The following is a 55,267-nucleotide window of genomic DNA, read 5'->3' on the forward strand; positions in this document are numbered from 1 at the left end:
GGAACCGCGCCAGACGTTCCGCCATGTCCTGCTGCCGCTGGCGCTGCCCGGCGTCGTCGCCGGATCGATCTTCACCTTTTCGCTGACGCTCGGCGACTACATCATTCCCCAGATCGTCGGATCATCGCGGCTCTTCATCGGCCAGGCCGTCTACGCCCACCAGGGCACGGCCGGCAACATCCCGCTTGCCGCCGCCTTCACCGTCGTGCCCATCGTGATCATGGGATTCTACCTGTGGGGCGCGAAACGCATGGGGGCCTTCGATGCCCTCTGACAGAAACACAAAAGCCCCCATCGGCCTGAAGATCGCAGCCGCCGGCGGACTGCTGTTCCTGCACCTGCCGATCCTGCTGATCTTCGTCTATGCCTTCACGACGGAAGACAAGAGCTATCAATGGCCACCTCCCGGCTTCACGCTGAAGTGGCTTGGCGTGACCTGGAACCGGCCCGATGTCTGGGAGGCGTTGTCCCTGTCCGTCAGGGTCGCCGCGGTCTCGACAGTCATTGCCGTCGTGCTCGGCTCCTTCTGTGCGGCGGCGGTGGCGCGGACCCGGTTCTTCGGCCGGGAAACCATATCGCTGCTCGTCATCCTGCCGATTGCCCTGCCGGGCATCATCACCGGGATCGCGCTGCGGTCGGCCTTCAATATCGCCGACATTCCCTATTCGATCTGGACCATCGTTCTCGGCCACGCCACCTTCTGCGTCGTGGTCGTCTACAACAACGCGGTGGCGCGCTTCCGGCGCACCTCCGGGTCGCTGATCGAAGCCTCCATGGATCTCGGCGCCAACGGGTTCCAGACCCTGCGCCACGTCATCCTGCCCAATATCGGGACGGCGCTGCTGGCCGGCGGCATGCTCGCCTTCGCCCTGTCCTTCGATGAAGTCATCGTCACCACTTTCACCGCCGGTCAGCAGTCGACCCTGCCGATCTGGATGCTGGAGGAACTGGTGCGTCCCCGCCAGCGGCCCGTGACCAATGTGGTCGCCATGGTGGTGGTGCTGGTGACATTCCTGCCGATCCTCGGCGCCTACTATCTCACCCGCGACGGCGACCGGATCGCCGGCCACGGCAAATAACCAACAAACGGAGGTCGACTATGGACACTCAAATGCTGATCGGGGCCGACTTCGAGGCCGGCACGGAACACGAAGAAGCCATCTTCAACCCCAGGACCGGCGAAACGGTGCTGAACTTGGCCGAAGCCTCCATCGATCAGGTGGAGCGCGCGGTCGCGGCCGCCGACAAGGCGTTCGAGACCTGGTCGCGGACCACACCGGCGGAACGCTCCGGCTATCTTCTGAAGATCGCCGAGCGGATCGAGGCGGAAGCCGACGGCTTCGCGGCACTTGAAGCGCTCAACTGCGGCAAGCCGATCAACGCGGTCCGCAATGACGAGATCCCGGCGATCGTCGATTGCTACCGCTTCTTTGCCGGCGCGGTCCGCTGCGTTCCCGCAAGCGCGGCGGGCGAATACATGGCAGGCCACACTTCCATGATCCGCCGCGATCCGATCGGCATCGTCGCCTCGATCGCGCCCTGGAACTATCCGCTGATGATGATGGCCTGGAAGCTGGCGCCGGCCATCGGCGGCGGCAACACGGTGATCTTCAAGCCGTCCGAGCAGACGCCTTTGACCGCCCTGAAACTGGCGAAGATCCTGGCGGATGTCCTTCCCGAAGGCGTGGTCAACGTCGTCCTCGGCCGCGGCGAAAGCGTCGGCAACGCCCTGATCAACCACCCGAAGGTCAACATGATCTCGATCACCGGCGACGTGGCGACGGGCAAGAAAATCCTTCAGGCGGCGTCCAAGACGGTCAAGCGGACCCATCTGGAACTGGGCGGCAAGGCGCCGGTGATCGTGTTCGACGATGCGGATGTCGATGCCGTGGTCTCCGGCCTCCGGGCCTTCGGTTATTACAACGCCGGCCAGGATTGCACCGCCGCCTGCCGGATCTATGCCGGTTCGAAGATCTACGACAAGCTGGTCGCGGATCTGTCGGCAGAGGTGTCCCAGATCGCCTATGCACAGGAAGACGACACGCTGAACGAGATCGGCCCGCTGATTTCCATGCGCCAGCGCGACCGGGTGGCAAGCTTCGTCGAGCGCGCCCTGGAACAGCCGCACATGGAAGCTGTTGCCGGCGGCAAGGCGCATGAAGGCAACGGCTTCTTCTACCAGCCGACCGTGATAGCCGGCGCGCTCCAGTCCGACGAGATCGTGCGCCGTGAAGTGTTCGGCCCGGTCGTCTCCGTGACCCGCTTCTCCGATGTCGACGAGGCGGTCAACTGGGCGAACGACAGCGACTACGGCCTGGCGTCGTCGGTCTGGACGAAGGACGTTTCCCGCGCCATGGCCACCTCCGCCCGCCTGCGCTACGGCTGCACCTGGGTGAACACCCATTTCATGCTGGTCAACGAGATGCCGCACGGCGGCCTGAAGCAGTCCGGCTACGGCAAGGACATGTCCCATTACGCGCTCGAGGACTACACCGCCGTCCGCCATGTCATGATTGCACACGGCTGAATTCGATTACCGGCGGCGGCCGTTGGCCGCCGCTGCTTTTCCATCTAAATATTTGTCTCAAAAAGATATTTTGATCTTATGCCCGGTCGCAGATGTCCGGTGAAGTCCGGCTAAAATTTAAGCAGTTGACAACACAACTCGTTCATGGCTAGCTCTTGTGTGTTGACATCACAACTCGTCGGGAAGAGGAGCCCGCACGAGAGGGAGGGAAAATCCATGAACAGCCTTTTGAAGGCCGCGGGCGCAGCTCTTGCGCTTTCGGTCATCGGGACCGGTTTGTCTTTCGCCGACACGATCAAGGTCGGTGTCATCGCGCCGTTCTCCGGTCCGTTTGCCATCTACGGAAAGCAGTACAAGGAAGCGATCGCGGTCTATGTCGATCAGCACGGCACCAAGTCCGGCGATCACGACATCGAGTTCATCTACAAGGATGTTGGCGGTCCGAACCCGGACAATTCACGCTCGCTTGCACAGGAACTGCTGATCCGGGAGCAGGTCGACTATCTCGCTGGCTTCACCTTCACGCCCAACGCGCTCGCCGTTGCGCCTCTGATCGACCAGTCGGAAACGCCGACGGTGATTTTCAACGCCGCGACCTCGGCGATCAACAAGCAGTCGGACTTCTACGTCCGCACCAGCTACACCCTGTGGCAGGTCTCCGCGCCCATGGCCGAATGGGCTTATGACCAGGGTATCCGCACGGTTGCGACAACAGTGGCCGATTACGGCCCGGGCATCGACGCGGAAAAGGCATTCGCCGCCGCGTTTGAGGCCAAGGGCGGCAAAGTGGTCGATGCGATCCGCATGCCGCTGGCGACGACCGATTTCACGCCGTTCATCCAGCGTATCCGCGACGAGGCCCCCGATGCCCTGTTCGCTTTCCTGCCCGGCGGTCCGCCGACCTTCGGCTTCACCAAGACCTATAACGAAAACGGTCTCGCCGAGGCGGGGATCAAGTTCCTGGGCACGGCGGAAACCGAAGAGGTCAACCTCCAGGCGCTCGGCGATGCGGCCATCGGCCTGACGACCGCCTATCATTATTCCGGTGCGCACGACTCCGAGCTGAACGCGGCCTTCACCTCGCGTCTGTCGGAAATGTTCCCCGACGCCATCGCCAACTGGGCATCGGTCGGCGCCTATGACGGCACACATCTGATCTATGAGATGGTGGCCGCCGCCGGCAGCGACGGCCCGGCCGCGATCGAAGTGGCAAAGGGACTGGAGTGGGAGAGCCCGCGCGGACCGCTGAAGATGGATCCGGAAACCCGGACGGTCATTCAGAACGTCTATATCCGCGAGGTCGAACGCGACCCGGCCTCCGGCCTTCTGGTCAATCGTGAAAAAGGGGTCATCGCAACCGTCGGTGATCTCGGCTGGGACCAGTAAGCCACAGCCTGCGGGCGGCCCGGGCCGCCCGCGAAAGCCTTGAAATTCATTGGAACAAACGCGGATGTCACTGCTTTTGAACATCGCAGTGGACGGGGTCGCTTACGGCATGATCCTGTTCATGATCGCTGTCGGCCTGTCCGTCACCATGGGGCTGATGCGCGTCATCAATCTCGCCCATGGTGGCTTCGCCCTGATCGGCGGCACGACCATGCACTGGCTGCTGGCGTCCGCCGGCATGCCTTACGGCATCGCCGTCGTGCTTTCGGTCGCTTTTACCATGGTCCTTGCCCTGCCGCTTGAGCGGCTGCTCTACCGTCGCATCTACCGTTTCGGCGAATTGCAGCAGGTTCTGGCGACCATCGGCATCACGTTCCTGATCATCGCATCGGTGAACGTCCTGTTCGGTTCCTCATTGCTCGCGATCCCGCTTCCGAAATCCCTGTCTGTGTCGGTCGATCTCGGCTTCCGGACCCTGCCGCTCCATCGCCTGCTGGTGATCGGCGTTGGCGTGCTGGTGATCCTCGGGCTTTACGGTCTGCTGGAGCGCACCCGCTTCGGCGTCAGGCTGCGCGCTTCGGTGGACAACCGCAATGCCGCCGCCACGCTCGGCATCAACACCGGCCATGTCTATGCGATCACCTTCTGCCTTGGCGCCGGATTGGCGGCTCTCGGCGGCATTCTCGGCGCCGAATTGCTGCCGATCGATGCCTATTACCCGCTGCGCTACATGGTGCTGTTCCTGATCGTCGTCGCCGTCGGCGGCATGGGCTCGATCACCGGCTCCTTTTTTGCGGCAATCGGGCTCGGCCTCCTGGAAACCGCATCCCGATATCTCGTCCCCGATTTCGGAACGATCTTCTTCTTCGTCTGTGTCATGGCGCTTCTTGCCGTGCGCCCCAACGGCCTCCTGGGGAGGGCATGACATGAGCCTCATCGAGACAGCGCAGGTGCAAAACGGCAGGCGCGGGATATTCTCGCAAAGGCTTTTGGCCGATGCCGCACTCCTGGCCGTGGCCGTCGGTGCCTTCTTCCTGTTTCCCTACGATCTGGCCTTTCTGACCCGAATCCTGATCATGATGATCCTGGTGCTCTCGCTGGATCTGGTCCTGGGTTACGGCGGCATCGCCACGCTGGGCCAAGCGGCCATGTACGGAACCGGCGCCTATGCCGCCGGGCTGTTTGCGATCCATGTCTGGGCGGATCCGGTCGCCGGGCTGTTGGTCGGCGCCATGGCCGGTGCGGCAATCGCCTTCCTGTCTGCCCTGGTCGTCATGCGGGCCCACGGCCTGACCCTGCTGATGTTGACCATCGCCGCAGCCCAGATCCTCCAGGAAGTCGCCAACAAGGCGCGGCCGGTCACCGGCGGGGCCGACGGCCTGCGCGGCATCCGCATGGAGCCCCTGTTCGGCAGCCTGAAGTTCGATTTCATCGGCCAGACCGGCTACTGGTACGCGCTGGGCGTTCTGTGCGCGGTCTTTGCCGCCCTGAAAGTGATCACCGCGTCTCCGTTCGGACTGTCCGTGCGCGGCATCAAGGCCAGTCCCGCGCGCATGACGGCGATCGGTACCTCCGTCTATTGGCGGCTGGTGGTGCTTTATACAATCGGCGGGGCCATTGCCGGCATCGCAGGCGCGCTCGCCGCCCAGATCACGTCTCTGGTCAGTCTGGAAGCCTATTCGTTCTCGCTGTCCGCAGAGGCGCTGATCATGCTGATCCTCGGCGGGACGGGTCGTCTCTACGGCGCGATCCTGGGAGCTGCGATCTTCATGGTGGTGCACCATACCGCAGCCTCCGTGGACCCGTTCAACTGGCTCTTCGTCATCGGGGCGATGGTCCTGGCGGTCGTCTTCTTCGTGCCATCGGGCCTGTTGGGACTGAAGGACGTTGTCCGCTCTCTCATGCGGAGGGCGTCATGACCAACGGACTGGAGATACGTCACCTGAACAAGCGGTTCGGCGGCCTGACGGTAGCAAACGATATCAACCTCGATCTGAAACCGGGAGACCGGAAGGCTCTGATCGGGCCGAATGGTGCCGGAAAGACCACCTTTGCCAATCTGATCACCGGTATAACGCCGCCGTCGTCGGGCGAGATCTTTCTGGACGGACGGGACATCCGGCACCTATCCGAGGCTAAACGGGTCAGGGCGGGAATCGCGAAGACATTCCAGATCACGACCCTGTTCAGCACCCTGACGGTGCGCGAAAACCTGCGCCTACCCGTGCTCGAACGGGCAGGCCGCTCCTGGGGCTTCCTCAGGCCTGCCGCGTCGATGGCCGACATCGATGCGGATGTGGAAACGCTCCTGGACAGTTTTAATCTCTCCCGCCATGCGGATCGTCCCGTCGAACAGCTTGCTTACGGCCAGCAGCGGCTGGTCGAAATGGCGCTGACACTTGCCCTGAAACCGCGGATCCTCATTCTCGACGAACCGGCAGCCGGCGTTCCGGCCAGCGACACACATCTCATCACCGATGCCATCGCGGCCCTGCCGGACGACCTCGCCGTCCTCATCATCGAACACGACATGAAGCTGGTGTTTCAGGTGGCCCGCTCCATCGTCGTGCTGGTGAACGGAACCGTGCTGACGGAAGGGGCGCCCGCGGAGATCGCCAAAGATCCGCAGGTCAGGGACCTTTATCTCGGAGCGCGCCATGACTGATCCGATCCTCTCGCTCAAGGGCGTCTCCGCGGGCTATGGCGCGACCCATGTGCTCAACGACGTCAGCTTCGACGTCGCCAGGGGCGAACGCCTTGCGGTCATCGGACGCAATGGCGTCGGCAAGACGACCACCCTTGCCACGATCATGGGACTGACCCGGGTCCACAGCGGGGAGATCGCCTACGGCGGCCGACCGATTACCCGGCTCGACACGCACAGCCGGTCCCGTCTCGGTCTCGGCCTTGTGCCCCAGACGCGGGATATTTTCCCGTCTCTGACGGTGGAGGAAAATCTGCTCGCAGGAGCCGGTCGTTCCACGGATCTGGAGAAGGCCTATGACCTGTTTCCCCGATTGAAGGAGCGGCGCAGGAACGGCGGAACCCAGCTGTCGGGTGGCGAACAGCAGATGCTTTCCATCGCCCGGGCGCTTTTAGGCGCACCGAAGGTTCTCATGCTGGACGAGCCGCTGGAAGGCCTGGCGCCGGTGATCTGCGACATGCTGATGGGCGTTTTCGAGCGCCTCGCGGGGGAAGAGGGCCTGACCGTCGTCCTGGTCGAACAGCAAGTGGACCTGGCGCTCGAATTCGCTTCCCGCGCGCTCATCATCGACGGCGGCGAAATCGTTCATGAGGCGGCGAGCGCGGAGCTGCGCCGCTCGCCGGAAATACTGGAACGGCACGTCGGCCTGCAGGCCGGCTGACAAATATTCGAAGGGAGATGGATCATGACCATGATCGAAGGACACATTGTGCCCAAGGTGCCGGACGGCGTTCCGGTCTGGGATGTCGATCCTTACGATCCGACGATACTGTCGGATCCTCAAGCCTATTACGCGGATCTGCGCGCAAAGGGGCCGTTCGCCTATATCCCGCGCTACGGGGTCCTTGCCTGCGGGCGTTACGCGGAGACCAAGGAGGTCTTCGGCGACCATACCCGTTTCGTCTCCTCGCGCGGCGTCGGGCTCCTGGATTTCAAGCTGGAAAAGCCCTGGCGGCCGCCATCGATCGTGCTTGAGGTCGATCCGCCCTATCACGCGAAAACACGGACCGTGCTGGCCCGGGCGCTGTCTCCGAAGGCGGTTGCACAGCTGAAAGAGGATTTCCGGGACGCGGCAGGCAAGCTCGTCGACGAACTTCTGGAAAAGGGAACATTCGAAGCGGTCGAGGACATGGCGGAAGTCTTCCCCGTGCGGGTCTTTCCGAAAGCGGTCGGGCTGAAGCAGGTCAACCGCCGCGCATTGGTCGACTATGGCGCGATGGTCTTCAACGCGCTTGGTCCCGACAATGCGATACGCCGCACCGCCTTGGCGAAGGCGCCGGATATCGTGCCCTGGATCATGGAGCAATGCGCCCGGGAAAACCTTGAAACCGAGGGCTTTGGCGCAACGATCTACGCGGCGGCCGATGCCGGCGAACTGACCGAAGAGGAAGCGGGCATGCTCGTCCGCTCGCTTTTGTCGGCCGGCGTGGATACGACCGTGACCGGCATCGGCAGCGCGCTGTGGTGTCTGGCAAGTTTCCCCGACCAGTTCGAACGGCTGAAGGCGGATCCGAAACTGGCCCGTCCGGCGTTCGAGGAAGCCCTGCGCTACACCTCGCCGGTGCACACCTTCTGCCGGACAGCGGACGTGGACGCGGAAGTTTCGGGCGTGGCGATCGCCAGGGATACGAAGATCCTGTGCGTTCTGGGTGCCGCCAATCTCGACGGCGAATACTGGCCCGAAGCGGAGCGGTTCGACATCACCCGCCGTCCGACGGGACACCTGGCGTTCGGAACCGGAATTCACGGCTGCGTCGGCCAGAATGTCGCTCGGGCTGAAGTGGAAGCGGTGCTGTCGGCAATCGCAGAGAAAGTCGGTGCGATCGACCTGACCGGTGAGGCGGTATGGCGGCCGAACAATGCGATCCATGCCCTGGACCGCATGCCGCTCCGGTTTCATCCGAAATAAGAAGCTTAAAAAGGGAGAGTGCCTTGGTGAAGATCACTTATGTTTCGGTCTCCGGTCAAAAGACCGAAGTGGATGTTCCCGAAGGAGACAATCTCATGCAGGCGGCCGTCGCCAACAACGTCGACGGCATCGTCGGGGAATGCGGCGGATCGATGATGTGCGCCACTTGCCATGTCTATGTAGATGAACCTTGGCTTGCCGGTTTGCCGGAAAAGTCGGAAGGAGAAACCGAGATGTTGGAATGTGCGACAGCGGACCTGAAGGCGGGAAGTCGCCTCGGCTGCCAGATTACGGTCGATGGCGGCATGGACGGCCTGACGGTGTATGTTCCCGACAGTCAGCAATGATCGGGGCATTGTCCGGCACTGGCCGATATCGCCTGTCATTCTTCGGAAGAACCAACGCCTCGGTGTACTTTCCCGCGAAAATGGGGGATATGTCGGGCTTGAATAGCGGATGCACCGGCAGGTGATGATCTGAGCATGCCGGTTTCACGCTGACGGAAGAGCCCCTTCGCCCATGAACAAGCACACGCCCGAGCGGACCACTCCCAAAAGCCGGAAGAAGACCTGTCCGGAAGGACGTGTTTCGAGCCCGACCAAACCGCGGGACGGACGGGCGGTCGTCGATGTCACGACCTATATCCCCTACTTCCTGTCCTCGGTGAACAATGCCCTGTCCCGAGGGGCGTCCCTGCTTTACCTGGAAAAATTCGACATCGGCATTGTCGAATGGCGCGTGGTGTCGATGCTGGCAATCGAGCCGCGTATATCGGCCTCCAGGATCTGTGAGGTCGTGTCGCTCGACAAGGCCGCGACCAGCCGGGCGCTGACCCGTCTCCATGAACGGGGGTTCCTGGACTTTCAGGCCCAGGAGCAGGATCCGCGCCGGAAGATCTGGTGGCTGAACGATGCCGGATACGCCTTGCACGACGAGATCCTGGCCGTTGCGCTCAAGCGCGAAGAGAAGCTGATCGAGGGAGCCGATCCGGACGACCTGGAAGCGTTCCTGCGCGTGATGCGCATCATGCGCAAGAATGTAGAGACGCTTTGAGACGATTAAGCGCTCGGTCTGCTATTGGAAATAAGAGAAATGAAAGGCCGGTGAGATCGATCTCACCGGCCCTTCTTTCATCTTGGAAGCTTACTGCTTACCACTGGTTATAGGGCAGGAACTTGCCGGTCATGGTGACCTGGACGCGGTCGCCCTTCGGATTCGGGATGCGGTCGATCTTCAGGTCGAAGTCGATGGCGCTCATGATGCCGTCGCCGAATTCCTCGTGGATCAGTTCCTTGATGGTGTCGCCGTAGACATAGGTGATTTCGAAGAAACGGTAGATCAGCGGGTCCTTGGAAACGGTCTCGGCTTCCTGGCCCTTCTTCGGCGGCAACTGGAGTGCGATTTCCACGTCCTTGGTGCGGTTGCCGAGACCAAGGAAGGCGGCCACCTTGGCGGCGGCTTCCGCCGGCAGGGTGTTCTGGCCGAGGCAGGCGGAAACCACGAAGACGTCGGACATGCCAGCCGCCTTGGAGATCTCTGCCCAGCTTGTCTGCTTGGCGAACTTCGCCGCCATAATCAGCTCGGTCATTTCCAGTTTGCTCAACAGCGGGGCAGGTGCAGTTTCGGTAGCGCTCATTTCTTTGCTCCTTTTGAAGTTCGTGTGTCTGTTGTTGGGTGGGGCGTATTTCCGGCCCGGATCAGGCGGCAGCCTCGCGGGTTCCGTTGCTGTCCGGTCCTGTCTGGGCGAGCGTCTTGCGGGCCATCATGTGCTCGCGTGGTGCGTTGACCGTATCCACGGCAAGCAGGCGGTCGCCGAGGAAATATTTCAGGGCAAAACGGCCCTCATCGTAATCGCCTTCCAGTTCGGTCCGGTCGTAGCCGGAAGACAGGCCGGCGATCTGCAGCTTGGCGTCGTACTGGTCGGACCAGAACCAGGGAACCGGATCGTAGGCGGTGGTTTCGCCGAGCATGCTGCCTGCGACGATCCTGGCCTGGTCGATTGCGTTTTGAACGCTTTCCAGCCGGATGGTCCGGCCGTAGCGCGCTGAAGGGAATTCGGTGCAGTCGCCTGCGGCATAGATGCCGGGTGCCGATGTGCGGGCATAGGCGTCGACGGCGATGCCGTTGCCGACGGCAAGACCGGCGTTCTCGGCAAGCCCGGTGACCGGAACGGCGCCGACGGCCAGAAGCACCAGATCTGCCGGGATTTGCGAGCCGTCGCCGAGCGCAACGCCGGTGACAGTGGTGTCACCGGTCAGGCGTTCGACTTTCTGCTCCAAGCGCAGGGTGACGCCGTGAGCCCTGTGCAGCTTCTGGAAATAGGTCGAGATTTCCGGCGCGACGGAGCGTTCCATAACCCGATGGCAGGCCTCGATGACCGTGACAGTCTTGCCAAGCCCGGCGGCGACGGCCGCGAATTCCATGCCGATATAACCGCCGCCCAGAATGACCACGTTTTCAGCCCCTGCGAGCGTTTCCCGGATGGCGGCGACATCGGCCATTGTCCGGAGCGAAAACACGCCGTCCAGGGTGGCACCCTCCAGCGGGATCTGCCGTGCCCTTGTACCGGTTGCAAGCAGCAGGGACGAATAGGGCATTCGGGTGCCGTTTGAGAGGGCGATGCTTCTGGCCGCCGGATCGATGGACGCGACCGAGGTCCTGGTGCGCAGTTCGACCGAGGCCGTTTCGAAATAGGCTTCCGGCCGCAGGAACAGACGCTCCTCGTCCATTTCGCCTTTCAGATAGGCTTTCGACAGCGGCGGCCGCTGGTAGGGCAGGAAGGCCTCGTCGCCGAACAGGACGAGATCGCCGTCATAGCCTTTCTGGCGCAGGGTTTCCGCCGCCTTGATGCCGGCCTGGCCGGCGCCGACGATGAGGATAGGGTCCGTCATGGGTCGTGTCTGTTTCGATTGCTTGTTATTTCGGAAGAACCGCATGGGGCGCGGCTGCATGTGCGTCCCATGCGATTTTGACGTCAGGCCTTAATAGGGCAGGCCTTCCTCGATCGGCAGCGACGGGTCGCGGGACCACTCGTTCCAGGACCCGAAGTAGATCTTCACGTCCTTCACGCCGGCTTCCTTGAGCGCCAGGTAGGTGTTCGAGGCGCGCGCGCCCTTGAAGCAGTAGAGGGCAACCGGCGTGTCCGGCGTGATGCCCACGGTCGCGCATTCCGCGAGCACTTCTTCCTTGCTCTTGAGCATCGGACCGGCCGGGGTCGGCTTCATCATCCGATACCACTCCAGCCACTTGGCGCCCGGTATCCGTCCCTTGCGCGGGCAGAAGTCCTTGCCATAGGGAGAAGAGCTTTCCGCGATCCACTCGTCGATGTCGCGGACGTCGAGCTTGACCACGGCGGCGTCCTTGACCGCGTCGAGCATTGCCGCCGCGTCCATCATCAGGTCCTTGCCGGCGTCGGTCATCGGGAAGGTCTTCGGCTCAGGTGCCGCGGCTTCCGTGGAAACCGGCAGGCCTGCCTCGGTCCATGCAGCAAACCCGCCGTGCAGGACCTTGATCTTCGGATAGCCGAGATATTGCAGCAGGAAGTAGCCGCGGCAGGACTGGCCGAAACCGGTGTTCATCGACTGTTCGTAGATGACAGCGGTTTCCGCCCCGGACAGGCCGACCGAGCCGAATTCCTCGGCGAACTTGTCCCTGAGTTCGACGATGCCTTCCGGCGAGGAGGTCGCCAGATAGGTGAAGATGTCATGCAGATTGACCGCACCGGGTACGTGCCCGGCGGCGAAGGCGTCCGGCGCCCGCGTGTCGATGATCACGCAAGGTTCCGATTTAGCCAGGCTTTCCAGTTCAGCTGGTGAAATCAGGCTTTTGTCCGTCATGTCTGTTGTCCTTTCCACTCCGACGACCGGGGAAGGGCCGGTCCCCTCTGTTTGAGCAATTGGCTTTTCGCTCTTTTTTGCGGCGCGGCTTTTCAGGCCTCGCCGAGATCCGCCAGCATCTTGCGCAGCTGCTTGGTGGCAGGCGTCACGATGGCGACGAAATAGGCTTCGCGGAGGCGACGCTGCGCGGCACCGCGCTTGACGTAGCCGCGTGCTCCGCAGTGGAGCATGGCGTTGTGGGCAGCGGCGACGGAAGCGTCACCGGCGGCCAGGCGGGCCTTGATCACGCGCACGAAATATTCTTTCGACGGATCGAACGGCGTCTTGCAGAGGTCGTAGACTTCCTCTTCCATCGCAGCCAGCTGCGCGCGGAAATCGGCGGGCTGATCCGGCAGGAAGCAGTTGACGTGGCTGAGCGAATTGCCGGCCTGTTCCATCAGGTCGATGCAGTTCTTGATCAGGCCAAAGGCCATGCCCGCCTGCAGCAGGATGAAGCCCGCGCGGATCTTCGGAATATAGCTGTCGATCGGGTCGGCGAGCACATGCTCTTCCGGGATGAAGGCCTGTCGGAACTGGATCGCGAAAGTGCGCGTGCCGTCCAGCGCCACGAATTCATCGTTGGCGACGATCTTGACGCCTTCGGCCGAACAGTCGGCCACGGCCATGACCATCCGGTCGTTCTCGCCGGGCAGGGAAAAGACGATGCCGAAATAGTGGTCGTCGCCGAGATTGGACACCCAGGGCAGCATGCCGGTCACGGAAAAGCCGCCCGGAACCCGCTCTGCCTTGAGCTTCAGCTTTTCGATACCGAACAGGGTCTTCATCGGATTGGAGAGGCCGGTGCCGCCAAGGGCTTCACCGGTCAGGAGCTTCGCTCCGATGGTGCTCTTGAGCGTGTCGTTCTCGCTGTTGGCGATGTACCAGCCGAGCGCATCCTGGCACCAGACGCAGAAGCCGGTCGACAGGCAATGCTCGCTGACCGCGGACATGGCGCGCACGGAGCTTTCGATGTCGAAATTGCCGCTGCCGTTCATCGGCGCGTGGGCGGAATAGGCTCCAAGCGTCCCGAGGGCGCGCATGAAGTCTTCCGGGTAGTGACCCTTGAGGTCGATGTCGTGGACCAGGGGGGCGAGGTCCTTTTGAGCCAGCTGTGCCACCTGTTCGATCATGCTTGCCGGCTCTTCGAAAGCCTGCTCTTTCGGCTGTACCTGTACGTTCATTTTTCAGCTCCTAAGCGGTTTGCCCCTCCTGAAGGACGTCCGCCCCGCGAACGGGGCGGACAGACGTGTCAGGCCGACTCTGCGACCATGTTCACCGGACGCGAGAAGGTGTTGAACACCGGCGACCACTGGCAAACGTGGGCGATCAGCTCGTCGATGGTTTCCTGCGGTGCGTCGGCGTCCATGTGGACGATGATGCGCACGTCGGTGAAACCGACCGGCTTTTCGCTGACGTCGCCGGTGCCCCAGACGGCGGTGATGTTCAGGTCGCCTTCCAGCTCGACTTCGAGCGAGTTGATGGTGATGCCGCGGTGAACGGCATTGGCGTGCAGGCCGACCGCGATGCAGGAGCCGAGTGCTGCCAGTGAGGCTTCCGAGGGGTTCGGAGCGGTGTCGTCGCCGAGCAGTCCCGGGGGTTCGTCGACGATGTAGGGCTGCAGGTCGCGGATGTAGTTGGCGTGCCGGAAACGGCCTTCGGCCACGGTCTTGCACTTGAGCGTCTTGACCGCTTTCGGATCGGCCTTGCCTTTTTCGATCAGGTCTTCAAGACCGCCTTTGTCGATGGGGGCAAGACACCCGGTGAGGGCGGTTGCGGGTTGACTGGACATTTCTCTCTCCTTTGTTGAGACCTGCGGGGGCAGGTCCTTCGGGGTTAATCCTCGCGGTGCCAGCTGAGCCGTGCGATGGCACGCTGGCAGAGGAAGTCGAGGCCGAAGCCGATGATGCCGATGATGACGACGGTGGCCGCCAGTCGGTCGTATTCGAGGGTGTCGCGGGCATCGTTGATCGAGTAGCCGAGGCCCGAGGTGACGCCGAGGTATTCCGCCGGGACCAGCACGATCCAGGCGACGCCGAGCGCCAGGCGGACGCCGGTCAGGATGTCCTGCGAGATCGCGGGCAGGATGATCGTGAACAGCATGTGCCAGGGCCGGGCGCCCAGGTTTCGGGCGACCTTGAACCAGGACGGATCGACCCGCTTCAGACCGGCCGCGGTGGAAAACAGCACTGGCCAGACCGCGGCAATGCCGATCAGGAAAACAATGGCACTGTCCCAGGTCGTGAACGCCATCACGGCGATCGGCATCCAGGACAGCGGCGAGATCATGCGCAGGAACTGGAACGGAATGTTGGTCAGTTTGCCGACCTTGCCGAACCAGCCGATCAGGATCCCCATCGGCACGCCGATCGCAACGGCCCAGCCCAGGCCGAAGCCGACCCGGTAGAGGCTGGGGCCGGTCATTTCCGCCGCTTCACCGCTGACGAGCATTTCGAACAGGCGGGCGAAAGTCGGTCCCGGCGCGAAGTCCGCGAAGGCGAACAGCCGCGGGTTGGATTCCACCATCCGGCCGCCGAGCCACCACAAACCGAGCAACAATGCCATGCCTGCGAGGGCATAAAGGAAGCTTTCCGCCATGCCGGCCAGATGCCTGTTCCGCCCGGAGACGGAAGGCGCGGCCTGCACGCCTTCTTCCTCCGGGGTCTCCGCCGGCGGCGCCGGCGGTTCCATGGCGAGTTGCGATGACCGGGTCAAAGTTCCAGGACCTCTTCACGGTTGAAGGGATCGCCCGGATTGACCGACGGATCGTTCTTCCACTCCGGATACTTCTCCAGAGCCGCCTTGACGTAGTCGTAGTTGACGAGATCATCGGCCACGAATTGCGGATCCAGCTTGTCGAGGAAGGTCGTGTCGCCGCCGACAACCGTGTTGTTCATCTGCTCGACGATCAGCTTGGTCGCGGAGGGATAGGGCCAGGGCTGGAAATCGATCCGGCCATTGCCCCAGCTTTCGGCATGCTTGATCGCGCCGCTTTCGATGTAGGCTTCATCGTCGGAATAGAGCGTCATGGCCCGTTCGACGACCTTGGCCGGCATCGGCAGGTAGCCTTCGCCGTCCTTCGACATCAGGCGTGCAACCTCGGCCTTGTTCTGGGAGGAATAGATCTGGGCGCGGACCACGGCATTCATGACCTTCTGGGTCCATTCCTGCTTTTCGGTCGTGGCCTGCTCATGCATGCAGATCACGCAGCAGGGATGGTTCTTCCAGACGTCGCCGGTGAAGCGCAGCATGCGCGCGCCGGCCTTGATTTCGCCGAGCGCGTTGAACGGTTCGGCGACGATGTAGGCGTCGATCTTGCGGCTGGCCAGCGCTGCCGGCATTTCCGGCGGTGGCAGGATCTGCAGGTTGCATTCGTCGGCGGCGAGCGGCTCGCCTTCGCCCTTGATCACGGCCTTCACGCCCGATTGGCGCAGGGCGTACTGCAGCACGATGTTGTGCATGGAGTACCAGAAGGGAACGGCAACCTGCTTGCCGCCGAGTTGCGAGAAGTCGGTGATGTCGGTATGGCCGCCGACGACCAGGCCGGAGCCGTTGGTGTGGGCCCAGGCCATCAGCTTGACCGGGATGTTGTTGTTGTAGCGCATCCAGACCGGGATCGGCTTCAGGAAGTGCACCAGGTTGAACTTGCCGGAAACAAAGCCTTCCACCAGCGGCGACCAGCCACGGATCAGGGTCGGACGCTCGGCGGTCAGGCCTTCGTCCGCGAAGTAGCCCATGCCATGGGCGACCAGGAGCGCGGTCGCGTCGGTGATCGGCAGGTAGCCGATGCGCACGATCTCGTCGTCAGCGGCAGCGAAGGCCGGAGAGTTCATGGCGCCGATCAGCGGGCCAAGGGCTGCCATCAGACCGCCGGCTGCAAACATGTCCAGCGTCTGGCGCCGGGTGAAATCGCTGGGGACGTATTCGTCATCCCAATCCAGGTTGCCGGTGTTGTTGCCGTCTGTCTGTCCGTGCTTCTTGTCGACCATTTCATTCCCCTTGTTTCTGGAAGGTGGGTTCATTCACTTGATGGCCCGCACCCGCGCCGGAGCGGGTTCAGTTGCGGCAGGAAGCCGGTCCGGTGCCGCGGTTTCGGCCATGGTGAGGCCGGCCGCACCTTCGTAGGCTTCGACCAGGGCGACCTTGGCGGCCCCGAATTCGTGGCTTGACGGAGCCCGGTCGCCATCGATCGGAATGGCGACTTCCGCCGAAAACCGTCCCGGGTTGGCCTTCATCACCAGCGCCCGGTCGGCCATCATCACGGCTTCGTTGATGTCGTGGGTGACCAGCACCAGGGTGATGCCCATTTCCGCGGCGATGCGGCGGATGTCGCGCTGCAGGGCATGGCGGGTAAAGGCATCGAGGGCCGACAGCGGTTCGTCGAGAAACAGGATCTGCGGGTTGAGGACCAGGGAACGGGCCAGCGCCACGCGCTGCTGCTGGCCGCCGGACAGGTCCTGGACATTACGCTTGGCATAGGAGCCGAGCTCTACGAGCTCGAGCATTTCCGGCACCCGGGTCCTTGCCTCGCGCATCCGTCCGTTGAACTTGAGGCCGATGGCGACGTTCTGTTCCACTGTCATCCAGGGATAGAGGCTCGGCGCCTGGAACATCATCACCCGGCTGGGCGATGGACCGGTGACGAGCGCGCCGTCCACATGGACCGTGCCTTCGCTCGCCTGGGACAGGCCGGAGAGAATGTGCAGCAGGGTGGACTTGCCGCAACCGGAGCGCCCGATCAGGGCAATCGCCTCGCCGGGCTGGATCTCCAGGTCGATACCGTCCAGGGCCTTGGTGGCCCCGCGCCGGTATGTGTGGGAGATCCCCGTTGCCTTTATATGTGCACCCTTCACCATCAAGCTCCTCGAAAAGGAAACAAACCGTTCTGTTTTCTTTTCGATGGATTTGCACGTAGCGTGCCAACTGGGGGAAAGGCTCCGGTTGCCTTGAATCTTAAACGGAAATTCAGATCGGGTCAGTTTTTTGAGCTTGCTGCACTGCACATAATGCGCGCGATTGCCTGAAAAACAGCCTATTTTCTGAGCGAGTGTACCTCGGGTTCACTTTTTTAACAGCCTCACGGACCGGCTTCATAATATTGCAATCGGTCTCCCGTTGCGTTACGAGTAGGATACAGATCTGTATTCTTCTGGGGGCAATTTTGGCGACGGTTTTTGAATTGGAAAAAGGCGCGGAAGGACGTGGCGGCGGCGCGAAAGAGCGGCTGCTGCTGGCCGCCTCCGACCTGTTTTGCCGGCACGGCATCAATGCGACCGGTGTCGACGCGGTGGTCGCGGCTGCCGGCACCGCCAAAACCACCCTGTATAAAGCGTTCGGGTCCAAGGAAGGTTTGGTGGAAGCCGTTCTCGAGCGGGAAGGCGAGCAGTGGCGCAAGTGGTTCGTCGCCGAAGTGGACGCCATTCCGGGCGATGCCACCAACAAGCTGGTCAACCTGTTCGACGTGCTGAAGCGCTGGTTCTGCGAAGAGAACTTCCACGGCTGTCCCTTCATCAACGCGGTCGGCGAGCACGACAAGGACGATGATCGTCTGCGCGACATCGCAATCCGCCACAAGACTGTGGTGCTGGACAAGATCCGGGACCTGGCGAAGGACGCCCGGCCGTCCGATCCGGAAGGCCTTACTCACGAATTGGGGCTTCTGATCGACGGCGCCATCGTCGCCGCCCTGATCACCCGCGACCCGAGCGTGGCCGATCACGCCCGCAACGCGGCGGCGCGCGTTTTGATGAAGTAACCGGCTCTTTCAGGTGCGCTTCGGCGTTTGAAAGAGCCGATTCATCTTTGCCCCAGGAAATTTTCGAGAAACGAGACGAATTTCGGATCGGTTCCATAGGCGACATTGACCCGCATGGCCGCGCGTTGCCGCTCCTTCCGGTTCGGCCGGAAGACGGAGCCGGGCGCAATAAAGATGCTTTGCTCCGCGGCCTTCCGGCACAGCTCGAGCTCGTCGATCGTCTCGGGGAACTCGGTCCAGAGATAAAAGCCCGATGTCGCGCTTTCCCGGACCGACAGGCCGAGCGCTTCCATTTGGGCATGGGCGGCCTTGTGGGCCTCTTCCACGCGGGTCTTGAGCCGGCGCAGGTGACGCAGATAGTGGCCGGCCTGGATCAGGTTGAACACGAAGCGTTCCACATGGTCGGACGAGGCGACGGACGTGATCATCTTGATGTCGTTCAAGCGGCGGACGATGGAGGGATTTCCCGCGACGTAGCCGCAGCGCAGCCCGGCGGACAATGTCTTTGAAAACGTGCCGACGTAAAGGACCCGGTTGAGCTGGTCGAGCGCAGCGAGCCGGGGCAGGGCGGCGGGCACGATGTCGGCAAGCGCATCGTTCTCGACCAGCAGGAATCCCCAGCGTTCGGCAAGCTGCATCAGCCCGAAGGCGCAGGCCGGTGATAGCGAACTTCCCGTCGGATTATGCGCATGGGACTGGGTGACGAACATTTTCGGCCGGTGGAGGGCGAGCTTTGCGGTCAGGTCCTCCAGGTCCGGTCCGTCGTGGTTTCGCTTGATGCCGACGATTTCCGCCTTGGCGAAGGTCAGCTTGGCGAACAGCGGATAATAGCCCGGGTCGTCGACAAAGACCGTATCGCCCGGTTCGATCAGGTGCCGGATGATGAGGTCGAGCCCGTGATTGACGCCGTGGGTCAGAAGCAGCCCCTCGGGCTGGACGGAAATCGACCGTTCCAGCAGTAGGACCCGCAACCGCTCCCGCAAGGACGCATACCCCCAGGGGCTGCCGTAGCCGAAGTTGATCGCGTCAGGATAGGGGGCCTTGGCATTGGCGAAATGCCGCCGCAATTCCGATCCTTCCATCCAGAAGGCGGGTGGGCGCCCGTCGCCGGGCCGGACCTCGTAATGCTGATCGAGCTGTTCGCGCAGGAGCGAGACCGCGTCCACGGCTGCCGTGACATGCGGTGCGGGCGGGGCGGGGTTGGGCGCCTTGAATTGGGCAATGTAATAGCCGGACCCCGCCCGCGCCTCGAGCAGGCCCCTGGCCACGAGCCGGTCATAGGCCTCGGCCATGGTGTTTTTCGAGACGCCGTGCTCACGCGCGGCCTGCCGGATCGACGGCAGGCGCTCGAAGGTCTTGTATGCACCGGCTTCCAGCATCAGCGCGACTTTCTCAACGATGCGGTCGACGCGCGATGTGCGTTTCGGCCCTTCGCTCAAACTGTCGCTCATTGAAATTGTCCCTCCAAAACTTCTGGTACAGTGTCTGAAGAATCAGTCCCAACTGTCCCTTGATTGTCCCAGTTAATTTTAGGACAGATTAGACCAATGGACAAATAACACCACTGTTCCTTGGGAGGACAACATGACGGAAGTGAATAGGCGTCGCCTGCTGGTTGGTACCGCATTCGGTGGAGCTGCTCTGGCGGCACCGAGCGTCGCGCAGGCTCAGGAAACCGTCGAATGGCGCATGCAGGCGCTCTGGGACGCAGGCACCACGCCTTATGAATTCGAAAAGAAATTCGTCGCGCGGGTCGCCGAGCTGACAGACGGCAATTTCAAGATCAACCTGTTTTCCGCCGGGCAGCTCGTTCCGGCAAACCAGGCCTTCGATGCGGTTCGCGCCGGCGCCTTCGAGATGATGAAGACCTTCGACGGCTATGAAGCCGGCAAGATCCCGGCCTTCGCCTTCACCTCCACCATCCCCTTCGGCTTCCCGGATCCGGACCAGTACGAAGCCTGGTTCTATGAGCTCGGCGGCCTCGATCTGGCACGCGAAGCCTATGCGAAGGCAGGTCTGTTCTATATCGCACCGACCGTCTACGGCGAAGAGCCGATCCATTCGAAGATCAAGATGGAAAGCATCGCCGACATGGCCGGCAAGAAGGGCCGTTTCGTTGGTCTGGCCGCTGCCGTGATGGGCGATCTGGGCGTCGCCGTGACGCCGATGGCGACCGCCGAAGTCTATACCGCCCTTGAAAAGGGCCTGATCGACTTTGCCGACCGCGGCGACCTGACAGCGAACTACGAAGCCGGTCTCGGCGAGGTTGCCAAATACATCATCCTTCCGGGCGTCCATCAGCCGACGACGGCGACCAGCTATGTCGCCAACCAGGCCGCCTACCAGGGCCTGCCGGATGCCTACAAGGCAGCCCTTGCGGTCGCCGCCCGAGAGATCTCCGGTTCCCTGCGCCAGCACATCATCGTCCAGAACACCGAAGTGCTGAAGAAATACAAGGAACAGGAAGTCGAAATCATCCGCCTGGACGACAGCGACGTCGCCACGACGCGCGTCAAGGCGGTCGACTCCTGGAAGAAGGCCACCAAGGGTGACGATCTGGCGAACCGCGTGGTCGCAGGACAGATCGACTTCATGACCTCCCTGGGCCTCATCTGACCCCGCTTCCTCCCCCTGGGCAGGCGGTGCAGACTGCACTGCCTGCCTCTTTTATCTGACATCCGAAATGCGCTGGTCGCGACCCTCATGAACGCAGTCTGCGTCTTTATCACCGGTGTGAACCGGATCCTGTTCGTGATCGCCGCCGCGGCGATCTTCGCCGTGGTGCCGATGCTTCTCTACGAAGTCGTCGCGCGTTATGCCTTCGATGCGCCGACCGTGTGGGCGATGGAGGCCAGCACCCTGGTGTTCGGCCCGCATTTCATGCTCGCCGGACCCTATCTGCTGCATCTCAAGGGACATGTGGCGGTCGACATCTTCAGCGCGAAACTGAGCGGCGTCCCCCATGTGCTCGCCGGGATCTTCACCCATCTCGTCGTTGCCGTCTTCGCCGGTGTCTTCGCGGTGGTCAGCTGGCCACTTGCGATGAATGCCTACGGCATGGGTGAAACCAGCTTCTCCGCCTGGAACCCGCCGATCTGGTGGTTGAAATTCATCGTGCCGCTGGCCTTCGCCATGCTGTTTGCCCAGGCGCTGGTTGAAATCGTTCAGGCCGCGCGCGGCAAGGACACCAATGAGATTGGAGCCGACGCATGAGTTCCGAACTCGTTCTTGCCGTCATGTTCGCCAGCCTCGTCGGGCTGCTTCTGACCGGCGTGCCCCTGGCGTTCACCCTCGGTGCTCTGGCGCTGGTGTTCACCCTTGCCCTGTGGGGACCGGCGGCGCTGACCGTCACGGTGCTCAATCTCTATGCCACCATGACCTCGGAAGCGCTTCTGGCGATCCCGCTCTATGTCATGATGGCCAGCGTCCTGCAACGCTCAGGCGTCATCGAAAGCCTCTACAAGGCGATGGAACTCTGGTCCCGCAGGCTTCCGGGTGGTCTGGCCGTCGGAACCATCGCCATCTGCACCATCATCGCGGCCATGACCGGCATCGTCGGCGCCGCCGTGGCGGCCATGGGCATGCTGGCCCTGCCGTCCATGCTGAAGCGCAAATACAGCCCGGAACTGGCGATCGGCACGATCTGCGCCGGCGGCACGCTCGGGATTCTGATTCCGCCGTCGGTCATCACCATCGTCTATGCGGTAACGGCGCAGGCCTCCATCGGGCAGATGTTCATTGCCGGCGTCGTGCCGGGCCTGCTGCTCGCCTCGCTCTATATCGGCTATATCGTGTTGCGTTCCGCACTCGACCCTTCGGTCGCCCCGCGTCCCGCGGACGACGAGGGGGCTGTGAGCTGGCCCGAGCGGATCGCCTCGCTGAAGTCGCTGATCTTGCCGCTCTTCATCATCGTCGGTGTGCTCGGCACGATCTACATGGGGGTTGCCACCCCGACCGAAGCCGCCGCCGTGGGCGTTGTCCTGGCCTTTATCTCGGCAGCGGTCGAGCGGCGTCTCGGCTGGGAGCTTGTCTCCGGCGTCGCGATGGATGTGGTCAAGGTGACCACCATGATCCTTTGGATCACCATCGGCGCGCGTGCCTTCGTGGCCATCTTCACCGGAACCGGCGGCGCGGATTTCCTGCTGTCCTTCATCCAGAACCTCGACGCCAGCCCCTGGGTGGTCCTGGCGGTCATGCTGGCGATCCTGTTCTTCCTGGGCATGTTCCTGGATGAGATGGGCATCATTCTCCTGTGCGTACCCGTCTTCCTGCCGGTGATCGATTTCCTGCAGTTCGACCGGCTCTGGTTCGGCATCCTGTTCCTGGTCTCGGCGCAGATGGCCTACATCTCCCCGCCCTTCGGCTACACGCTCTTCTACATGAAAGGCGTTCTGCCGGCCGGGATCGGCATGGGAACGGTCTACCGTGCCATCGTTCCGTTCATCCTTCTCCAGGCGCTCGGCATTCTGATCTGTGCGCTTTTCCCGGAGCTCGTGCTCTGGCTGCCCAAATCCATGATCAACTAACGTTCAAACGACAGGACATCCGATGAGCGACGTCAAATCGTCCCGTATTGAAGGCCTTCACAAGATGACCCCGGACGCCCGGCTTCAGGCCGTGGCACGTCAGGCAGGCCTCGACAACGAAGCCGTGGCGAGCCTCGCCGATGCGGCCTCCGGCCAGATCGAACTGGCCGACCGGCTGGTTGAAAACGCTATTTCCAGCATGGCCATTCCGGTCGGCGTCGCCACCAACATGACCGTGGACGGACGGGATGTGCTGGTTCCGATGGCGACCGAGGAATCCTCCGTCATTGCGGCCGTCTGCAATTCGGCAAAGCGCTGCCGCCCGACCGGCGGCTTCAAGACGTCGACCAGCGGGCCGATCATGGCCGCACAGATCCAGCTGCTGGGGGCAAGTGATCCGGAAAACGTGCGCCTGAAGGTGTTGGAGCGTTTCGACGAGATCAAGGAGATCTGCGACGCGACTGATCCGCTGCTCCTGAAATTCGGCGGCGGTTTCCGCGATCTGGATATCCGCGTGGTCGACAGCGCCGAAGGCCCGATGACGGTGGTCCATATCATCGTCGACACCCGCGACGCCATGGGCGCCAATGCGGTCAACAGCATGGCCGAGGCCCTGGCGCCGAAGCTCGAGGAATGGACCGGTGCCCGCAGCCTGCTGCGCATCCTGACGAACCTGGCCGACCGGCGGGTCGCCCGCGTGCGCGCGGTCTGGCCGCTGGCCGAAATCGGCGGTGAACAGGTGCGTGACGACATGCTGTCGGCCTATTACTTCGCCGATGCCGATCCTTACCGGGCCGCGACCCACAACAAGGGCATCATGAACGGCATCAGCGCCGTGGTTCTTGCCACCGGCAACGACACCCGCGCCATCGAGGCCGGCGCCCATGCCTATGCGGCCAAGGATGGCCGCTACCGTTCCATGACCCGCTGGGAAAAGGACGGCGACGGCAACCTCGTCGGCATTCTGGAAATGCCGATGGCCGTGGGCCTGATCGGCGGCGCCACCAGGATCCACCCGACGGCCCAGGCCAACCTGAAGATCCTTGGCGTGAAGACTGCAGACGAGTTGGCGCGCATCATCGTCGCGGTCGGCCTCGCCCAGAACTTCGGCGCCATGCGCGCCCTGGCAACGACCGGCATTCAGAAGGGCCACATGGCGCTGCATGCCCAGAACGTGGCCCTGATGGTCGGCGCCGTGGGCGAGGAAGTCGACAAGGTCGCCAGCGAACTGAAATCCCTCGGCAAGGTCCGTCAGGACATCGCCGAGGAAATCCTCGCGCGCCTCAGGTCCGGCAACTGAACGACCTGACAGCCGGCCGGAACCAATTCGGCCGGTTCTGTAGGAGATTCAGTTCCCACCCGGTGCATAATCCGCCGGATCGACCGTATCCGGCCGGCCGGGCAGAGAGAGTGCGGCAACCCTCGGCGGCGTCTCCGAAATCACCTTGCCGGCCCTGACGACGGCAAGGCGGGTCGCCTTCAGCCGGATGGCCTCGATGGTGTCGCGGGCCTGCAGCAGAACGAAGTCGGCCTTGCAGCCCTTGTCGACGCCATAGCCTTCCAGCCCCATGATCTTCGCCGGGTGGGTGGTGACGCAGTCGAAGGCGTAGCGCATCGCCTCGCGGCTGGTCATCTGGCCCACATGCAGACCCATGCTGGCCACTTCCAGCATGTCGCCCGAGCCCATGGAATACCAGGGGTCCATCACGCAGTCGTGGCCGAAAGCGACGTTGATGCCGTAGCCGCGCATTTCCGGCACCCGGGTCTGGCCGCGCCGCTTCGGATAGGTGTCGTGGCGGCCCTGCAGGGTGATGTTGATCAGCGGATTGGCGATCGCATGCACTTCCGCTTCGGCCATCAGCGGCAACAGCTTCGAGACATAGTAATTGTCCATGGAATGCATGGAGGTGAGGTGGGAGCCGGCGGTGCGGCCCTGCAGCCCCAGCCGCTGGGTTTCAAAGGCGAGCGTCTCGATGTGGCGCGACATCGGATCGTCGGTCTCGTCGCAGTGGAGATCGACCATCAGCCCGCGGTCGGCCGCGATCTCGCACAGCCATCTCACCGAACGGGCGCCGTCTTCCATGGTGCGCTCGAAATGAGGAATGCCGCCGACGATGTCGACGCCCATGTCCAGCGCCCTCAAAAGGTTCTTCTCCGCATTCGGCGAACGGAACAGCCCGTCCTGCGGGAAGGCGACCAGTTGCAGGTCGATGTAGGGCGCGACTTTCTCCCGGACCTCCAGCAGCCCCTCGACGCCGGTCAGCCTGTCGTCGCAGACGTCCACGTGGCTGCGGATCGCGAGAAGGCCCTGGCTGACGGCAAGGTCGCAGTAGCGCAACGCCCGCTCGACCACCGCATCGACGGTCAGGATTTCCTTAAGCTCACCCCAGAGCGCAATGCCTTCCAGAAGCGTGCCGCTCTCGTTCATGCGCGGCAGGCCGAGGGAGAGCGTCGCGTCCATATGGAAATGGCAGTCGATGAAGGGCGGCGACACCAGCTGGCCATTCGCATCTATGGTGCGCGCCGCTTCCGCCGTGATGCCCGGCTCGACGGCGGTGATCCGGCCGGCTTCGCAAGCAATGTCGACGCCGGTGCGGCCATCGGGAAGATTGGCGTTCTTGATCAGCAGATCGAGGCTCATGGCAATGTCTTTCCTCTTATCGCTGGCCGCGGAAATAGGGCACGAGAAGTGCGCGCGGATAATCCGCCTTGCGGGCCACCAGCACAAGGGCGGCGATCGACAGGAGATAGGGCATCATCAGGAACACCTGCCCGGGAATGAAGCTGCCGACTTCCGTCTGCAGCCGCACCTGGAAGGCGTCGAAGGCGCCGAAGAGAAGCGCGCCGAGCAGCGCCTTGCCCGGACGCCAGGAGGCGAAGACGGTTAGCGCGATGCAGATCCAGCCGCGGCCGTTGACCATGCCGAAGAAGAAGGCGTCGAAGGCCGACATGGTCAGGAAGGCGCCGCCGAGCGCCATCATCGCGGACCCGGCGACGACCGCGCCGATCCTGAGGCCGTAGACGGAAAGCCCCTGGGACTCCACCGCCGACGGATTGTCGCCGACCGCCCGGATCGCAAGCCCGAGCGGCGTGCGGTAGAGCACGAAGGCGGTGACCGCGACCACCGCAAGCGCCAGGAAGGTCAGCGCCGTCTGCTGGAACAGGGCCGGGCCGATGAAGGGCAGGTCGGAGAGGACCGGAATATCGAGCGGCTTGAACGCCTCGATGCGCGGCGGCGAGGACACGTCCGGCAGCGCCGTGCGGTAGATGAAATAGCTGAGCGAGGTCGCGAACAGCGTGACGCCGATACCCGACACATGCTGGGACAGGCCGAGCGGCACGGTCAGGATCGCGTGGATCAGGCCGAAGAAGCCACCGGCGAGCGCTGCGACCAGCACGCCGCCCCAAAGCCCGGCGCCCAACCAGACCGCCAGCCAGCCGGCCATGGCCCCGGCGGTGAAGATACCCTCGATGCCGAGGTTCAGCACACCGGCGCGCTCGCAGACGAGGGCGCCGATCACGCCGAAGATCAGCGGCGTGGCGATCCGCAGGGCTGCGGCCCAGAAATTGGCGGCAAGGAGAATGTCGAGAATATCGCTCATTTCGCCGCTCCTTCCGCGTGCCGTTGACCGACGAAGCGGATCCGGAACCGGAGGAAAAGACCTGAGACCAGCACCGAAATCAGCGACATGGCGACGATCAGGTCCGCCAGGTAGTTGGAGACGCCGGTGGCGCGCGACATGGAATCGGCTCCAACGAAAATGCTGGCGATGAAGAGCGCCGCGACAACCACGCCGATCGGGTTGAGCCCGGCCAGCATGGCGACCACGATCCCGGAATAACCGAAGCCGGGTGACAGGTCGGCGGTGAGATAGCCTTTCAGGCCCGCGACCTCGCCGACACCGGCAAGCCCGGCGAGCGCGCCGGAAATCAGACCGACCCGGATGAAGGTCGCCGTCACCGGAATGCCGGCATGTCGGGCGGCATTGGCGTTTTCGCCGACGGCGCGGATTTCAAAGCCCCAGACGGTGCGTTTGAGAAGAAGATAGACGCCAAGCGCCGCGACCAGCGCGATGATCAGGCCGCCATGGATGCGCATGCGCGCCATCAGCTTCGGCAGGGCGGCGGCGTCCAGCATCGGTTCGGACTGGGGCCAGCCCATGCCCATCGGATCCTTCATCGGCCCCTCGAGCATCATCTGCACGAAAAGCAGGATGACGAAGTTGAGCAGCAGGGTGGTGACCACTTCGTCGACGCCGAGCCGGGTCTTGAGCAAGGTCGGTCCGAGCATGACCAGCCCGCCGGCAAGGGCGCCGCAGAAGACCACCAGCGGGATCAGCACGAAGGACGGCGCATCGATCACTCCGGTGCCCACGGCAACGGCGGCAAGGGCGCCGGCATAAAGCTGGCCCTCCGCACCGATGTTCCAGAGCTTCGCCCGGAAGGCGAGTGCGGCGGCAAGGCCGGTCAGGATCAGCGGTGTTGCCCGAGTGAGCATCTCGGTAAAGGCGAACAGGGAGCCGAAGGCGCCGGTCGCCATCAGCCCGTAGGCCTTGAAGATGTTGAGGCCGGCAAAAGCCATCGGGATCGCGGCCAACGCCAGCGCGACAAGCGCGGCCGCCACGGGAACGAGGACCAGGCGGGAGAGGGAGGCCGGCTCGCGCGGTTCGAAACGGATCATGCGGCCTGCTCCTCGCTGTGTCCGGCCATGCGCAGGCCGAGTGTCCCCCGGTCGAGGTTTTCGGTTTTTTCGGCGGAAGAGAGATGTCCGCGATGGATGACGGCAATCCGGTCCGACAGGCGCATGAGTTCGTCCAGGTCCTCGGAAATCAGGATGACACCGGCACCACGGGCCCGGGCCTCGAGGAGGCGGCGGTGGACATCAGCGGTGGCGCCTACATCAAGCCCGCGCGAGGGTTGGGCGGCGAGCACGACGATGGGATCGGAATCGAGCGTCCGGGCAAGGACGATCTTCTGGATGTTGCCACCGGAGAGCAACCGTGCCGGTGCGTTGCCGCCCTGGCAGCGGATGTCATAGGCGGCAATCGCCTCCTTGGCGCGGGCGGCGATGGCATCGAAACGCAGGAAGCCGAAGCGCTGGTTTTCCGGCTTGCGGATTGTCTCGATGGCAAGGTTTTCGGCGACCGACATGGGGCCGACAATGCCGTCCCGGTGCCGGTCTTCCGGTATGCGGGCGATGCCGGCATCGATCATGCCTCGTGCCGACGCCCGCGTCAGCGGCTTGCCGTTGAGGCTGACGGTTCCCGAAATAGGCGATTCCAGACCGGAAATGACCTTGGCGAGCGTGCCCTGGCCATTGCCCGAAACGCCGGCAATGCCGAGAATTTCTCCGGAAAGAAGCTCCAGCTCGACCGCATGCAACGCGTCGCGGCCGGTGCCCGTGGAAACCTGGGACAGAACGAGAAGGGCCGCGCCCGGTTGCTGCGGCGTGCGAGTGCTTTCCGGCACGCTCTTGCCGACCATCAGTTCGGCGAGCTGGCGCTTGTCGCAGCCGGCGGTCGGCTGGTCCGCCACCTTGCGGCCGCCGCGCAGGACGCCGATCCGGTCGGACGCTGCCAGCACCTCGTCCAGCTTGTGGGAAATGAAGATGATGCCGAGACCGTCGGCGGCGAGTTTCTTTAAGGTGGAAAACAGCGTGTCGGATTGCTGCGGCGTGAGCACGGCGGTCGGTTCGTCGAGCACCAGCACCCGCGCATCCCGGTAAAGCGCTTTCAGGATTTCTACCCGCTGCTTCTCGCCGACGGAGAGGGCGGAAATACGGGCGTTGAGATCGACGGTCAGGCCGGAGCGCTGCATCAGGTCGCCCAAATGCTTGCGGGCCTTGCCGCGGGCGGAGCTGAAACTGGAAAGCGGCTCGGTGCCGAGCAGGATATTTTCAAGCGCGGAGAGGTTTTCCGCGAGAGTGAAATGCTGGTGGACCATGCCGATCCCCGCATTCAGCGCCGCATGGGGCGAGCCGGGCTCAAGCTCCCGCAGCGTGCCATCCGGACCCGCCACTTCGACAGTTCCTTCATCGGCGACATAATGGCCGAACAGGATGTTCATCAGGGTGGTCTTGCCGGCGCCGTTCTCGCCGAGAAGGGCCAGGATCTCGCCGCGGTGCAGATCCAGGGAGACGTCGTCATTGGCGGTCAGCGCGCCGAAGCGTTTGGTGATCCGCGTAAGGCTCAGAACGACGGGTGCCCCGTCCATCGTGCTGGTCATGAATTTTTCTCCCCGAAGCGCGCATGAATGCGCCACCCCTTCACGCCGGAAGGTATGACGATAAACGGATGCCTCAGGCTGCGGATGTCGCCCGAGGTCAGATCCTGGGGCGATTCCGCAGCCGGACGACGATCTTACATGGTCGACTTCGGTTCGCTGTCGTTGACGTTGACTCGGAACAGGCCGTCGAGGATTTCCTGTTCCTTCTCCTTGGCGGCCTTTAAAGCGTCCGCCGGAGCGAGCTTTTCGTCCGCGACGAAGCTGCCGCCGCCATAGGACATGAAGCTGTAGGGGCCGTAGTCGGACGGCTCGAAGCTGTCGGTGGCAACGGCTTCAATGGCCTTGTCGATGGTCGGCTCCATGTGCCACAGGGCCGAGGCGAGGATCGTGTCCGGATAGTCGCCGGCCGTATCGATCACGTTGCCGATGGCCAGAATGCCCTTTTCCTTGGCCGCGTCGGAAACGCCGAAGCGTTCCGCGTAGAGGATGTCGGCACCCTTGTCGATCATGGCGAAGGCGGCTTCCTTGGCCTTGGGCGGATCGTACCAGGAGTTGATGAAGGTCACGAGGAACTTCACGTCCGGATTGGTGGACAGGGCGCCTTCCATGAAGGCATTCATCAGCCGGTTGACTTCGGGAATGGCGTAGCCGCCGACCATGCCGATGACGTTCGACTTGGTGGTCGCGCCCGCAATCATGCCGGTGAGGTAGGACGGCTCATGGATCCAGTTGTCGAACACGGAAAAATTCGGCTTGGCCGGACCGAAGGAGGAGCCCATGAGGAAGGCCGTGTCCGGATATTCGGCGGCGACCTTGCGCGCCGCGCGTTCCACGGCGAAGGCCTCGCCGACGATCAGGTCCATGCCCTGTTCGGCATATTCGCGCATGACGCGCTCATAGTCGGTGTTGGCGGTGTTTTCGGAAAAGACATAGGTGACGTCGCCGCGGTCCTGGGCGGCGGTCAGGGCCTTGTGAATGCGGCTCACCCACTGCTGTTCCACCGGAACGGTGTAGATCGCGGCAACCTTGAGCGGCTTGTCCTTGGCCGATGCCGGCTGAAAGGGAAGCGCTGCGACCGCTGCGGCAGCGAAAGTCGCCGACAGGAACGCCCGCCGGGACCAGTTGAAAAGTTTTGAATATGCCATTTGGAACCCCTGGAAACTGTTTTTGGCGCTCAGAGTTGATCATATGTTTTGCACGCTCACAATATATGCAGGCGCTGTGCCGGCTAATTTTTTGAACTTTTGGACAAAATTGACCGGTGGCCGAGGTATTCCCTGGTTGAAGTCCGGACTTTTTGCTTCTTCAGGTAAGTGAGGTCGGCCGCGCCTGAAGATGAAACCGGCATGGTGCGGCCTGTCGTCAACGAGGGTGCGGTGCCTATTGCTATTGCCAAATGACGATACCGGCCCCACCTGAAAGCATGATATGCTGCACTGCAATATAGCCGCGCAGCCCGAAACACCCATGTGCTCCATTTCAGGATTCAGACGAAATGTCCAAGAAGGCCTCGAAACCCCGCACGCTTGACCTGGCCCTTCAGGGAGGGGGGACGCACGGCGCATTCACCTGGGGTGTGCTGGACAGGCTCCTCGAAGCGCCGGAAATTTCCGTAGGGGCGGTCAGCGGTGCCAGCGCCGGTGCGCTGAATGCGGCGGTCCTGGTATCCGGCCTTGTCAGCGGTGGGCCGGAAGAAGCCGCTGTGAGGCTTCGCGCGTTCTGGAAAGCGGTCAACCGCTCCGCCCGGCAGACGACAATCCTGCCGTTCCTGGAAGCCTTTCCTGCGGCCTTTCAAACGGCGGACATGTTGTGGTCGATGGTCAGCGCCGGCGGCATTTCCGTGGCCCCGTCACCGCGCCTGGGCCGCATGGCCCAAGGGATTCTTCGCGATATCCTCGAGGAACATGTCGATTTCGACGCAATCCGGTCGCCGGCAGCATCGAAAATCTTCGTCTCGGCCACCAATGCTAGGTCCGGAGCGTCGCGCATTTTCCGCAATGCGGATCTGAGCGTCGATGCCCTGCTGGCCTCGGCCTGCCTGCCGATGAATTTTCCGCCTGTCACCATAGACGGCGAGGACTATTGGGACGGTGGCTACAGCGCCAATCCGCCCATTCTGCCGATCGTTCAGGAAAGCGACTGCAGCGATCTGTTGCTGGTGACGGTCAATCCGATCACCCGCAAGGAAACCGCGCGAGCCATGAACGAAATCCCGGGCCGAATCAGCGAGATGATGTTCAACCTGAGCCTGGTGAAGGAACTGCGCGGCCTGTCGATGATGAAAGAGGACATGGGCGCCTGGCAATTCCTGGGTACCGGCCTCATTCGAGCCATTCGCGATCTACGCCTTCACGAAATCCACGACGAGGAAGCCATGTCCAAGGTGGATCCGCGTTCGAAGATGACACCCGTCTGGCATCTGCTGAAACACCTCCACGAGACTGGCCGCCACGCGGCGGATGTCTGGATGGAAACCTGCTCAGGCGATCTGGGCAAGCGCTCCACCGCCAGGATTGCGGAGAGATACTTGTGATCCGACGGAGATCTCAGACAGGTACCTGAGCGGTGGTCTGCAAGCCTCTGTCGTGCTCGATGGCGACCTGCTGCGCGATCTTTGCCGCCTGCGCGATCAGCTCGTCCCTCGGTTCGCCGATGAAGGTGGCGGTGAAGCGGAGCGGCGTCGGCAGCCAGCCCGGGTCGAAGGTGGCGATCCGCCTCTCCGCGACCAGCCGCCGTCCGAGCACGGTGGGCAGAATGCCGACGCCGATGCCCGACGCCACCATTTCAAAGCCGGTGGACAGGGAGTTGGTCGGGAAGATCTGCGCCGTACTGCCATAGCGTTCCTGGAGTTCCCTTGTCAGTTCTCGGTGGGGGCGCGAGTTCCGGTTATAGGTGATCACCGGGGTGACGCTCAGGTCGGGGTCTGCCAGGTCGAGCGGGCGGTACCAGCTCAGCTCGAAGGGCGGCAGGTCCAGGTTGTCGACGCTGAAGTCGGACACCGGCCCCATCAGGATCGTGAGATCCAGCGAGCGATCGAGCAGCATGTCCCGGAGATTGAAGGAGATGTCGACCGACACCTCGATCTTCAGTTTCGGGTAGGTCTGGTGAAGCCGGGCGATAAAGTCGGGCAGCCACGTCTGCGCGACGGTTTCCGCCACACCCAGACGGAGCAGGCTGCTGACGCTGTCGGCAGGCATGACATCGGCCTTGATGCGTTCGACAAGGGCTGCGATCTGCTCCGCATGATTGCGCAAAAGAACGCCCTGCTTGGTCAGTGTAACCCCGGTCGGGCCGCGGCTGAAAAGGGCCGTGCCGAGGTCACTTTCCAGACTGGTGATGCGCGCCGATACGGCGGGCTGCGAGATGTTCATCTGCTCTGCGGCCTTGCGCACGCCGCCGAGGCGCGCCACCCACAAAAACGTTCTCAATTGCTCCAGCGTCATGGCGGTTCGACCCTGTTAGGTGATCAGGAATTTCTATCACTTTGGACAGAAAATTGCGATTTGACTTTATACTCCCGCAACCTCAGCATTTTCCACAAGGAATTGAGGTGGGCATGACGGCACTTGTCGAATTTACCGATTTGGTCGGACAGGATGTGGCAACGGTTCGCGATGCGATCCGGCACGGGCGTTACGCCGGACATACGGCCGGCCTTGCCGGCGGCCAGCTGCAATGCAACCTGGCGATCCTGCCCGGCGAGCTTGCAGGCGACTTCCACGAATACTGCCGGAAAAACCCGAAGCCGTGTCCGCTCGCCGGTGTATCGGAAGCCGGCAATCCGCACATCCATCGTCTGGGCGCGGCGGTCGATATCCGCACCGACGCGGCGCTTTACAACATCTACCGTAACGGCGTTCTCACCGATCAGGTGCGCGATCTGAACGACGTCTGGCGCGACGATCTCGTCGCCTTTGCCATCGGCTGTTCCTTCACCTTCGAAAACGCCCTGGTAAAGGCGGGCATCCCGATGCGCCATATCGAGCGCAACGTGACGGTGCCTATGTTCCGCACGACGATCGAGACGGAGCCCTGCGGAGCCTTCGGCGGCGGCATGGTCGTCTCCATGCGTCCGATTTCGAAAGATAGGATCGAAGAGGTTTATTCGATTTGCGCGCGCTATCCGCTTGCGCACGGCAGCCCCATCCATGTCGGGGCGCCGGAGAAAATCGGGATTGAAAACATCGACAAGCCCGACTGGGGAACACCCGTTGACGTTGGGCAAGGGGAAGTGCCGGTCTTCTGGGCCTGCGGGGTGACGCCACAGGTCGCCATCATGCGGGCCAAACCGGAACTTTCCATTGCCCATGCACCAGGCGCCATGCTGATCACCGACGTGAATGAACTGACGCCGCCGATCTACCCTTATAACGACAATAACAAACCGAGTTTCTAACCCTCAGAGGATGGAGAATGATATGATGAAACGTTTCGCCCTTACCACTATTTCGCTGGCGGCGCTTTGCGCCGGCTCCGCGGTCAGCGCGGAAGAGCTGTCCGTCGTCGGCAGCTGGAGCAGCTTGCCGCTGCACAAGCAGTACGAAGTGCCGTTCTGGACCAAGACCCTGCCGGAAGTCTCCGGCGGCGACCTGACCGCGACGCTGACCACCCATGACCAGATGGGCATTTCCGGCGGTGACGTCTTCCGCATGCTTTCCCAGGGCGTCTTCGATGTCGGCATGACCGTGGCCGATTACGCTGTGGCCGACAGCGCGCCCCTGGAAGGTCTCGACGTTCCGCTGATAGCGACCGATGCCGCAACCGCGAAGAAGGCCGTCGATGCCGCCCGGCCGATGGTCGACGACATTTACAAGGATGTCTTCAATTCCAAGGTTCTGGCGATCGCGCCTTATCCGCCGCAGGTCGTCTTCTGCAACGCCGACATCAAGTCGCTGGACGATCTCAAGGGCAAGAAGGTCCGTGCCTCCGGCCGCATGACCGCCAAGTTCCTGGAAGCGCTGGGCGCGGAAGGCGTCAACGTCAGCTTCGGCGAGGTTCCGGGCGCCCTGCAGCGCGGCGTGGTCGATTGTGCGGTCACCGGCGCTGGCTCGGGCTACAACGCCGGCTGGTGGGAAGTCTCCACCCATCTGATGACCCTGCCGCTCGGCGGCTGGGATCCGGTGGTCACCGCCATCAACATGGACAAGTGGAACTCCCTGTCCGATGAGCAGAAGAACGTTCTGCAAACCGCGATCAAGGAAAAGTTCGAGGCTCCGGCCTGGGACGACGCGCAAGGCGCCCTTGAAAACGACATTGCCTGCCTGACCGGAAAGGGCGAATGTCCTTATGGTGAGGCTCGCGGTATGGTGCTGGTGACCCCGAGCGCGGCCGATGAGGCCAAGGCGAAGGACGTGCTCATCACCCAGGTGCTTCCGGACTGGGCCGAACGTGCCGGCTCGGACTGGGCCAAGCGCTGGTCGGACAGCGTCGGCAAGGTCACCGGCGTCGAACTTGACGTGAACTAAGGCCGCACACTCATGACTCCGCTCATTGCCTTTTTAAGGAAAACCAATGACCGCGTGGCGATCGGCGTTGGGCTTGCCCTGCTTGCCTGCGTCGTCTTCACGCTCGTTGAAATCGTTTCCCGCCGGTTGGGAGCGTCATTGGGCGGAGTCGATGAGATTTCCGGCTATGTTATGGCTGTCTCCACCAGCTGGGGTGTCAGCTACGCCCTGACGGAGCGGGCGCATGTGCGCATCGACCTGCTCCGCCAGCGCTTTGTTCCCGTCGGGCGGGCTCTGCTCGATGCGATTGCCATGCTCTGTCTGGCAGCAACCGCCGTGGTCGTCGCCTGGCGCGGCTGGAGTGTCGTCGCCAAGACGCTGTCCACCGGGGCGAGGGCGAACACGCCGCTGGAAACGCCCTTGTGGATTCCTCAGGTTTTGTGGTGGGCAGGCTGGCTCTGGTTCGCCGTGACGGCGTGCCTGCTGATGGCCTTCGTTCTCATAAAGCTTGTGCAGGCGGACTTCGACGCGGTCGATGCCGCTGCCGGGGCGAGGGGCGAGGCATGATCCAGTTTACCGCTTTCGGCCTTCTCGGGCTTCTCGCCCTCTCCATTCCGGTCGGCGTGGTCCTGTTCCTGCTGGCCTTCGGCATAGACTTCTTCTTCAGTCCCTTTCCGTTGATGCGCGGTCTCGGCCAGGTCGTCTGGTCGTCGTCGAACAGTGCCACCCTGATCGCGATCCCGATGTTCGTGCTGCTGGGCGAAATCCTGGTGCGCAGCGGCGTAGCGAACCGGACCTATGCGGCGCTGGACAAATGGGTGTCGTGGCTGCCGGGCGGACTGGTCCACGCCAACATCGCCACCTCGACCATGTTTTCCGCCACCTCCGGGTCGTCGGTCGCGACTGCCGCGACAGTGGCGACGGTGGCCATGCCCCAGGCGCGGGCGCTCGGCTACAACGAGAAGCTCTTTTCCGGGGCGATCGCCGCCGGCGGCACCCTGGGCATCATGATCCCGCCGTCGATCAACCTGATCGTCTACGGCTTCCTGACGGAAAGCTCGATCCCGCAGCTGTTCCTGGCGGGGCTTGTGCCGGGGCTGTTTCTGGCCGGGCTGTTCATGGCCGTCACCGCGATCCTGTGCATTGTAAAGCCGGAACTCGGCGGGCCGCGCCGGTCCAGTTCGTGGGGAGAGCGGTTCGCCAGCCTTGCCGATCTTCTTCCGATCTTCGGCCTGTTCGCTGCGATCGTCGGTTCGATCTATGCGGGCTGGGCAACGCCGACGGAGGCCGCCACGGTCGGCGTGGCCATTGCCCTTGTGATCGCGGCCCACCAGAAGGCGCTGAGCCGGGCCATGATCGCCGATGCGCTGCGCGGTTCGGTCAAGACATCCTCCATGATCATGCTCGTGGTGATCGGTGCCTATGTGCTGAACTTCGTTCTCACCGCCGCCGGCGTCAGCCGCGCCCTCCAGGACGTATTGAACAATCTCGGGCTTGGACCGCTGGCGACCCTGCTGGTCATCGTGCTGATGTACATCATCCTCGGGTTCTTCATCGAAACCCTGTCGCTAATGGTGGCGACGATCCCGATCGTGGTGCCGATCATCGTGCATCTCGGCTACGACAAGATCTGGTTCGGCATCCTGATGATCATCCTGGTCGAAATGGCGCTGATCACGCCGCCGGTCGGACTGAACCTCTACGTGGTGCAGGCCGCGCGGGGCGGCAGACCCTTCAGCGACGTCATGCTCGGCTGCATTCCCTTTGTCATCGCGATGCTTGTCATGGTGGGGCTCCTGATCCTCGCCCCGCAGATCGCACTCTACCTGCCATCCACCTTGTAAGAGGCTTTCCATGCAGTTCAAAACACCGACGGGGGTGCTGGAATGCACCCCGGATACCCTGATTGTTGCCGGATGGACGGGCCGGGACCGGGCCGCCGTGGACCATCACATCGAGGAACTGGCGGCCATCGGCGTGCCCGCTCCCTCCACCGTCCCGCTCTATTACCAGTGTTCCGCATCTCTCCTCACCCGGGATGACCGGATCGAGGTTCTGGGCGGGGAGAGTTCCGGCGAGGCGGAACCGTTTCTCCTGAAGGCGGACGGCAAGATCTGGCTCGGCCTGGCGTCGGACCATACCGACCGGGCGCTGGAAACCTATTCCGTCGCCCATTCCAAGCAGATCTGTGCCAAGCCTGTCGCCGAAGACCTGTGGCTGCTGGACGATGTGCTCGATCATATCGACAGGTTGGAACTGAAGTCCTGGATCCGCGAGGGCGGAGACTGGGTCGCCTATCAGGACGGCACGCTCGCCTCGATCCTGCCGCTGACCGAACTGATGGCCGGGATCACTTTGGAAGAAGGCACCGCCATGCTGTGCGGTACGCTGCCGGCCATCGGCGGGGTTCGCCCGGCAGCCGAGTTCAAAATGTCCCTGACAGATCCTGTAAGGGGCAAGTCGATCGAATGGGGCTACAGTTCGCGCGCGCTTTCGGTTATCTCCTGAGAACCTGCCGCCAATCTTTCACCTGACGAGGACATCCATGAGTAAAGACCTGCAATTCCCCTGGAGTGCCGGGACGGCGCCCGCCCGTGTCGAGGCCGCCCTGAGCCGGATTGCAGAGGACAAGGCCGTCGAGGCCGTCTTTACCAAACCCCTCGTCGAACGGGCCCGTGCCCAGGCGAAAGCCGCTTCGGGAAAGACATCGCCGCTTGCCGGCGCGCTCGTCAGCGTCAAGGCCCTGTTCGATGTGGCGGGCGAGGTCACGACCGCGGCGACGCAGGTGCTGCGCAACGATCCTCCGGCGGTCGCCGATGCGCCGTGCATTGCTGCCCTCAGCGATGCCGGAGCCGTCTTCGTCGGCCTGACCAACATGTCGGAATTCGCCTATTCCGGCATCGGCATCAATCCCCATTACGGCACGCCCGACAATCCCGCCTATCCCGGCGGCGTGCCGGGCGGTTCGACCAGCGGCGGCGCGGTGTCCGTGGCGCTGGGCCTGTGCGATATCGCCATCGGCAGCGACACCGGCGGGTCCTTGCGCATTCCGGCGGCCTTCACCGGCATCACCGGCTTCAAGCCGACGCAAGGCTCGGTCTCGCTTGCCGGCGGCAAGCCGCTCTCCGACACGCTCGACAGCTTCGGGCCGATGGCGAAGACGGTCGCTGCCTGCGAACTCGCCTGGCAGGTGATGGCGGGGCTTCCGGCGATCCCGGTCGCCGCGGAAAAACGGCGCCTGATTGTGGCGCGCAACTTCGGCTTCGACGACATGGACCCTGCAATTGCCGCCGGTTTCGAAACGGTTCTGGATAGCTTGCGCGCTACCGGGTTCGAGATTATTGAGCGGGATCTCGGTGCGGTCGATCTCTACACGCAGGTACCGCCCTGGCACATGACCTCGGTGGAATCGCGCGCCCATTACGAGGATCACTTCCAGGGTGAGCCGGAAAAATTCGATCCGCGCGTTCATGCCCGCATGACCCGGGCTGGCGAAATCACCGCGGTCGAATACCGCCAGACCCTGAACCGCCGCGCGGCTTTTGTGGAAGCCTTCGCGGAAGAGCTCGGCGAGGATCTCCTCCTTATGCCCACGACGCCGATCCTGCCTCCTTCACGGGAAGAACTGATCGCAGACGGCGAGGCGTTCAATCGCCTGAACCTTCTGGCGCTCCGAAATCCGTCGCTCGCCAATGTCGCCGACGGTTGCGCCATCGCGCTGCCCTATGAGCATCAGGACAAGACCTTAAGCGCGATGCTGGTCGGTGCCAATGATAAGGACAAGATCCTTCTTTCCGCCGCCAAGGCGGTTGAGGCGGTGCTGAAGGGTTAATCCGCCCCGACATCCAGTCCGAGAAAGCCCAGTTGAACGTCCAGTTGTCCGGCACCCATGCCGCTGCCGTCGACGACGGCTTTGCCCGCACGTTTTGCAGTCTGAACGAAGGCCGTATCGCCCGAGACGGTGACTGCGTCGCAGAAGAGTTCAGCCTTGGCGATGGCAGCCTCGGGGAAAGGCAGGGGATCCTGAGCGGATTTGCCCAGCGTGGTGGCGTTGACGAGAACCTGTACCTCTTCGGGCGCTTCTGAAACCGTTACCGTCGGCCAGTGATCGCGTACCAGCCGCAGGGCTGCCTCACGCCGGGCCGGGTCGATCTCCTCAAGGATCAGGCAGCCAATGCCCTGTTCGCAAAACGCATCGATGATCGCCATGCCGGCTCCACCGCCCGCACCCTTGATCCAGGCGGTCTTGCCTTTGAGGTCTATCGCACTGCCGGCAATGGCACTGCACATGGCGAGGCCGTCGGTTGCGTCTCCGGTCAGGCGGCCATTCGGTTCCCGGCGGATGGTGTTGAGTGCGCCGAGCCGCGCGGCCCGGTCGGTCATGTCGTCCACGGCGTCAAAGGCGGCCTGCTTGTGCGGATAGGTGATCGAACAACCGAGCATGTTGGAACTGCCGCGCAGGACCAGCCAGAAGCCGCCAAGGGCTGCCGGCTCCAGGTCCAGACCAACCATCACCACATCGATATTCTTCTTTTGGAACAAGGCGTTGAAGGCGGGTGGAGAGAACACACCCGACACCGGATGACCGATGATCGGAAACAGCCGTGTGGCGCCTGTGACCGGCATGAAATCCCTCCCGAATTTTCAATCTTGACTCGTTTATAAAAGGATTCAAAAAATATCCAACATTTTTGGGAATGGGACATAAAATGCTCTTTGGCAAACGGCAGGACGAGGACGACACGGTCGTCGCCATGCTGGCGTCGGCGCTCCGCCGGGACATCTCCTTCGGCGTTCTGCGGCCCGACCAGAAGCTCAAGATCGAAGCCCTGCGCCAGCGCTACGGCGGGTCGAACCACTCCATGCGCGAGACCCTGCGGATGCTCTCCGCAGAAGGTCTGGTGGAAGCCACCAGCCAACGCGGCTTCCGCGTTACGTCGGCAACGGAAGAAGACCTGCGCGACATCCTGCTGATGCGGCTGGAGATCGAGAAGCTCGGTTTAGCTCGGTCCATGGAGCGCAGCAACGTCGCTTGGGAAGGCCGGGTCATTGCGGCATTCCACACCCTGCGCCATGCGGACGCCCATGTTCAGGACCATCCTGACGACCTGACCGCGCTGGAGTGGGACGAGGCCTGCCGGGCGCTGTCCGCCGTTCTGATGGAAGCCTGCGGCTCGCCGCGCCTGATCGACCTGGCGGAGAAATTCTTCAACCAGTCGCGCCGCTTCCGGCTGGCGCTGTTGCGGGAAGGCCAAATCGACTTCGCTGCGCGCAAGGCCCGTCACGATGACCTGCGCGACGCGATCCTCGGCAAGGACACCGAGAAGGCACTTGCCTGTCTTGAAGAGGAGATCGCGGCCGATCTCGGCCGAAACCGCTGATAACGTGCCGCACAGTACAAGCGGCAGATAACACATAAAAACCAACGCCATAGACACTCAGGGAGGAAATCATGGTGAAACTGAACAGACGTGAAACACTGGGTCTGATGGGCGCCGCCGCCGTGGCGGGCCTTGCCCGTCCGGCCATCGCACAGAACCGCAAGACCGTGGTCGGTGCGCTCAGCCTGACCAGCCATTCCGGCAGCTACATCGCGGTGGAACGCGGCTACTTCGCCGATGCCGGCCTCGATGTGGAACTCAAGTTCTTCCAGGCGGCCCAGCCGATGGCAGTGGCGATCGCCAGCGGCGACGTGGACTTCGGCGTCACCGCGATTTCCGGCGGTCTTGTGTCTCTCGCCCAGAAGGGTGCGGTCAAGGTGATCGGCGGCGCGCTTTCCGAAGCGCCGGGCATCGACGGCCAGAAGATCCTGGCCTCCGACGAGGCCTTCAAGGCCGGCCTGACTTCGCCCAAGGGGCTGGACGGCAAGCGCTTCGGCATGACGACGGCCGGGTCCTCGTTCCACTACATGGGCTCCAAGATCGCGGCTGCGGAAGGTGTGACGCCGCAGTTCGTACCGCTGCAGAAGGTCGGTGCCATCATCGGTGCGCTGAAGTCGAACCAGATCGATGCCTGGTCCATCGTCCCGCACATCGCAAAGCCGCTGGCCGGTTCCGGTGCGGCCCATATCATCGGCAACGTTGCCGACTACATTCCGAACTATCAGGTGACGACCGTCTTCACCTCCGCCAAGAACGCCGCCGACGACCGCGCTCTGACCGAAGCCTTCCTCAAGGGCTATTCCGCAGGCGTTGCCGACTATGACGACACAATGGTGGACAAGAAGAACGGCGAGGCTGCCATCAACGAGATGGTCGAGCTGATCCACAAATACGTCTACACCGACCGGCCGCTGGAAAAGGCCGCTCCGTCGATCATCAACGGTTCCATGCTGCTCAACCGCGGCGCGGCCCTGAACGTGGCCTCCGTGCGCGACCAGCTCAACTGGTTCCAGTCGGAAGGCCTGGTCGACAAGGCGATCACCCTCGATACGCTTCTGGACACCAGCTACGTCGAGACGATCGACTCCTAAGAGGGCAACTCCCTCCCGGCGGCGGCCTGACTGTTTACCCACCATGGGTCGTCGCCGGTTTTTTATTTTGCAAACCGAGAGCCGAAATGGACATCAGACTGGATGCCATCAGCCATTCCTATGGCGATATGGAAGTGCTGCGGGACATCACCCTCGACATTCCTTCCGGGAGGATCGTCTGCCTGGTCGGTCCGTCCGGTTGCGGCAAGTCCACGCTCCTGCGCTTTGCCGGCGGGCTGGAACGGCCGGCATCGGGCCGGGTCCTGCAGCTCGGCACCCCGCCGGAAAACTGCCTCAACCCACTGACCTATATCTTCCAGGATTTCGCCCTGCTGCCCTGGCGCACCGTGCGCGGCAACATCTCGCTGGTGCTGGAGGATCACGGTATCCGCGGCGCCAAGGCGGATGCGATCATCACCGACGTCCTTGCCCGCACCAAGCTGACCGATTTCGCCAAGGCCCTGCCCAAGCAGCTCTCCGGCGGTATGAAGCAGCGGGTCGCCATTGCCCGGGCGCTTGCGGTCAACCCGGCGGTGATGCTGATGGATGAACCCCTGTCTGCCCTCGACAGCCAGACCCGCGAACTCCTGATGGACGATCTGATCGCCCTTTGGACGCGCACACCGTTTACCGCCGTCTATGTCACCCACAACCTCGCCGAGGCCGTTCGCCTCGGCCATTCGGTTGTCGTGCTGTCGCGTCGGCCGGGACGGATCCGCGAGATCGTCACCATCGACAAGCCCCTGTCCGAACGCGGTTACGCCGACCCGGAACTGGAGAACATCCAGAAGCACCTGTGGGGTCTGATGCGCGAAGAGGCGCGGGCGGCGGATGAGGAGCTGATCGATGTCTGATCTCTCGTTGAATTCCGCGCCGGCCCAGGCCGACGACCGCCAGATTGAAGTCCGTTTCCGTGGCGGCGGCTTCGCGCCGAAAAGCCGACGCTGGGTCGGCCTTGCCGTTTTTGCCGTGCTGATCGGGGTGGTCGAATGGGGCACGCGCTCGGGCTGGATTACCAGCCTGACTCTGCCCAGGCCGTCCGATGTCCTGAAGACCTTAGGCGACCTCTATTCGTCCGGCCTGCTTTACAAGCATCTCTCGCTGTCGCTTTCCCGCCTCGTGATCGGTGCCGCCATCGGGGCCAGCGTCGGCGTCTCCGTCGGTGTCGTTATCGGCCTGTTTTCCTATATCCGCGCCGGTCTGGTGCCGCTGATCGCCGCGATCTTCCCGATCCCGAAGATCGCGCTGCTGCCGCTTTTCGTGATCTGGTTCGGCATCGACGAAGGCTCCAAATACGCCCTGATCGCCTTCGGCACCTTCACGCCCACCGTCGTTGCCACCTATGGGGCGGTCGATAACGTCGACCGGTCGCTGATCCGCATGGGCCAGAGCTTCGGCCTGTCGTGGTTTTCCATCGTGCGCAAGATCGTCCTTCCCGGCGCCATGCCGGGGATCCTGTCGGGCCTGCGCATCAGCCTGGCGATCGCCATCATCCTGCTGGTCGCAGCCGAAATGCTCGGCGCGCAATACGGAATCGGCGCCTATATCCTGGAAGCGGGCTCCCTTTACGACTTGGAACGGCTGTTTGCAGGCGTGGTGATCCTGTCGCTGCTCGGCGTCATTGTTTCCGCGGTCATCGGCCTGATCGAGCGTCGGCTACTGGACTGGCGGTCATGAGCCGCAAGCCGGAGGCCGACTATGACGTGATCGTCGCCGGCGGCGGTGCCGGCGGCGTCGGTGCCGCTCTCGGCGCGGCGCAGGAAGGCGCCAAGGTGCTGCTGGTGGAAAAATACGGCTTCCTCGGCGGGGCTGCGACCACCTCCAACGTGCTCGCCTATTGCGGCTTCTTCCAGCAGGGACCGCAACCGGTGAAAGCCGTGGGCGGTGTCGCCGACCTGGTGCTCGACGAATTGCGCGCACTCGGCCTGCCCTGCGATCCGTTCCGTTCGCCGACCACGTCCAACTGGATCATCCTGCTCGAACCGGAAGCGGTGAAGCTGGCGCTCGACCGGGTGCTGCAAAGCCACGGCGTCGACGTTCTCCTGCACACGCGCGTCGCTGCCGTCACCCGCACCGCCGACCGGCTGGAATCGGTGACCCTTGCCGGCATGGACGGCCGCAGACGGGTGGTCGGGGAAGCCTTCGTCGATGCCACGGGAGACGCCAATCTGGCGCTCCTGACCGGCCTTGCCTGCCGAACGGGCAATGAGCAGGGGCAATTACAGGCGGTTTCCGGACCGATCCGCGTGGGCGGGCGCAATCCGTCCGTGCCCATCGACCGCAAGGCGATCATTGCCGCGCTTGAGGATTACAACAAGACCGGCGACTGGCCGGTCGCCCGCACCGACGGCGGCATCTACACGGAAGTGCCGCAAACCGGCGAGATGTGGTGGATGATCTTCGATCACCCGCTGGAAGATCTCAGTTCCAAGAGCTTCACCCGCGCCGAACAGGCCTCCCGCGCTGCCGCCCATGATTATGTCAACGTGCTGCGCAAGCATGTGCCCGGCTTCGAGAACGCCTACCTCGCCCAGACCGGCCCCCAGATCGGCGTGCGCGAAAGCCGCCATCCGCCGGCGCGCTACGAACTGACGGCCGAGGATCTTCTGATCGGCCGCCGCCGCCCGGACGGCGTTGCCCGCGCGGCCTGGCCGATCGAGGATCATTCGGTCCCCGGAAAACCGGTCTACCGTTCCATCGGCGGCGACGGCTTTGCCGACATCCCGCTCGACTGCCTGCGTGCCAAGGGCGTCGATAACCTGTGCTACGCCGGCCGCGTCGTCGGCGCCGACAGCGCCGCCTACGCCTCCATTCGCGTCATGGGTACGGCGTTTGCGACAGGAGAGGCGGCAGGGCGGTTCAGTGCGGGTGGAGGGATTTAGATACGCGGGCTCGGTCTGCGGTTCACTCCCGGATCAGCGGTAGAGATAGATCGGGCTCGTCCAGGCCCGGGTGCCGTCCTCCAGTTCGACGCGAATGTAGACCGGATTGTCGCCGTCGGACGTCAGGACAACGGATCTGGTAAACCGCAGCGACCGGTGCGGATTGACCGCCGGCAGCCGGCTCACCTTGAAGAAGCGCGGCAGGTCTCCGGAGGCGTCGAAGACCTGTTCGTCCAGACCGATCTTTGAAATCGGAACCTCGAAGCTGACCAGCGGTGTCTTCACCGAAAGCGTTCCGGCTTCGGCGTCTTCCAGATAAACATCCGCACCGCCGAAATTCCCGGTGGTCAAAGCCTTCCAGGAAACTTCCGTCGGGCCGGTATGATCGAGTGTCTTGTCCGGATTGAAGAAGTTGACCGGCGTGGCCGCCGTGACGCTGTTGTCGGAAACCATGGCTGAGCCGTCCCAGATGACTTCCCGGAAACGGCCGCGGTATTCCGCGCCTTCCCAGTGCAGCCGCAGGCGCGCGCCGAGGTCGTCTTCGCCATAGGGGCGGATGGTCTCCACCAGGTCGAGGCCGTTGAAGATATCCACCTTCAGGATCGGCGAATTGCTGTCGACGGAGACAACCAGCTCGATTTCGCCTTCCGGCAGATGAACGATATCGCCCATCATGGCAGAGCGCGTCGTGACCGGCGTGCTGTCGGCAAACAGCTTCGGGTCGTCATGATAGAGGCTCGCGTCCTGGGTGAAACGCGTTTCGACGGTGATCGCCATGCGCCCGCCGTCCCCACCGGTGGTGCCGTAGTGGCGGCGCTTGCGCATGCAGTCGAGCAAGGTTTCTCGGCTGAGTTCCGGCACGTTGAAACAGGTCAGCCCGCCGATCGCGCCGAACTTGCCCGCCCCCGGATAGCTTGACCCCGGACGTCCCTTGTGGCCATCTGAATTGCATACCACGCCGACCCGGTAGCCGAACTTGATGGCATCGTGCAGCAGCCACTCGAAGGTGCCCCAGGAGGAGTGAACCTCGACCGATTTCTCGAAGCGGCCGTCATGGGCGTAGCCGATATCCGCATAGCGGCCGCCGCAGTGGGCATAACAGACCACGTCGGTCTCGTTGTTGTCCGCGAAGGCCTGGAACAGCTCCCGGGCGGTGAAACAGTCGGTCTCCGCCGTCGTCTGGTCCTCGATCAGCGCATGTGAGGACCGACGGATCGTACGGTCGTCGGTCGGGTAGAAGATGTTGCGGTCTCCGCCGAGTGCGGTGTTGCCGGACCACTCGTAGCCGGGCATGGCCACGAATTCGCCCGGCTTGTCGAACTCCCCCGTGATGCGGTTGAGTTCGGCCCAGAATGCGTCGGTGATCTGGAAGTCATTGCCCTGATGGCCGCAGGCATCGACCCAGGCCTTGTCGCGGGCAAAGGCGAAATAACCGAAAGCGCTGTTGGTGCCGATGGTCTCTTCCGACTGGCCGTGCATGTCGCCCCAGAAATGCACCAGTTCTCTGTCTTCAATGAGGAGCGGATTGGTGCGGGCGACGATCATGCCCACTTCGTCCGTCACGACCACGGCCGCTTTGCCCGGCGCGCTTACCGAAAGCCCCGGAACGGTGACGCCGAAGACGCCTTCGGTCATCTCAACGCTTTCCGGCAGACCGTCGATACTGCCTTCCGCCATCAGGAACAGTTTTCCCGAACAACGGTCGGTGGGATTGCCCCATTTGTCCTCGCCCTTGATCTTGAGCGCGAAGGTCTCGCCCGGCCGGCGCAGCGTCGGCATCACGGCCGCATATTTGGCCGCCGGCCCCGGTACGATCGAGATCATCGGCTGGACCGGCAGGGTCTGGAAATTGAAGGTGGCAATCGGATCGACCAGAACCCGGAACTCGAACGTGTCCTCGCAGAAGGTCTGCAGCCGCATGCCCGGTCCGCCGTGATCGGTGACACCGAAGCGGATGGTGATCGTGTCGCCCACCTGCAGGAAGCCCTTGACCACCTTGATCCAGAGCGTGCGGTCCCAGGGACGCACGTTTCCCTTCGGATCCCAGCGGACCTGCAGCACCGCCCCGTTGGAGGTTTCCACGGTGCAATAGTTGGCGCCCGCCGGGTCGTCGAACTGCGGATTGCCCTGGTCGGATGCAAACCGGAAGCAGACCCGGAGGCTGCCGGAATCGTCGATGCCGAAGGTGCCTGCCGTATAGACCAGGGTAAACGATGCGTAGGAGCCCGCCTCGAACGCGCCCGCCGGCGTGATCTCTGCATGGCCCAGCAGGGACTGGTCGATGGGGTCGCGGATCACGCCGCTGTTCATCGCTTCCCAGGGGCGGTCTTGACGATCGGTGACGGGTACGCTGGCGGACATTTGAAACCTTCTTTTATTCTTGATGCTCGGAAAGGCGGCAGGTTGGAGGGCCTCAGCCGAACAGATGCACGAGGAACAGGGAAACGGACGGGAAGTAGGTGATGATCAGAAGATCGATCAGAAGCACGCCGATATAGGGCCAGATGGTGGTCACGATCTTTTCGATCGGTACCTTGGTGATTGCGGATGCGATGAACAGGTCGACGCCGAGCGGCGGCGTGACGGTGCCGATGCTCAGGTTCACCGAAACAATGATGCCGAACAGGATCGGGTCGATGCCGAAGCTCATGGCGGCGGGATAGAGGATCGAGGTGAAGATGACGACGGCCGCGGCCGCGTTCATGATGCAGCCGACGAACAGCAGGAAGATGTTCACCAGGAGCAGGTAGAGGATCGGGCCGCCTGCGACGTCGGCCAGATAGGCGGAGATGCTCTGGGGGATCTGGTTGATGGTGATCAGCCAGGCAAAGACACCGGCGGAATTCATAATGAACATCACCACAGCTGACGACAGAACCGCCTTCTGGAACGCCTTGTAGAGATCCTTCAGCGTCAATTCCCGGTAGATGAAGCCGACGATCAGGCCATAGAGCACGGCAACGATGGCGGCTTCCGTCGGGGTGAACACACCGCCATAGATGCCCGACAGGATAATGACCGGCATGAGCAGCGGCAAAAAGGCGGCACGGAAGCTGTCCCAGATCCCGGTCAGACCCTGAAACTCGGTCTTCTCGATGCCCTCGCGACGGGTCATGAACCAGTTGAGCACCAGCATGGAAAGACAGATGACGATCCCGGGCGCCAGGCCTGCGAGGAAGAGATCGGCGATCGATACGCCGGTGACAACTCCATACAGGATAAGCAGGATGCTCGGCGGAATGATCATGCCGGTGACGCCGGCGGCCGCGATAGCGGCGGCGGTATATTGCGGACGGTAGCCCTTTTCCTCCATCGGCGCATTCATGACCCCGCCGATGGCGGCCACCGTCGCCGCATTGGAGCCTGACAGGGCTGCGAAGAAACTGGAGCCGAGAATGGCGACGGCTCCCAGTCCGCCGGTCAGATGCCCGACCAGGGAACCTGCGAAATTGACCAGACGGCGAGACATGCCGCCGGTCGACATGATTTCCCCGGCAAGAATGAAGAAGGGAATGGCGAGCAGCGGGAAGGAATTGTTCGTCGACAGCAGGCGCTGTGCGGCGATCTGGAGATCGATGCCGCTGATGATCAGTCCCAGGACGCTCGACAGGCCCAGCGCCACCGCGATCGGCGTGCGGATGAGCATGAGCAGGATGAGAGATCCGAAAATCGCTGCCGTTACCATGGAAGTGTACCGATTTCAGGAAGGTGAAGGTTATTGGCCATCTGCGAGAAGCTCGGCGTCGGGCGCCTTGATCTGCCTGACGACCAGTTCCAGCGAAAACAGAATGAGGAAAGCCATGCCGACGGGGACGGCGCCGTAGACCCATGCCATGGAGATTTCCAGGGCCGGAGAGATCTGCGACTGGACCCGCATCGTCAGCTTGATGCCGGCGACCAGGATCAGGGCGAAGAAAACGATGCCGAGCAACGACGAGCCGACCAGCGCGGCACGGCGCGGGACCGTGGGCAGGTGAGACACCACCACGCCGATCGCCGCGTGAACGTTTCGTCTCAGAGCCACGGCCGAGCCCAGGCTGATCATCCAGATGAAGAGATAGCGGATGAGCTCGTCGGGAAAGGCGAGGGAGCTTTCGATGATGAAGCGGAAGACCACCGTCGCGATGCCGAGAACGAACATCGCGACGAAGCTGAGGACGCACACCACCGACAGTGCAAGCTCGGTTAGGTCGAGGAATTTCTTGATGACCTGCATGATCTGGGTTCCCTGCCGGTGGTGCGGGTGCTTACTTGGCTTCGACCGCGGACTGGATCAGTTCGGCGCCGATCTTGTCCTTGTATTCGGCCCAGACCGGTTCCATGGCCTTCTGGAAGGCGGCAGCCTGTTCCGGGGTCAGGCGGGTGACGACCATGCCGCCCTTCGCCATCTCGTCGAGATAGGTCGCCTCGACCGCGTTCAGTTCCTTGCGCTCCCAGTCCTGGGTCTCGATGGCGGTTTCCTTGAACAGCTCTTTCACGTTGTCCGGAGACTTCTGCCAGAGGCTGTCGCTTGCCAGGAACATGATGCCGGCCCATTGATGGCGGGACAGGGTGATGTTGCCCTGAACCTTGTCGAAGCCGAAGGCCTTGACGTTGCCGACCGGGTTGTCCTGGCCGTCGACAGTGCCCTGCTGCAGGCCGGTGAAGACCTCGGACAGCGCCATCGGCGTCGGGTTGGCGCCGAGCGCCTTGAAGGTGGCGACATTGAGCGGGTTGTTCACGACCCGGAATTTCACGCCCTTCATGTCGTCCGGCATCTCGATCTTCTTGTCGCGGGTCGTGATGGTCCGGAAGCCGCTTTCATACATGGCAAGCGTATGGATGCCGGTCTGCTTCTGCAGGCCGTCATAAAGCGCCTGGCCGACCGGGCCGTCGGAAACCGCATAGGCATGCTCGCTGTCGCGGAACAGGAACGGCAGGTAGAAGATGTCGAGCGGAGGATAGAAGCTCGCCACGTTGGTGGTCGGCACGAGGGCGAAATCGACAACGCCGATCTGGGCGGATTCGACCAACTCGCGCGAGGACCCGATGGTGCTGTTCGGGAACACCTGGATCGTGATCTTACCGCCGCTCTTTTCCTTGACCTTGTCGGCAAACATCTGCGCGCCTTTGGCGAGCGGATGGGTCTCGTTGTAGGGATGGCCGAATTTCAGGGTCATTTCCGGATAGTCTTCGGCGCTGGCGCCACCGAGCACGACGAGGCTCACGGAAAGGGCCGCAACGGCGGTGCGTGCGGTCCGGAACAGCCTGCTGGTCAGGCCGGGGCGATTGGATAAGGTCAGGTTCATGGAAGGTGCTCCTGTCTGCTGTGGTTTGATCCGCTCCCCAAAAGCGGACTGGTCACGATGGGCTTGGCGCCCATTCTGGTTTTCACCGGCGATGCGGGATTCACCGGCATGTCAAAACATCTCGCGCAGGTTGGTCTGTTCCGGCGAGGAGATGGGAACGATTTCGATGACCCGGTCGCTCGGCGGTACGAAGATCCTTTGCCAGGTGATCGGCGCGTCCCGGTAGCTGAGGCCGCCGATGGTCCAGACGATGCCGTATTGGCCATGGGGCACGTTCAGGACGCGCGTGATCCGTGGCGGCAGCGGCTGACACACCATCGTCTGATGCGTGTTGATCGTCGGTGCGTTGAAGCGTTCGGCCAGGAAGTCGCGGAAGGAAACGCCGTTGAGGGTCGCTTCGCTCATATCGGCGATCTCGGCAAACCGGCTCGCGGGCAGGTAGATCTCGCTGAAGACGTCGAATTCGTCGTTGACGTTCACGAGGCGATGGATGTGGACATAGTTCTCTTCCGGTGTCCCGAAGAAATTGCTCCAGGGTCCGCTCTCGCTGGTCAGCTCGACGTCGATGATCTTGAAGTAGACGGGTAGCAACCGCTTGCCGCCTTCCGCCATGAAACGGAAGTGCCGCAACTGGCCTTCCTGGGCCTGGGCGCCGGTGACGAAGGTGCCGCGCCCGTGATGGCGTTCCACCACGCCCATCTGCACCAGGCTGCGCAGGGCCCGCTGCACGGTTCCGAGGCTGGCATCCATTTCAGCAGCGAGCTGGTCTTCGGCCGGCAGGCGGTCCCCCGGAAGCCAACGCCCGTCTTCAATGGCGCTCAGGATCTCTTCGGAGATCTGCCGGTGTTTCGCTTTTGCCGAACCAAGTTTCGAAACTTTCACGGTCTGCACCTGTCGCGCTGGATAAAGTCCTATAAAGGACTGATGCTTATTACGCTACAGATTCAATAAATAGGCCACAAGTCCTATATAGGAATAAAGTTGGATTGGAGTCATTATGAGCAAATTGCCCATTGCCTGGACTTCGAACGGATGTGTTTTGCTCATCTGATGTGCAAATCGGATCAGGGATGGATCTGTACCGTGAGCGGATGAAACAGAAGCCTTGAGCCATTGCCGATCCGCCTGACCCCAAGCAATGCTTTAGTGCGAAGAACGGCGGGCGGATTGGAAGGACAGGGAGATCCGCCCTGCGGCGCTCATGTGAGCGCCGAACTTCTTTGTCGGAGTGGCGCGTTCCCTTGTTCGAAAAGCGTTTCCGGGGGCTTTTTTGAATTTTTCATTGACTCGACCCCTTTATCCGCGCAATCATCATAATTGATCAATGTGTTCAAAATTGAACAAAATCAGAGGGTCACATGGATCTGTTTAAAGACCGCCTGTCGCAAAAAGCGTTCGACACCAGCCGTCCGGCGCTTGCCCATCAGTCCCGGGGTCGGGACCTGACCGAGGTCGAGCAAAAACTCGCCGAAGCGCTGATGGAAATCTATGGCGCTGGCGCAAGCGATTATGCCGCTGTTGCCGCTGCCCTGACGGACCGCAAGGTCGTCGCGCCGATCTCGGGCAAGACCGACTGGACCGAGGCGCTTCTGGCGGAAGAGCTCACGGCCATCAACGCGGACTTCGACAGCGCTTACCTGGAAAACGGCTATGGCGCTTGAATTTCGCGGCGTCAGCAAGGAATTCGAGTCCCGCACCGGCGGTATGATGACGGCTGTCGACAGCGTCAGCTTCCGCGTCGATGAGGGGGAATTCGTTTCTGTCGTCGGTCCGTCCGGTTGCGGCAAGAGCACCATCTTGAGCATGACCGCCGGATTGTATCAGCCGACCGTCGGCGAGGTCCTGGTCAGTGGCGAGAAGGTGACCGGTCCGAACCAGCATGTCGGCTTCATGCTGCAGAAGGATCTGCTGCTGCCCTGGCGCAGCATTGTGCACAACATCGAGTTCGGTCTGGAGTCCCGTGGGGTGGCGCGCGAGGAGCGTCGTGCCATCGCCATGAAGGAACTCAAGCACTGCCATCTGGACGGCTTCGAGGGGCACTATCCCTACCAGTTGTCCGGCGGGATGCGGCAGCGTGCGGCCCTGGCCCGCACCCTTGCCATCGATCCCGAGATCATTCTGCTCGACGAACCGTTTTCCGCGCTCGATGCGCAGACCAAGATGCTGCTGCAGAACAGCTTCGCGGAAACGATTTCGGAAAGCCGGAAGACCACCCTTCTGATCACCCACGACCTTGCCGAGGCCGTCCTGATGTCCGACCGGATCCTGGTCCTGTCGGAGCGTCCGGGACGCGTGATCGCGGACATCAAGGTCGATCTGCCACACCGTGAACGGCCACTGCAGCGGCGCAAGTTGCCGGAAGTCAATAACTACGCCGCGCAGCTCTTCGAGCTGCTCAAACTAGAAGAAAAGACCATCTAGATCGTTTTGAAATCCAGCAGGGGATCTCTGTAATGAAGCGTTTCGCAATTAGCATGATGGCCGCCGTGATGGCGGTTTCCGCAGGTGCGGCCCAGGCTGCCGAAAAGGTGACCTACCTTTTCCCGGCACCGGACTTCCTGCCTGCCTTCGCCCCGTTCCAGCTTGCAAAGAACAAGGGTTATTTCGCCGATGAGGGCCTGGATGTCACCTTCATGGTCGGCAAGGGCGGCGCGGATGTAGCCACCCAGGTTGCCGTCGGCAACGCAGACATCGGCGGCGGCATCGGCGACACGCCGATCATCGTGCGCGCCAATGGCCTGAACATCCGCGGTGTTGCCCTCCTGGGCGGCCGCGGTCTGACCCAGCTTGCCTGGCGCAAGGATTCCGGCATCACCGGTCCGGCCGACTTCAAGGGCAAGGCGATCGGCGTGCTCGGCTTCCAGGACACGACCTACTACAACCTGCTTGGCGCCATGGCGTCCGTCGGCCTTAGCAAGGATGACGTCAACATCCAGGGCGTCGGCCCTGGCGGCATCATTCAGCTGACCATTGCCGGCACCCTGCAGGGCATGTCCGGTGTGCCGGAGTGGATCGCGGCTATCGAGGCTGCCGGCGTTCCGATGGACCAGGTTTCCGTCGACACCATGTTCCCGGCCATGGCCCAGGCGATCCTGGCCTCCGACAAGACCATTGCCGAGCGTCCGGAAGTCGTGAAGGGCATCGTTGCCGGCGTGATCCGTGCCCTCAAGGACATCCAGGCCGATCCGGCCAAGGCTGCACAGGAATACGTCTCCTTCGTGCCGCAGCACACCGGCAAGGAAAAGGCGATCGAGGCCATCATGCGCGCCTATGTGGAGAAGGTCTATCCGGCCGCTGAAGGTCAGCCGCTCGGTGCCTTCGATCCGGCGCGTATGGCCAAGGTGCAGAAGTTCTATATCGACAACGGTATCGTCAAGACGGCCGTTCCGGTGGAAGATCTCTATACCAACGAGTTCGTCCCGCAATGACGGATGCCAGTTCTTCAATCGGGGTCGCGGCGCCTGCCGCCGCGGCCCGTGGAGATCACAAGAGACGGAAGAAGCCGATGACTTCGTCGAAAAGCACCCTGTTCATGAGCCTTGCGGTCCTGGCCGTGTTGCTCCTGTGCTGGGAGTTTCTGCCGCCCGCGCTCGGCGTGCCGAAGTATATCATTCCGACCGTGTCCGACTGCGCGGTGGAAATGGTCCGCATGTGGCAGCAGGAAAACCTGCTCGGCAACACGATCTCCACCGCGGTCTACACCGTCCTGGGGTTCGCTCTCGGCAGTCTGCTCGGCGCCGTTATCGGCTATGTCCTGGGCATGTCGAGCTTCTGGGAAAAGGTGCTGTCGCCCTATATTCTGGCGCTGCAGATCGCGCCGAAGGTAGCCTTCGCGCCGCTGTTCATCATGTGGTTCGGCTATAACGCCATGCCCAAGCTGCTGGTGACCGTCCTGATCGTGTTCTTTCCGGTGCTGGTCAATGTGCTGCAGGCGATGAAGACGGTGGACCGGGACCTGGTCAACCTGGCGCGCGCCTACAACCTGTCCCGCCTGGGCGTTTTCTTCAAGGTCGAGATGCCGTCCACCATGCCGAACCTGCTGGCGGGCCTTCGTATCGCGTCGACGCTTGCCGTGATCGGCGTGACCGTCGGCGAACTGGTCGGCGGCAACGTCGGGCTCGGCTTCCTGATCTCCTACGGCGGCGGCCAAGCGAATGCGGCCATGGTGTTCAACGCCATCGTGCTGCTCACGGTCATCGGAATCGTTCTTTATACCGCGATCGCGCGGGTCGAGGAGCGCGTGCTCCATTACCTGCCGAAAGCGCAGAGCTGAACGGATCGGCGCGGGCCGTCCGACCTGAGGGAAATGCGGTGCGGTTCACCCCGGCGAAATCGGCCGGGAAAGGAAAACCGCGAGAAAAAGACACCAGAGCATAGGTGAGAGCCGGGGCGGGACATGAGACCGCCGGCCTTGGACAAGGAGTGGAGAGAGATGGCCGATATCGACAAGAAGGCGCTGATCGAGGAACGCGTCAACCAGGGGCTCCTGGGGCAATGGTACCCGGTCGCCAAATCCGTCGAAATCAAGGATTCCCGGCCTTACGGTGCGCGCCTGCTCGGCCAGAAGCTGGTCTTGTGGCGCGACAAGGACGGCAAGATCCAGTGCATCGAGGATTTCTGCCCGCACCGCGGTGCGCCGCTGTCTTATGGCGAAATCCATGACGGCAATATCGGCTGCCGCTACCACGGCGTCATCGTTGACGGCGAAGGCGTCGTCAAGCGGGTGCCGGCCATGCCGGAATGTGCCCTTGAGGGCCGCAAGGCGCTGAAATCCTTCCACACCACCGAAACCCACGACGCGGTCTTCGTCTACATGCCGAGCGTCGAGCACCCGGAACCGCCGGAACTGGCCCTGCCGCAGGAGTTCACCAGCGACGAGTGGACCGGCTTCCTGTGTACCTCCGTCTGGGGCACCAACTACCGCTACGCTATCGACAATCTCGCAGACCCGATGCATGGCTGCTACCTGCATGCGGAGAGCTTCACGCTCGCCTATGGCGCCAAGCAGGACCTGATGAAGCTGGACAAGACCGATGACGGCTTCCGCGTCAGCCGGGTCGAGCAGGCCGGCGACAACTTCGACTGGACGGAGTTCGAGATCCATCCTGGCACCATGTTCTGCTTCCTCGATATTCCCTATCCGCCGGCGGCAGGCCCCGGTGGCAACATGCGTATCGTCGGCTTCGTGTCCCCGATCGACGAGACCACCTGCAAGGTGTTCTTCTGGCGCCTGCGCAAGGTCAGCGGACTGGCCCGCGAAAGCTGGCGCTTCCTCTATCGCGCCATGCTCGAAGAGCGTCACTGGCACGTGCTGGAGCAGGACCGGGTCATGCTGGAAGGCATGCCGGACGACGCCCGCAAGCGCGAAATGCTGTACCAGCACGACCTTGGTGTTTCCCGTATTCGCCAGATGCTGACCCGCGCGGCCAAGAGCCAGATCGAGGCTGAACTGAGCGCGCAGGAGGCAGCCGAGTAATGCTTAAAGGGCGGACCATACTCGTCACTGGTGCTGCGCGCGGCCTCGGGCGTGAAATCGCACGGTGTCTTGCCGGCCATGGCGCCCGGCTGATTCTGGCGGATATCGCCGAGGAGGAAGGCCGTGCCGTGGCGCAGGAGCTTGGTGACGCGGTCCGCTTCCTTCCCGTCGATCTCGGCGAACCGGCATCCATTCAGGCGCTTGGCGAGGCCGTTGCTTCCGAGACCGGGGGCAAGCTTCATGGTCTCGTCAACAACGGCGCGATCGCGACGGGCATCGGCGGCATTCCCTTCGACGAGATCGAGATCGACAGTTGGGACCGGGTCATGCGCGTCAACGTCCGCGGCACCTGGCTGATGACCCGCGCCTGCCGGCCGATGCTGGCGGCCTCCGGCTCCGGCCGGATCGTCAATGTGGCCTCCGATACCGCACTCTGGGGTGCGCCCCGGCTGATGTCCTATGTGGCGAGCAAGGGCGCGGTCATGTCCATGACCCGTTCGCTCGCCCGTGAACTCGGGCCGGAACGGATCGGGGTGACGGCGGTCGCGCCGGGCATCCTGACCACGGAATCCACCGACTACGTACCGGAAGCCCGCCATCGGCTCTACTCCGAGGGCAGGGCGGTTCCCGGTCCGCAGGCAGCCTCGGAGATCACCGACGTGATCGCCTTCCTCGTCAGCGAGGGTGCCCTGACGCTGACCGGCCAGGTGCTGCCGGTCAACAACGGTTTCGTATTCAAGTGAGCCGCCCATGACTGTCCAGACCCACATTTCCGGCGGCATTGAATACCTGGATCGGCCG

General features: G+C 62.8%; 56 protein-coding genes (2 of these 56 running past the window's edge). 35 read left to right on the forward strand and 21 right to left on the reverse strand.

What is annotated here, in order from left to right; all coding sequences use genetic code 11:
* From ACN0SO_RS21755 to ACN0SO_RS21805, 11 genes are all read left to right on the forward strand, one after another.
* Positions 1-274 carry the 3' end of an ABC transporter permease gene (locus ACN0SO_RS21755; protein WP_417681044.1) on the forward strand. It extends 674 nt beyond the left edge of the window, so the window shows 274 of its 948 coding nt (coding positions 675-948); its start codon lies beyond the left edge, outside the window; its stop codon occupies positions 272-274.
* Positions 264-1,079 carry an ABC transporter permease gene (locus tag ACN0SO_RS21760; protein WP_417681046.1) on the forward strand — a complete coding sequence of 272 codons (816 nt, stop codon included), beginning with the start codon at positions 264-266 and terminating at the stop codon, positions 1,077-1,079. The genes ACN0SO_RS21755 and ACN0SO_RS21760 overlap by 11 nt, the downstream gene beginning before the upstream one ends.
* A 20-nt stretch (positions 1,080-1,099) precedes the next feature.
* Positions 1,100-2,527 (forward strand): gamma-aminobutyraldehyde dehydrogenase, encoded by a 1,428-nt coding sequence (locus ACN0SO_RS21765; RefSeq protein ID WP_417681047.1) that lies wholly within the window; start codon positions 1,100-1,102, stop codon positions 2,525-2,527.
* Positions 2,528-2,743: 216 nt separating this feature from the next.
* A complete protein-coding gene (locus tag ACN0SO_RS21770) occupies positions 2,744-3,913 on the forward strand; it encodes an ABC transporter substrate-binding protein (protein WP_417681049.1) in 1,170 nt (389 codons plus the stop codon).
* A 64-nt stretch (positions 3,914-3,977) separates the two neighbouring features.
* On the forward strand, positions 3,978-4,838 hold the full coding sequence (locus ACN0SO_RS21775) for a branched-chain amino acid ABC transporter permease (RefSeq protein ID WP_417681051.1): 861 nt from the start codon (positions 3,978-3,980) through the stop codon (positions 4,836-4,838).
* 1 nt (position 4,839) lies between these two features.
* The gene (locus ACN0SO_RS21780) at positions 4,840-5,832 is read left to right on the forward strand and encodes a branched-chain amino acid ABC transporter permease (protein WP_417681053.1); all 993 of its coding nucleotides are present in this window, start codon (positions 4,840-4,842) and stop codon (positions 5,830-5,832) included.
* A complete protein-coding gene (locus tag ACN0SO_RS21785; protein WP_417681055.1) occupies positions 5,829-6,578 on the forward strand; it encodes an ABC transporter ATP-binding protein in 750 nt (249 codons plus the stop codon). Before ACN0SO_RS21780 ends, ACN0SO_RS21785 begins: the two co-directional genes overlap by 4 nt.
* Positions 6,571-7,278: an ABC transporter ATP-binding protein gene (locus tag ACN0SO_RS21790; protein WP_417681057.1), complete on the forward strand. Its 708-nt coding sequence runs from the start codon at positions 6,571-6,573 to the stop codon at positions 7,276-7,278. Before ACN0SO_RS21785 ends, ACN0SO_RS21790 begins: the two co-directional genes overlap by 8 nt.
* Before the next feature lie 24 nt (positions 7,279-7,302).
* Positions 7,303-8,526: a cytochrome P450 gene (locus ACN0SO_RS21795; RefSeq protein ID WP_417681059.1), complete on the forward strand. Its 1,224-nt coding sequence runs from the start codon at positions 7,303-7,305 to the stop codon at positions 8,524-8,526.
* A 26-nt stretch (positions 8,527-8,552) separates the two neighbouring features.
* Positions 8,553-8,873 carry a 2Fe-2S iron-sulfur cluster-binding protein gene (locus ACN0SO_RS21800; RefSeq protein WP_417681235.1) on the forward strand — a complete coding sequence of 107 codons (321 nt, stop codon included), beginning with the start codon at positions 8,553-8,555 and terminating at the stop codon, positions 8,871-8,873.
* A gap of 172 nt (positions 8,874-9,045) precedes the next feature.
* Positions 9,046-9,579 (forward strand): MarR family winged helix-turn-helix transcriptional regulator, encoded by a 534-nt coding sequence (locus ACN0SO_RS21805; protein WP_417681061.1) that lies wholly within the window; start codon positions 9,046-9,048, stop codon positions 9,577-9,579.
* Positions 9,580-9,676: 97 nt separating this feature from the next.
* Here ACN0SO_RS21805 and cynS read toward each other — a convergent pair whose 3' ends face one another.
* The 8 genes from cynS to ACN0SO_RS21845 all read right to left on the reverse strand — a co-directional run bounded on the left by cynS (position 9,677) and on the right by ACN0SO_RS21845 (position 17,251).
* Positions 9,677-10,162: a cyanase gene (gene cynS, locus ACN0SO_RS21810; RefSeq protein WP_417681063.1), complete on the reverse strand. Its 486-nt coding sequence runs from the start codon at positions 10,160-10,162 to the stop codon at positions 9,677-9,679.
* Positions 10,163-10,223: 61 nt separating this feature from the next.
* Positions 10,224-11,417 (reverse strand): NAD(P)/FAD-dependent oxidoreductase, encoded by a 1,194-nt coding sequence (locus ACN0SO_RS21815; RefSeq protein ID WP_417681065.1) that lies wholly within the window; start codon positions 11,415-11,417, stop codon positions 10,224-10,226.
* Between the two features lie 90 nt (positions 11,418-11,507).
* Positions 11,508-12,362: a sulfurtransferase gene (locus ACN0SO_RS21820; protein ID WP_417681067.1), complete on the reverse strand. Its 855-nt coding sequence runs from the start codon at positions 12,360-12,362 to the stop codon at positions 11,508-11,510.
* A gap of 92 nt (positions 12,363-12,454) precedes the next feature.
* A complete protein-coding gene (locus ACN0SO_RS21825) occupies positions 12,455-13,582 on the reverse strand; it encodes an acyl-CoA dehydrogenase family protein (protein WP_417681069.1) in 1,128 nt (375 codons plus the stop codon).
* Positions 13,583-13,650: 68 nt separating this feature from the next.
* On the reverse strand, positions 13,651-14,190 hold the full coding sequence (locus tag ACN0SO_RS21830; RefSeq protein WP_190291748.1) for an OsmC family protein: 540 nt from the start codon (positions 14,188-14,190) through the stop codon (positions 13,651-13,653).
* A gap of 44 nt (positions 14,191-14,234) precedes the next feature.
* Entirely contained in the window at positions 14,235-15,089 is an 855-nt protein-coding gene (locus ACN0SO_RS21835; RefSeq protein ID WP_417681237.1) for an ABC transporter permease, read from the reverse strand.
* Between the two features lie 20 nt (positions 15,090-15,109).
* On the reverse strand, positions 15,110-16,387 hold the full coding sequence (locus ACN0SO_RS21840) for an ABC transporter substrate-binding protein (RefSeq protein ID WP_417681071.1): 1,278 nt from the start codon (positions 16,385-16,387) through the stop codon (positions 15,110-15,112).
* Between the two features lie 33 nt (positions 16,388-16,420).
* Positions 16,421-17,251, reverse strand: coding sequence for an ABC transporter ATP-binding protein (locus tag ACN0SO_RS21845; RefSeq protein WP_417681073.1), 831 nt, complete (start codon positions 17,249-17,251; stop codon positions 16,421-16,423).
* 308 nt (positions 17,252-17,559) lie between these two features.
* Between ACN0SO_RS21845 and ACN0SO_RS21850 the strand changes: the two genes are divergently transcribed.
* Positions 17,560-18,153 (forward strand): TetR/AcrR family transcriptional regulator, encoded by a 594-nt coding sequence (locus ACN0SO_RS21850; protein ID WP_417681075.1) that lies wholly within the window; start codon positions 17,560-17,562, stop codon positions 18,151-18,153.
* 41 nt (positions 18,154-18,194) lie between these two features.
* Here the strand turns inward: ACN0SO_RS21850 and ACN0SO_RS21855 are convergent, their stop codons facing one another.
* Positions 18,195-19,604: a PLP-dependent aminotransferase family protein gene (locus tag ACN0SO_RS21855; RefSeq protein WP_417681077.1), complete on the reverse strand. Its 1,410-nt coding sequence runs from the start codon at positions 19,602-19,604 to the stop codon at positions 18,195-18,197.
* A 133-nt stretch (positions 19,605-19,737) separates the two neighbouring features.
* Between ACN0SO_RS21855 and dctP the strand changes: the two genes are divergently transcribed.
* The 4 genes from dctP to ACN0SO_RS21875 all read left to right on the forward strand — a co-directional run bounded on the left by dctP (position 19,738) and on the right by ACN0SO_RS21875 (position 23,979).
* Complete coding sequence (gene dctP / locus ACN0SO_RS21860) at positions 19,738-20,769, forward strand: TRAP transporter substrate-binding protein DctP (RefSeq protein WP_417681078.1); 1,032 nt, start codon at positions 19,738-19,740, stop codon at positions 20,767-20,769.
* A gap of 87 nt (positions 20,770-20,856) precedes the next feature.
* Positions 20,857-21,366 (forward strand): TRAP transporter small permease subunit, encoded by a 510-nt coding sequence (locus tag ACN0SO_RS21865; RefSeq protein ID WP_417681080.1) that lies wholly within the window; start codon positions 20,857-20,859, stop codon positions 21,364-21,366.
* On the forward strand, positions 21,363-22,679 hold the full coding sequence (locus ACN0SO_RS21870) for a TRAP transporter large permease (protein ID WP_417681082.1): 1,317 nt from the start codon (positions 21,363-21,365) through the stop codon (positions 22,677-22,679). The genes ACN0SO_RS21865 and ACN0SO_RS21870 overlap by 4 nt, the downstream gene beginning before the upstream one ends.
* A gap of 22 nt (positions 22,680-22,701) precedes the next feature.
* Entirely contained in the window at positions 22,702-23,979 is a 1,278-nt protein-coding gene (locus tag ACN0SO_RS21875; protein ID WP_417681084.1) for a hydroxymethylglutaryl-CoA reductase, degradative, read from the forward strand.
* Positions 23,980-24,027: 48 nt separating this feature from the next.
* Here the strand turns inward: ACN0SO_RS21875 and ACN0SO_RS21880 are convergent, their stop codons facing one another.
* The 5 genes from ACN0SO_RS21880 to ACN0SO_RS21900 form a co-directional block, all read right to left on the reverse strand.
* Entirely contained in the window at positions 24,028-25,320 is a 1,293-nt protein-coding gene (locus ACN0SO_RS21880) for an amidohydrolase family protein (protein WP_417681086.1), read from the reverse strand.
* A gap of 16 nt (positions 25,321-25,336) precedes the next feature.
* Positions 25,337-26,281, reverse strand: coding sequence for an ABC transporter permease (locus tag ACN0SO_RS21885; protein ID WP_417681088.1), 945 nt, complete (start codon positions 26,279-26,281; stop codon positions 25,337-25,339).
* Complete coding sequence (locus tag ACN0SO_RS21890; RefSeq protein ID WP_417681090.1) at positions 26,278-27,360, reverse strand: ABC transporter permease; 1,083 nt, start codon at positions 27,358-27,360, stop codon at positions 26,278-26,280. The genes ACN0SO_RS21885 and ACN0SO_RS21890 overlap by 4 nt, the downstream gene beginning before the upstream one ends.
* Complete coding sequence (locus tag ACN0SO_RS21895; protein WP_417681091.1) at positions 27,357-28,904, reverse strand: ABC transporter ATP-binding protein; 1,548 nt, start codon at positions 28,902-28,904, stop codon at positions 27,357-27,359. Before ACN0SO_RS21895 ends, ACN0SO_RS21890 begins: the two co-directional genes overlap by 4 nt.
* Before the next feature lie 134 nt (positions 28,905-29,038).
* Entirely contained in the window at positions 29,039-30,049 is a 1,011-nt protein-coding gene (locus tag ACN0SO_RS21900; RefSeq protein WP_417681093.1) for a BMP family protein, read from the reverse strand.
* 350 nt (positions 30,050-30,399) lie between these two features.
* Between ACN0SO_RS21900 and ACN0SO_RS21905 the strand changes: the two genes are divergently transcribed.
* Positions 30,400-31,437 carry a patatin-like phospholipase family protein gene (locus tag ACN0SO_RS21905; protein WP_417681094.1) on the forward strand — a complete coding sequence of 346 codons (1,038 nt, stop codon included), beginning with the start codon at positions 30,400-30,402 and terminating at the stop codon, positions 31,435-31,437.
* A 13-nt stretch (positions 31,438-31,450) separates the two neighbouring features.
* On the opposite strand, the gene ACN0SO_RS21910 is transcribed toward ACN0SO_RS21905, so the two are convergent.
* On the reverse strand, positions 31,451-32,347 hold the full coding sequence (locus tag ACN0SO_RS21910; protein WP_417681096.1) for a LysR family transcriptional regulator: 897 nt from the start codon (positions 32,345-32,347) through the stop codon (positions 31,451-31,453).
* Positions 32,348-32,460: 113 nt separating this feature from the next.
* Here ACN0SO_RS21910 and ACN0SO_RS21915 point away from each other — a divergent pair, with 113 nt between their 5' ends.
* The 6 genes from ACN0SO_RS21915 to ACN0SO_RS21940 are packed head-to-tail and all read left to right on the forward strand — an operon-like array spanning position 32,461 to position 38,180.
* A complete protein-coding gene (locus ACN0SO_RS21915) occupies positions 32,461-33,300 on the forward strand; it encodes a putative hydro-lyase (protein WP_417681098.1) in 840 nt (279 codons plus the stop codon).
* A 22-nt stretch (positions 33,301-33,322) separates the two neighbouring features.
* The gene (locus ACN0SO_RS21920; protein WP_417681100.1) at positions 33,323-34,369 is read left to right on the forward strand and encodes a TRAP transporter substrate-binding protein; all 1,047 of its coding nucleotides are present in this window, start codon (positions 33,323-33,325) and stop codon (positions 34,367-34,369) included.
* Between the two features lie 54 nt (positions 34,370-34,423).
* Positions 34,424-34,915 carry a TRAP transporter small permease subunit gene (locus tag ACN0SO_RS21925; protein WP_417681102.1) on the forward strand — a complete coding sequence of 164 codons (492 nt, stop codon included), beginning with the start codon at positions 34,424-34,426 and terminating at the stop codon, positions 34,913-34,915.
* Positions 34,912-36,192 (forward strand): TRAP transporter large permease, encoded by a 1,281-nt coding sequence (locus ACN0SO_RS21930; protein WP_417681103.1) that lies wholly within the window; start codon positions 34,912-34,914, stop codon positions 36,190-36,192. The genes ACN0SO_RS21925 and ACN0SO_RS21930 overlap by 4 nt, the downstream gene beginning before the upstream one ends.
* A gap of 10 nt (positions 36,193-36,202) precedes the next feature.
* Complete coding sequence (locus tag ACN0SO_RS21935; protein WP_417681105.1) at positions 36,203-36,856, forward strand: DUF2848 domain-containing protein; 654 nt, start codon at positions 36,203-36,205, stop codon at positions 36,854-36,856.
* 37 nt (positions 36,857-36,893) lie between these two features.
* A complete protein-coding gene (locus ACN0SO_RS21940) occupies positions 36,894-38,180 on the forward strand; it encodes an amidase family protein (RefSeq protein WP_417681106.1) in 1,287 nt (428 codons plus the stop codon).
* Here the strand turns inward: ACN0SO_RS21940 and ACN0SO_RS21945 are convergent.
* Positions 38,177-38,974: a shikimate dehydrogenase family protein gene (locus tag ACN0SO_RS21945; protein WP_417681108.1), complete on the reverse strand. Its 798-nt coding sequence runs from the start codon at positions 38,972-38,974 to the stop codon at positions 38,177-38,179. The genes ACN0SO_RS21940 and ACN0SO_RS21945 overlap by 4 nt on opposite strands.
* An 83-nt stretch (positions 38,975-39,057) precedes the next feature.
* On the opposite strand from ACN0SO_RS21945, the gene ACN0SO_RS21950 reads away from it, so the two are divergent.
* From ACN0SO_RS21950 to ACN0SO_RS21970, 5 genes are all read left to right on the forward strand, one after another.
* Positions 39,058-39,729, forward strand: coding sequence for a GntR family transcriptional regulator (locus ACN0SO_RS21950; protein WP_417681110.1), 672 nt, complete (start codon positions 39,058-39,060; stop codon positions 39,727-39,729).
* A 68-nt stretch (positions 39,730-39,797) separates the two neighbouring features.
* Positions 39,798-40,820 (forward strand): ABC transporter substrate-binding protein, encoded by a 1,023-nt coding sequence (locus tag ACN0SO_RS21955; protein WP_417681239.1) that lies wholly within the window; start codon positions 39,798-39,800, stop codon positions 40,818-40,820.
* 86 nt (positions 40,821-40,906) lie between these two features.
* The gene (locus ACN0SO_RS21960) at positions 40,907-41,674 is read left to right on the forward strand and encodes an ABC transporter ATP-binding protein (protein WP_417681112.1); all 768 of its coding nucleotides are present in this window, start codon (positions 40,907-40,909) and stop codon (positions 41,672-41,674) included.
* Positions 41,667-42,497, forward strand: coding sequence for an ABC transporter permease (locus ACN0SO_RS21965; RefSeq protein WP_417681114.1), 831 nt, complete (start codon positions 41,667-41,669; stop codon positions 42,495-42,497). Before ACN0SO_RS21960 ends, ACN0SO_RS21965 begins: the two co-directional genes overlap by 8 nt.
* Positions 42,494-43,702 carry an FAD-dependent oxidoreductase gene (locus tag ACN0SO_RS21970; protein ID WP_417681116.1) on the forward strand — a complete coding sequence of 403 codons (1,209 nt, stop codon included), beginning with the start codon at positions 42,494-42,496 and terminating at the stop codon, positions 43,700-43,702. Before ACN0SO_RS21965 ends, ACN0SO_RS21970 begins: the two co-directional genes overlap by 4 nt.
* A 33-nt stretch (positions 43,703-43,735) precedes the next feature.
* On the opposite strand, the gene ACN0SO_RS21975 is transcribed toward ACN0SO_RS21970, so the two are convergent.
* The 5 genes from ACN0SO_RS21975 to ACN0SO_RS21995 form a co-directional block, all read right to left on the reverse strand.
* Positions 43,736-46,063, reverse strand: a complete 2,328-nt coding sequence (locus tag ACN0SO_RS21975; RefSeq protein ID WP_417681118.1) for a DUF3604 domain-containing protein — start codon at positions 46,061-46,063, stop codon at positions 43,736-43,738.
* Between the two features lie 52 nt (positions 46,064-46,115).
* Entirely contained in the window at positions 46,116-47,387 is a 1,272-nt protein-coding gene (locus ACN0SO_RS21980; RefSeq protein ID WP_417681120.1) for a TRAP transporter large permease, read from the reverse strand.
* A 30-nt stretch (positions 47,388-47,417) separates the two neighbouring features.
* Positions 47,418-47,918, reverse strand: coding sequence for a TRAP transporter small permease (locus ACN0SO_RS21985; protein ID WP_417681122.1), 501 nt, complete (start codon positions 47,916-47,918; stop codon positions 47,418-47,420).
* Between the two features lie 31 nt (positions 47,919-47,949).
* Positions 47,950-48,990, reverse strand: coding sequence for a TRAP transporter substrate-binding protein (locus tag ACN0SO_RS21990; protein WP_417681124.1), 1,041 nt, complete (start codon positions 48,988-48,990; stop codon positions 47,950-47,952).
* Positions 48,991-49,101: 111 nt separating this feature from the next.
* On the reverse strand, positions 49,102-49,872 hold the full coding sequence (locus tag ACN0SO_RS21995; RefSeq protein ID WP_417681126.1) for a GntR family transcriptional regulator: 771 nt from the start codon (positions 49,870-49,872) through the stop codon (positions 49,102-49,104).
* A gap of 476 nt (positions 49,873-50,348) precedes the next feature.
* Here ACN0SO_RS21995 and ACN0SO_RS22000 point away from each other — a divergent pair, with 476 nt between their 5' ends.
* The 7 genes from ACN0SO_RS22000 to ACN0SO_RS22030 all read left to right on the forward strand — a co-directional run.
* Positions 50,349-50,651 carry a recombinase-like helix-turn-helix domain-containing protein gene (locus tag ACN0SO_RS22000; RefSeq protein ID WP_417681127.1) on the forward strand — a complete coding sequence of 101 codons (303 nt, stop codon included), beginning with the start codon at positions 50,349-50,351 and terminating at the stop codon, positions 50,649-50,651.
* The gene (locus tag ACN0SO_RS22005) at positions 50,641-51,411 is read left to right on the forward strand and encodes an ABC transporter ATP-binding protein (RefSeq protein WP_417681128.1); all 771 of its coding nucleotides are present in this window, start codon (positions 50,641-50,643) and stop codon (positions 51,409-51,411) included. Before ACN0SO_RS22000 ends, ACN0SO_RS22005 begins: the two co-directional genes overlap by 11 nt.
* A gap of 32 nt (positions 51,412-51,443) precedes the next feature.
* A complete protein-coding gene (locus ACN0SO_RS22010; protein WP_417681129.1) occupies positions 51,444-52,418 on the forward strand; it encodes an ABC transporter substrate-binding protein in 975 nt (324 codons plus the stop codon).
* A gap of 77 nt (positions 52,419-52,495) precedes the next feature.
* Positions 52,496-53,263 (forward strand): ABC transporter permease, encoded by a 768-nt coding sequence (locus ACN0SO_RS22015; RefSeq protein WP_417681130.1) that lies wholly within the window; start codon positions 52,496-52,498, stop codon positions 53,261-53,263.
* A gap of 159 nt (positions 53,264-53,422) precedes the next feature.
* Positions 53,423-54,466 (forward strand): Rieske 2Fe-2S domain-containing protein, encoded by a 1,044-nt coding sequence (locus ACN0SO_RS22020; protein ID WP_417681131.1) that lies wholly within the window; start codon positions 53,423-53,425, stop codon positions 54,464-54,466.
* Positions 54,466-55,209, forward strand: a complete 744-nt coding sequence (locus ACN0SO_RS22025) for an SDR family oxidoreductase (protein WP_417681133.1) — start codon at positions 54,466-54,468, stop codon at positions 55,207-55,209. The genes ACN0SO_RS22020 and ACN0SO_RS22025 overlap by 1 nt, the downstream gene beginning before the upstream one ends.
* Before the next feature lie 7 nt (positions 55,210-55,216).
* On the forward strand, positions 55,217-55,267 hold the 5' portion of the coding sequence (locus ACN0SO_RS22030) for an alpha/beta fold hydrolase (protein WP_417681135.1). The gene runs 765 nt beyond the window's last position; the window shows 51 of its 816 coding nt (coding positions 1-51); it begins with the start codon at positions 55,217-55,219; the stop codon falls past the right edge of the window.

Source organism: Roseibium sp. (genome assembly GCF_048260565.1).
GTDB lineage: Bacteria > Pseudomonadota > Alphaproteobacteria > Rhizobiales > Stappiaceae > Roseibium.

Excerpts from the sequence above, each read along its gene's own strand:
- ACN0SO_RS21775 (WP_417681051.1), top strand. The coding sequence starts at position 3,978 with ATGTCACTGCTTTTGAACATCGCAGTGGACGGGGTCGCTTACGGCATG.
- ACN0SO_RS21760 (WP_417681046.1), top strand. The coding sequence starts at position 264 with ATGCCCTCTGACAGAAACACAAAAGCCCCCATCGGCCTGAAGATCGCA.
- ACN0SO_RS21805 (WP_417681061.1), top strand. The coding sequence starts at position 9,046 with ATGAACAAGCACACGCCCGAGCGGACCACTCCCAAAAGCCGGAAGAAG.
- ACN0SO_RS22000 (WP_417681127.1), top strand. The coding sequence starts at position 50,349 with ATGGATCTGTTTAAAGACCGCCTGTCGCAAAAAGCGTTCGACACCAGC.
- ACN0SO_RS21835 (WP_417681237.1), bottom strand. The coding sequence starts at position 15,089 with ATGGAACCGCCGGCGCCGCCGGCGGAGACCCCGGAGGAAGAAGGCGTG.
- ACN0SO_RS21960 (WP_417681112.1), top strand. The coding sequence starts at position 40,907 with ATGGACATCAGACTGGATGCCATCAGCCATTCCTATGGCGATATGGAA.
- ACN0SO_RS21770 (WP_417681049.1), top strand. The coding sequence starts at position 2,744 with ATGAACAGCCTTTTGAAGGCCGCGGGCGCAGCTCTTGCGCTTTCGGTC.
- ACN0SO_RS21820 (WP_417681067.1), bottom strand. The coding sequence starts at position 12,362 with ATGACGGACAAAAGCCTGATTTCACCAGCTGAACTGGAAAGCCTGGCT.
- ACN0SO_RS22010 (WP_417681129.1), top strand. The coding sequence starts at position 51,444 with ATGAAGCGTTTCGCAATTAGCATGATGGCCGCCGTGATGGCGGTTTCC.
- ACN0SO_RS21975 (WP_417681118.1), bottom strand. The coding sequence starts at position 46,063 with ATGTCCGCCAGCGTACCCGTCACCGATCGTCAAGACCGCCCCTGGGAA.
- ACN0SO_RS21815 (WP_417681065.1), bottom strand. The coding sequence starts at position 11,417 with ATGACGGACCCTATCCTCATCGTCGGCGCCGGCCAGGCCGGCATCAAG.
- cynS (WP_417681063.1), bottom strand. The coding sequence starts at position 10,162 with ATGAGCGCTACCGAAACTGCACCTGCCCCGCTGTTGAGCAAACTGGAA.
- ACN0SO_RS21855 (WP_417681077.1), bottom strand. The coding sequence starts at position 19,604 with ATGAGCGACAGTTTGAGCGAAGGGCCGAAACGCACATCGCGCGTCGAC.
- ACN0SO_RS21920 (WP_417681100.1), top strand. The coding sequence starts at position 33,323 with ATGATGAAACGTTTCGCCCTTACCACTATTTCGCTGGCGGCGCTTTGC.
- ACN0SO_RS21945 (WP_417681108.1), bottom strand. The coding sequence starts at position 38,974 with ATGCCGGTCACAGGCGCCACACGGCTGTTTCCGATCATCGGTCATCCG.
- ACN0SO_RS21830 (WP_190291748.1), bottom strand. The coding sequence starts at position 14,190 with ATGTCCAGTCAACCCGCAACCGCCCTCACCGGGTGTCTTGCCCCCATC.
- ACN0SO_RS21930 (WP_417681103.1), top strand. The coding sequence starts at position 34,912 with ATGATCCAGTTTACCGCTTTCGGCCTTCTCGGGCTTCTCGCCCTCTCC.
- ACN0SO_RS22020 (WP_417681131.1), top strand. The coding sequence starts at position 53,423 with ATGGCCGATATCGACAAGAAGGCGCTGATCGAGGAACGCGTCAACCAG.
- ACN0SO_RS21795 (WP_417681059.1), top strand. The coding sequence starts at position 7,303 with ATGACCATGATCGAAGGACACATTGTGCCCAAGGTGCCGGACGGCGTT.
- ACN0SO_RS22025 (WP_417681133.1), top strand. The coding sequence starts at position 54,466 with ATGCTTAAAGGGCGGACCATACTCGTCACTGGTGCTGCGCGCGGCCTC.
- ACN0SO_RS21870 (WP_417681082.1), top strand. The coding sequence starts at position 21,363 with ATGAGTTCCGAACTCGTTCTTGCCGTCATGTTCGCCAGCCTCGTCGGG.
- ACN0SO_RS21935 (WP_417681105.1), top strand. The coding sequence starts at position 36,203 with ATGCAGTTCAAAACACCGACGGGGGTGCTGGAATGCACCCCGGATACC.
- ACN0SO_RS21875 (WP_417681084.1), top strand. The coding sequence starts at position 22,702 with ATGAGCGACGTCAAATCGTCCCGTATTGAAGGCCTTCACAAGATGACC.
- ACN0SO_RS21980 (WP_417681120.1), bottom strand. The coding sequence starts at position 47,387 with ATGGTAACGGCAGCGATTTTCGGATCTCTCATCCTGCTCATGCTCATC.
- ACN0SO_RS21990 (WP_417681124.1), bottom strand. The coding sequence starts at position 48,990 with ATGAACCTGACCTTATCCAATCGCCCCGGCCTGACCAGCAGGCTGTTC.
- ACN0SO_RS21785 (WP_417681055.1), top strand. The coding sequence starts at position 5,829 with ATGACCAACGGACTGGAGATACGTCACCTGAACAAGCGGTTCGGCGGC.
- ACN0SO_RS21865 (WP_417681080.1), top strand. The coding sequence starts at position 20,857 with ATGAACGCAGTCTGCGTCTTTATCACCGGTGTGAACCGGATCCTGTTC.
- ACN0SO_RS21765 (WP_417681047.1), top strand. The coding sequence starts at position 1,100 with ATGGACACTCAAATGCTGATCGGGGCCGACTTCGAGGCCGGCACGGAA.
- ACN0SO_RS21965 (WP_417681114.1), top strand. The coding sequence starts at position 41,667 with ATGTCTGATCTCTCGTTGAATTCCGCGCCGGCCCAGGCCGACGACCGC.
- ACN0SO_RS21880 (WP_417681086.1), bottom strand. The coding sequence starts at position 25,320 with ATGAGCCTCGATCTGCTGATCAAGAACGCCAATCTTCCCGATGGCCGC.
- ACN0SO_RS21970 (WP_417681116.1), top strand. The coding sequence starts at position 42,494 with ATGAGCCGCAAGCCGGAGGCCGACTATGACGTGATCGTCGCCGGCGGC.
- ACN0SO_RS21985 (WP_417681122.1), bottom strand. The coding sequence starts at position 47,918 with ATGCAGGTCATCAAGAAATTCCTCGACCTAACCGAGCTTGCACTGTCG.
- ACN0SO_RS21895 (WP_417681091.1), bottom strand. The coding sequence starts at position 28,904 with ATGACCAGCACGATGGACGGGGCACCCGTCGTTCTGAGCCTTACGCGG.
- dctP (WP_417681078.1), top strand. The coding sequence starts at position 19,738 with ATGACGGAAGTGAATAGGCGTCGCCTGCTGGTTGGTACCGCATTCGGT.
- ACN0SO_RS21905 (WP_417681094.1), top strand. The coding sequence starts at position 30,400 with ATGTCCAAGAAGGCCTCGAAACCCCGCACGCTTGACCTGGCCCTTCAG.
- ACN0SO_RS21790 (WP_417681057.1), top strand. The coding sequence starts at position 6,571 with ATGACTGATCCGATCCTCTCGCTCAAGGGCGTCTCCGCGGGCTATGGC.
- ACN0SO_RS21900 (WP_417681093.1), bottom strand. The coding sequence starts at position 30,049 with ATGGCATATTCAAAACTTTTCAACTGGTCCCGGCGGGCGTTCCTGTCG.
- ACN0SO_RS21940 (WP_417681106.1), top strand. The coding sequence starts at position 36,894 with ATGAGTAAAGACCTGCAATTCCCCTGGAGTGCCGGGACGGCGCCCGCC.
- ACN0SO_RS22015 (WP_417681130.1), top strand. The coding sequence starts at position 52,496 with ATGACTTCGTCGAAAAGCACCCTGTTCATGAGCCTTGCGGTCCTGGCC.
- ACN0SO_RS21780 (WP_417681053.1), top strand. The coding sequence starts at position 4,840 with ATGAGCCTCATCGAGACAGCGCAGGTGCAAAACGGCAGGCGCGGGATA.
- ACN0SO_RS21825 (WP_417681069.1), bottom strand. The coding sequence starts at position 13,582 with ATGAACGTACAGGTACAGCCGAAAGAGCAGGCTTTCGAAGAGCCGGCA.
- ACN0SO_RS21840 (WP_417681071.1), bottom strand. The coding sequence starts at position 16,387 with ATGGTCGACAAGAAGCACGGACAGACAGACGGCAACAACACCGGCAAC.
- ACN0SO_RS21890 (WP_417681090.1), bottom strand. The coding sequence starts at position 27,360 with ATGATCCGTTTCGAACCGCGCGAGCCGGCCTCCCTCTCCCGCCTGGTC.
- ACN0SO_RS21950 (WP_417681110.1), top strand. The coding sequence starts at position 39,058 with ATGCTCTTTGGCAAACGGCAGGACGAGGACGACACGGTCGTCGCCATG.
- ACN0SO_RS22005 (WP_417681128.1), top strand. The coding sequence starts at position 50,641 with ATGGCGCTTGAATTTCGCGGCGTCAGCAAGGAATTCGAGTCCCGCACC.
- ACN0SO_RS21885 (WP_417681088.1), bottom strand. The coding sequence starts at position 26,281 with ATGAGCGATATTCTCGACATTCTCCTTGCCGCCAATTTCTGGGCCGCA.
- ACN0SO_RS21910 (WP_417681096.1), bottom strand. The coding sequence starts at position 32,347 with ATGACGCTGGAGCAATTGAGAACGTTTTTGTGGGTGGCGCGCCTCGGC.
- ACN0SO_RS21915 (WP_417681098.1), top strand. The coding sequence starts at position 32,461 with ATGACGGCACTTGTCGAATTTACCGATTTGGTCGGACAGGATGTGGCA.